40 protein-coding genes are annotated in these 45,032 nt (G+C 71.9%); 34 read left to right on the top strand and 6 right to left on the bottom strand.

All coding sequences use genetic code 11. From position 1 onward, the window contains the following. Nucleotides 1-178 precede the first annotated feature (178 nt). The 14 genes from JSX79_RS14870 (at nucleotide 179) to JSX79_RS14805 (ending at nucleotide 14,840) form a co-directional block, all read left to right on the top strand. A complete protein-coding gene (locus JSX79_RS14870) occupies nucleotides 179-1,357 on the top strand; it encodes a Gfo/Idh/MocA family protein (RefSeq protein ID WP_229086844.1) in 1,179 nt (392 codons plus the stop codon). A gap of 51 nt (nucleotides 1,358-1,408) precedes the next feature. Beyond that, nucleotides 1,409-2,056 carry a ThuA domain-containing protein gene (locus JSX79_RS14865; RefSeq protein WP_070419197.1) on the top strand — a complete coding sequence of 216 codons (648 nt, stop codon included), beginning with the start codon at nucleotides 1,409-1,411 and terminating at the stop codon, nucleotides 2,054-2,056. Beyond that, nucleotides 2,041-3,153: a Gfo/Idh/MocA family protein gene (locus tag JSX79_RS14860; protein WP_071295274.1), complete on the top strand. Its 1,113-nt coding sequence runs from the start codon at nucleotides 2,041-2,043 to the stop codon at nucleotides 3,151-3,153. Before JSX79_RS14865 ends, JSX79_RS14860 begins: the two co-directional genes overlap by 16 nt. Nucleotides 3,154-3,184: 31 nt before the next feature. Then, nucleotides 3,185-4,234, top strand: coding sequence for a sugar phosphate isomerase/epimerase (locus JSX79_RS14855; protein ID WP_229086843.1), 1,050 nt, complete (start codon nucleotides 3,185-3,187; stop codon nucleotides 4,232-4,234). Between the two features lie 125 nt (nucleotides 4,235-4,359). Beyond that, complete coding sequence (locus JSX79_RS14850; RefSeq protein WP_229086842.1) at nucleotides 4,360-5,622, top strand: ROK family transcriptional regulator; 1,263 nt, start codon at nucleotides 4,360-4,362, stop codon at nucleotides 5,620-5,622. Beyond that, the gene (locus tag JSX79_RS14845; RefSeq protein WP_229086841.1) at nucleotides 5,619-6,656 is read left to right on the top strand and encodes an NAD(P)-dependent alcohol dehydrogenase; all 1,038 of its coding nucleotides are present in this window, start codon (nucleotides 5,619-5,621) and stop codon (nucleotides 6,654-6,656) included. The genes JSX79_RS14850 and JSX79_RS14845 overlap by 4 nt, the downstream gene beginning before the upstream one ends. Nucleotides 6,657-6,765: 109 nt before the next feature. Further along, the gene (locus JSX79_RS14840; protein ID WP_229086840.1) at nucleotides 6,766-8,142 is read left to right on the top strand and encodes an MFS transporter; all 1,377 of its coding nucleotides are present in this window, start codon (nucleotides 6,766-6,768) and stop codon (nucleotides 8,140-8,142) included. A gap of 68 nt (nucleotides 8,143-8,210) precedes the next feature. Next, entirely contained in the window at nucleotides 8,211-8,504 is a 294-nt protein-coding gene (locus JSX79_RS14835; RefSeq protein WP_070416800.1) for a hypothetical protein, read from the top strand. After that, nucleotides 8,501-10,372, top strand: a complete 1,872-nt coding sequence (locus JSX79_RS18745) for an alpha/beta hydrolase (RefSeq protein ID WP_229086839.1) — start codon at nucleotides 8,501-8,503, stop codon at nucleotides 10,370-10,372. The genes JSX79_RS14835 and JSX79_RS18745 overlap by 4 nt, the downstream gene beginning before the upstream one ends. Before the next feature lie 104 nt (nucleotides 10,373-10,476). Continuing rightward, entirely contained in the window at nucleotides 10,477-10,890 is a 414-nt protein-coding gene (locus JSX79_RS14825; protein ID WP_229086838.1) for a hypothetical protein, read from the top strand. A gap of 102 nt (nucleotides 10,891-10,992) precedes the next feature. Further along, a complete protein-coding gene (locus JSX79_RS14820; RefSeq protein ID WP_229086837.1) occupies nucleotides 10,993-11,472 on the top strand; it encodes a hypothetical protein in 480 nt (159 codons plus the stop codon). A 126-nt stretch (nucleotides 11,473-11,598) separates the two neighbouring features. Continuing rightward, on the top strand, nucleotides 11,599-13,032 hold the full coding sequence (gene glmU, locus JSX79_RS14815) for a bifunctional UDP-N-acetylglucosamine diphosphorylase/glucosamine-1-phosphate N-acetyltransferase GlmU (RefSeq protein WP_229086836.1): 1,434 nt from the start codon (nucleotides 11,599-11,601) through the stop codon (nucleotides 13,030-13,032). A gap of 54 nt (nucleotides 13,033-13,086) precedes the next feature. After that, nucleotides 13,087-14,064 (top strand): ribose-phosphate diphosphokinase, encoded by a 978-nt coding sequence (locus JSX79_RS14810; protein ID WP_022907051.1) that lies wholly within the window; start codon nucleotides 13,087-13,089, stop codon nucleotides 14,062-14,064. Further along, the gene (locus JSX79_RS14805) at nucleotides 14,061-14,840 is read left to right on the top strand and encodes a putative protein N(5)-glutamine methyltransferase (RefSeq protein ID WP_229086835.1); all 780 of its coding nucleotides are present in this window, start codon (nucleotides 14,061-14,063) and stop codon (nucleotides 14,838-14,840) included. Before JSX79_RS14810 ends, JSX79_RS14805 begins: the two co-directional genes overlap by 4 nt. Before the next feature lie 82 nt (nucleotides 14,841-14,922). Here JSX79_RS14805 and JSX79_RS14800 read toward each other — a convergent pair whose 3' ends face one another. After that, nucleotides 14,923-16,506, bottom strand: a complete 1,584-nt coding sequence (locus JSX79_RS14800) for a molybdopterin-dependent oxidoreductase (RefSeq protein WP_229086834.1) — start codon at nucleotides 16,504-16,506, stop codon at nucleotides 14,923-14,925. Nucleotides 16,507-16,748: 242 nt separating this feature from the next. Between JSX79_RS14800 and JSX79_RS14795 the strand changes: the two genes are divergently transcribed. Then, nucleotides 16,749-17,375, top strand: coding sequence for a hypothetical protein (locus tag JSX79_RS14795; RefSeq protein WP_139199359.1), 627 nt, complete (start codon nucleotides 16,749-16,751; stop codon nucleotides 17,373-17,375). A gap of 71 nt (nucleotides 17,376-17,446) precedes the next feature. Here JSX79_RS14795 and gndA read toward each other — a convergent pair whose 3' ends face one another. Continuing rightward, nucleotides 17,447-18,904, bottom strand: coding sequence for an NADP-dependent phosphogluconate dehydrogenase (gene gndA, locus JSX79_RS14790; RefSeq protein WP_308061399.1), 1,458 nt, complete (start codon nucleotides 18,902-18,904; stop codon nucleotides 17,447-17,449). 111 nt (nucleotides 18,905-19,015) lie between these two features. Between gndA and JSX79_RS14785 the strand changes: the two genes are divergently transcribed. After that, nucleotides 19,016-19,555 (top strand): gluconokinase, encoded by a 540-nt coding sequence (locus tag JSX79_RS14785; protein ID WP_229086833.1) that lies wholly within the window; start codon nucleotides 19,016-19,018, stop codon nucleotides 19,553-19,555. On the opposite strand, the gene JSX79_RS14780 is transcribed toward JSX79_RS14785, so the two are convergent. Next, nucleotides 19,542-19,781 (bottom strand): hypothetical protein, encoded by a 240-nt coding sequence (locus JSX79_RS14780; RefSeq protein ID WP_070416791.1) that lies wholly within the window; start codon nucleotides 19,779-19,781, stop codon nucleotides 19,542-19,544. The genes JSX79_RS14785 and JSX79_RS14780 overlap by 14 nt on opposite strands. Nucleotides 19,782-19,995: 214 nt before the next feature. On the opposite strand from JSX79_RS14780, the gene JSX79_RS14775 reads away from it, so the two are divergent. From JSX79_RS14775 to JSX79_RS14760, 4 genes are all read left to right on the top strand, one after another. Then, a complete protein-coding gene (locus JSX79_RS14775; RefSeq protein WP_229086832.1) occupies nucleotides 19,996-21,291 on the top strand; it encodes a histidine kinase in 1,296 nt (431 codons plus the stop codon). Further along, complete coding sequence (locus JSX79_RS14770; protein ID WP_071303144.1) at nucleotides 21,288-21,980, top strand: response regulator transcription factor; 693 nt, start codon at nucleotides 21,288-21,290, stop codon at nucleotides 21,978-21,980. Before JSX79_RS14775 ends, JSX79_RS14770 begins: the two co-directional genes overlap by 4 nt. Nucleotides 21,981-22,149: 169 nt before the next feature. Then, on the top strand, nucleotides 22,150-22,968 hold the full coding sequence (locus tag JSX79_RS14765; protein WP_229086831.1) for a sugar phosphate isomerase/epimerase: 819 nt from the start codon (nucleotides 22,150-22,152) through the stop codon (nucleotides 22,966-22,968). Further along, on the top strand, nucleotides 22,965-23,549 hold the full coding sequence (locus JSX79_RS14760; protein WP_229086830.1) for a GNAT family N-acetyltransferase: 585 nt from the start codon (nucleotides 22,965-22,967) through the stop codon (nucleotides 23,547-23,549). The genes JSX79_RS14765 and JSX79_RS14760 overlap by 4 nt, the downstream gene beginning before the upstream one ends. On the opposite strand, the gene uxaC is transcribed toward JSX79_RS14760, so the two are convergent. Both uxaC and JSX79_RS14750 read right to left on the bottom strand, forming a co-directional pair. Beyond that, nucleotides 23,539-24,978: a glucuronate isomerase gene (gene uxaC / locus JSX79_RS14755; protein ID WP_229086829.1), complete on the bottom strand. Its 1,440-nt coding sequence runs from the start codon at nucleotides 24,976-24,978 to the stop codon at nucleotides 23,539-23,541. The genes JSX79_RS14760 and uxaC overlap by 11 nt on opposite strands. A gap of 11 nt (nucleotides 24,979-24,989) precedes the next feature. Next, nucleotides 24,990-26,027 (bottom strand): LacI family DNA-binding transcriptional regulator, encoded by a 1,038-nt coding sequence (locus JSX79_RS14750; protein ID WP_070416787.1) that lies wholly within the window; start codon nucleotides 26,025-26,027, stop codon nucleotides 24,990-24,992. Between the two features lie 187 nt (nucleotides 26,028-26,214). Here JSX79_RS14750 and JSX79_RS14745 point away from each other — a divergent pair, with 187 nt between their 5' ends. The 13 genes from JSX79_RS14745 to mfd all read left to right on the top strand — a co-directional run bounded on the left by JSX79_RS14745 (nucleotide 26,215) and on the right by mfd (nucleotide 43,033). Then, nucleotides 26,215-27,573, top strand: a complete 1,359-nt coding sequence (locus JSX79_RS14745; protein WP_229086828.1) for an extracellular solute-binding protein — start codon at nucleotides 26,215-26,217, stop codon at nucleotides 27,571-27,573. Continuing rightward, on the top strand, nucleotides 27,573-28,604 hold the full coding sequence (locus JSX79_RS14740) for a carbohydrate ABC transporter permease (RefSeq protein WP_071303146.1): 1,032 nt from the start codon (nucleotides 27,573-27,575) through the stop codon (nucleotides 28,602-28,604). The genes JSX79_RS14745 and JSX79_RS14740 overlap by 1 nt, the downstream gene beginning before the upstream one ends. After that, nucleotides 28,601-29,554, top strand: a complete 954-nt coding sequence (locus JSX79_RS14735) for a carbohydrate ABC transporter permease (protein WP_071303147.1) — start codon at nucleotides 28,601-28,603, stop codon at nucleotides 29,552-29,554. The genes JSX79_RS14740 and JSX79_RS14735 overlap by 4 nt, the downstream gene beginning before the upstream one ends. 93 nt (nucleotides 29,555-29,647) lie before the next feature. Further along, nucleotides 29,648-30,484: a sugar phosphate isomerase/epimerase gene (locus tag JSX79_RS14730; protein WP_229086827.1), complete on the top strand. Its 837-nt coding sequence runs from the start codon at nucleotides 29,648-29,650 to the stop codon at nucleotides 30,482-30,484. Continuing rightward, the gene (locus JSX79_RS14725; RefSeq protein ID WP_229086826.1) at nucleotides 30,481-31,677 is read left to right on the top strand and encodes a Gfo/Idh/MocA family protein; all 1,197 of its coding nucleotides are present in this window, start codon (nucleotides 30,481-30,483) and stop codon (nucleotides 31,675-31,677) included. Before JSX79_RS14730 ends, JSX79_RS14725 begins: the two co-directional genes overlap by 4 nt. Then, nucleotides 31,674-32,561: a sugar phosphate isomerase/epimerase gene (locus JSX79_RS14720; protein WP_229086825.1), complete on the top strand. Its 888-nt coding sequence runs from the start codon at nucleotides 31,674-31,676 to the stop codon at nucleotides 32,559-32,561. Before JSX79_RS14725 ends, JSX79_RS14720 begins: the two co-directional genes overlap by 4 nt. Continuing rightward, entirely contained in the window at nucleotides 32,558-33,844 is a 1,287-nt protein-coding gene (locus tag JSX79_RS14715) for a mannitol dehydrogenase family protein (protein ID WP_229086824.1), read from the top strand. Before JSX79_RS14720 ends, JSX79_RS14715 begins: the two co-directional genes overlap by 4 nt. Then, the gene (gene manD / locus JSX79_RS14710; protein ID WP_229086823.1) at nucleotides 33,841-35,193 is read left to right on the top strand and encodes a D-mannonate dehydratase ManD; all 1,353 of its coding nucleotides are present in this window, start codon (nucleotides 33,841-33,843) and stop codon (nucleotides 35,191-35,193) included. Before JSX79_RS14715 ends, manD begins: the two co-directional genes overlap by 4 nt. A gap of 17 nt (nucleotides 35,194-35,210) precedes the next feature. After that, nucleotides 35,211-36,122, top strand: a complete 912-nt coding sequence (locus JSX79_RS14705) for a hypothetical protein (protein ID WP_229086822.1) — start codon at nucleotides 35,211-35,213, stop codon at nucleotides 36,120-36,122. A 308-nt stretch (nucleotides 36,123-36,430) separates the two neighbouring features. Further along, nucleotides 36,431-37,816, top strand: coding sequence for an RbtT/DalT/CsbX family MFS transporter (locus JSX79_RS14700; RefSeq protein ID WP_229086821.1), 1,386 nt, complete (start codon nucleotides 36,431-36,433; stop codon nucleotides 37,814-37,816). Between the two features lie 278 nt (nucleotides 37,817-38,094). Further along, nucleotides 38,095-38,727, top strand: a complete 633-nt coding sequence (locus JSX79_RS14695) for a 50S ribosomal protein L25/general stress protein Ctc (RefSeq protein ID WP_070416780.1) — start codon at nucleotides 38,095-38,097, stop codon at nucleotides 38,725-38,727. 30 nt (nucleotides 38,728-38,757) lie between these two features. Beyond that, entirely contained in the window at nucleotides 38,758-39,342 is a 585-nt protein-coding gene (gene pth / locus JSX79_RS14690) for an aminoacyl-tRNA hydrolase (RefSeq protein WP_070416779.1), read from the top strand. Between the two features lie 79 nt (nucleotides 39,343-39,421). After that, complete coding sequence (gene mfd / locus JSX79_RS14685) at nucleotides 39,422-43,033, top strand: transcription-repair coupling factor (RefSeq protein ID WP_229086820.1); 3,612 nt, start codon at nucleotides 39,422-39,424, stop codon at nucleotides 43,031-43,033. Nucleotides 43,034-43,228: 195 nt separating this feature from the next. Here the strand turns inward: mfd and nhaA are convergent, their stop codons facing one another. Continuing rightward, entirely contained in the window at nucleotides 43,229-44,407 is a 1,179-nt protein-coding gene (nhaA, locus tag JSX79_RS14680) for a Na+/H+ antiporter NhaA (RefSeq protein ID WP_229086819.1), read from the bottom strand. A gap of 121 nt (nucleotides 44,408-44,528) precedes the next feature. On the opposite strand from nhaA, the gene JSX79_RS14675 reads away from it, so the two are divergent. Beyond that, nucleotides 44,529-45,032 (top strand): MazG family protein (locus JSX79_RS14675; RefSeq protein ID WP_229086818.1); only part of this gene is annotated, 504 nt, incomplete at its 3' end.

Raw genomic sequence — 45,032 nt, 5'->3', positions numbered from 1 at the left:
GCCGAAGGGGTCGGATCCGTTGTAGCCGATGGTCCAGAGACCGAAGGAGAACTTGTCTGCACGGGTGGGCGTCGTTGCCATGGTGGTCACCGTTCGTCGTCGAAACAAAATGTTGCCGCGCCCAACATAAGCGGTAGTGTTGACTCTGGCAAGGACGTGATCGCAAGGGAGCGAGCGGATGGCACAGGACCGACTTCGAGTGGCCATGGTGGGCCACGGCTTCATGGGAGCCGCGCACTCACAGGGGTGGCGCACCGCACCGAGGTTCTTCGACCTCGGGGTCGAACCGGAGATGGCCGTCATCGTCGGCCGTGACCCGGGACGGACCGAGGCGGCGCGGCAGCAGTACGGCTGGCAGGCCGCGTCCACCGACTGGCGCGCCGTGGTCACCGACCCGGACATCGACGTCGTCGACATCTGCTCGCCCGGCTCGTCCCACGTCGAGGTCGCGATCGCGGCGCTCGAGGCCGGCAAGCACGTCCTGTGCGAGAAGCCCCTCGCCAACACCGTCGCCGAGGCCGAGGCGATGACCGCGGCGGCCGCCGCCGCACGGGCGGACGGCGTCCGCGCGATGGTCGGCTTCAGCTACCGCCGGGTGCCCGCCATCGCGTTCGCGAAGCGGCTGGTGGAGGACGGGAGGCTCGGCACCGTCCGACAGGTCCGCGCGCTCTACCTGCAGGACTGGCTCGCCGACGAGGACGGCCCGATGACGTGGCGGCTCGACAAGGCGCTCGCCGGCTCCGGCTCGCTCGGCGACATCGGCGCGCACGCGATCGACCTCGTCGAGCACGTCACGGGCGCACAGCTGTCGACCGTGTCCGGCACCCTCGAGACCTTCGTGACCGAACGTCCGCTGATGGCCGAGGGCGTCGGGCTGTCCGGCACCGCCTCGACCGAACGCGGGCAGGTCACCGTCGACGACGCCGCCTTCTTCCTCGGACGGCTCGCCGGTGGCGCTGCCGACGGGGCGATCGGTACGTTCGAGGCGACGCGCTACGCGACCGGCCGGAAGAACGGCCTCACGCTCGAGATCAGCGGGTCGGCGGGTGCGATCCAGTTCGACCTCGAGTCGATGAACGAGCTGCGCTTCTACGACGCCACGGCACCCGCGGGCGAGCAGGGCTTCCAGCGGATCCTCGTCACCGAGCCCGAGCACCCGTACATGGCCGCCTGGTGGCCGACCGGGCACCTCATCGGGTACGAGCACACCTTCAGCCACGAGGTGAAGGACTTCGTCGAGGCGATCGTCGCGGGCACCGACCCGTCGCCGTCGTTCGAGGACGGGCTGCACGTGCAGCGGGTCCTCGACGCGGTCGAGCGGAGCGCCGCCGACGGCAGCGCCTGGACGGTGATCTGAGTGGCTCCGACGAAGCACGCCCTCGTCGTCCGCGGCGGGTGGGACGGGCACATGCCGGTCGAGACCACCGACGCGTTCGTGCCGTTCCTGCGGGACAACGGGTTCGACGTGCAGGTGTCGGACTCGACCGCGGTGTACGCCGACGAGTCGGTCATGGCGGACGTCGACCTGATCGTGCAGGTCGTCACGATGTCCACCATCGCCGACGACGAGTTCGCCGGGCTGCAGCGGGCCGTCCTCGGCGGCGCCGGCCTCGCGGGCTGGCACGGCGGGATCGCGGACGCGTTCCGCAACACCGCCGACTACCTCCACATGATCGGCGGCCAGTTCGCGCACCACGCGGGGAAGCACCCGTCGGAGCGCACCGGCGAGCAGTCCGACAACTACATCCCGTACACGGTGCACATCACCGACCTCGGGCACGAGCACCCGATCACGCAGGGCATCGAGGACTTCGACCTCGTGACCGAGCAGTACTGGGTGCTCTCCGACGAGTACAACGACGTGCTGGCGACGACCACGCAGGAGGCGCGGGACTTCGACGCCTGGAACCGTCCGGTCACCGCGCCGGCGATCTGGACCCGGCAGTGGGGCGAGGGACGCGTGTTCGTCTCGGCACCCGGGCACCGGCTCGAGGTCGTCGAGTCGCAGCCGCTCCGCACGATCATCGAGAGGGGACTCCTGTGGGCAGCCCGGTGAACGGTCCGGCACTGCGGGTCGGTGTCGTCGGTGTCGGCAACATCAGCCAGCAGTACTTCGAGCACTTCCCGGCGCTGCCCGGCCTGGCGCTCACGGCCGTGGCGGACCTCGACGTCGACCGTGCCCGGTCGGTCGGCGACGCCCAGGGTGTCCGGGGCACGAGCGTCGACGAGCTCCTCGCCGCGGACGACGTCGACGTCGTGCTCAACCTGACGATCCCGGCCGCGCACGCCGAGGTGGCCACCCGGGCCCTCGACGCCGGCAAGCACGTCTACGGCGAGAAGCCGCTCGCACTCGCGACGGCCGAGGCCGCACCGGTGCTCGAACTGGCCGCACGATCGGGCCTGCGGGTCGGCAGCGCGCCGGACACGGTGCTCGGGACGGGGATCCAGACCGCGCGCGCAGCACTCGACGACGGGCTGATCGGCGACCCGGTCGGTGCCGCGGTGTCGTGGAGCGCCCCGGGGCACGAACTCTGGCACCCGGCGCCGGCGTTCTACTACCAGCCCGGCGGCGGCCCGCTGCTCGACATGGGGCCGTACTACCTGACGAGCCTCGTGCAGTTCTTCGGCCCCGTCGCCCGGGTCAGCGGGAGCGCCACCCGGTCCACTCGTGAGCGGACCATCGCGACCGGGCCGTTCGCCGGCGCACCGATCCCCGTCGACGTCGACACCCACGTCGTCGCCGTGCTCGAACACGCCAGCGGAGTCGTCTCCACGGTCACCGTCTCGTTCGAGGTGTGGGCGACCCGGGCACCGCTGTTCGAGGTGCACGGCACCGCGGGCAGTCTCGCCGTCCCGGACCCGAACCGTTTCTCGGACCCGGTGTCGATCGCGACGGCCGACGACCGCGAGTGGCGCGAGCTGCCCGTGTCGGCCGGGTACGCCGACGCCGGCCGCGGGTACGGACTCGCGGACATGGCGCACGCGATCGCGACCGACCGGCCGCACCGGGCGTCGGGGGACCTCGCGTTCCACGTGCTCGAGGTCATGGAGGCCGTCCAGACCGCCTCGCGGGAGCACACGGTCGTCACGGTGGCGTCCCGCGTCGACCGGCCGGAGACGGTTCCCGCCGGCGCGACCCCGGGATCATGGTGACCAGCACACGCAGCGAGGAAGGACGACGACGATGACGACGACGGACGGAACCGACGAGGCGGGGACGACCCGCGCCTCCAGGCCGGTCACCCTCTTCACCGGCCAGTGGGCCGACCTGCCCTTCGAGGAGGTCGCACGTCTCGCCGGCGAGTGGGGGTACGACGGCCTCGAGATCGCCTGCTGGGGCGACCACCTCGACGTCCGCCGCGCCGCGACGGACCCGGCGTACGTCGCGGACCGCAGGGCGATCCTCGAGCGCAACGGGCTGCAGGTCTGGACGATCGCGAACCACCTCACCGGCCAGGCCGTGTGCGACGACCCGATCGACCAGCGGCACGAGGACATCCTCGCGCCGCACGTGTGGGGCGACGGCGACCCCGAGGGCGTCCGGCAGCGTGCCGCCGAGGAACTGCAGTGGACCGCGCGTGCCGCCGCGGCGCTCGGCGTCGACACCGTCACCGGGTTCTCCGGATCCTCGATCTGGAAGACCGTCGCGGGCTTCCCACCCGTGCCCGCGTCGATGATCGACGCCGGGTACCAGGACTTCCACGACCGGTGGTCGCCGATCCTCGACGTGTTCGAGGAGGTCGGCGTCCGCTTCGCGCTCGAGGTGCACCCCTCCGAGATCGCCTACGACTACTGGACGGCGAAGCGGACGCTCGAGGTGTTCGCCGACCGCCCCGCGTTCGGTTTCAACTTCGACCCGTCGCACTTCGTCTGGCAGGACCTCGACCCCGCCGCGTTCCTGCTCGACTTCGCCGACCGGGTGTACCACGTGCACTGCAAGGAGTCGGTGAAGCAGCTCGACGGGCGCAACGGACGACTGTCGTCGCACCTGCCGTGGGGCGACCCCCGACGCGGGTGGGACTTCGTCACCGCCGGGCACGGGGACGTGCCGTGGGAGCGGGTGTTCCGCGTGCTGAACCACATCGGCTACACCGGACCGACGAGCGTCGAGTGGGAGGACGCCGGCATGGACCGGCTCGTCGGCGGGCCGGAGGCACTGGCGTTCGTCCGGAAGCTGGGCACGATCGCGCCGCCCGAGGCCGCGTTCGACGCGGCGTTCTCGCGGTCGCGGTAGCGCGGCCCGCGGCGCCGAGACTCGGCCACGCGGACGGTTTCGCGGCGCGGAGTCCGCGAAACTGTCCGCCGGCCCGAGACTCGGGCCGGCGCCAACCCACCCACCACTGACCAGAGGAGGGACCGATGACGAGCACGACCGCCGCGACGCCCGCGCCCGCGCCGGGCAACGCGGCGCGCGTCCTCCGGCTCGTCCACGAGGAGGGGCCGATCACCCGCGCCGAGATCACCCGGCGCACCGGCCTGAACCGCTCGACGACCCTCGCACTCGTCGGCGAACTCGTCGACCGCGGCCTCCTCCACGAGGACCTCCCCGCAGCCGGTGCACCGGGGACCGGCGTCGGGCGGCCGAGTCCGGTCGTCCGGGCCGCGCCGGACGTCGTGGCGGCCGCGGTCACGGTCGAGGTCGACGCCGTCTCGGTCGCCCTCGTCGGGCTCGACGGCACGGTGCGGAACCGCCTCGTCGAACCGCAGCACCGTCCGCCCACGCCCGCGGAGGCCGTCGAGACCGTCGCCGGGCTGCTCGACCGGATCCGTCCGGGGTCGGCCGGCACCGCGACGCTCCGGCTCGTCGGGATCGGGGTCGCCGTGCCCGGGACGGTCCGGGTCGAGGACGGGACCGTCCAGTACGCACCGCACCTCGGCTGGCACGACGCGCCCTTCGCCGGGCCCCTCGCCGAACGGACCGGGCTGCCGGTTCGGGCCGCGAACGACGCCAACGTCGGTGCCTGGGCGGAACGGCTCGCCGGCAGCGGCCGGGGCGTCGACGACCTCGTGTACCTCAACGGCGGTGCGAGCGGCATCGGCGGTGGGGTCATCACGGCCGGCCGACCGCTGAGCGGTGCCGACGGGTACGCGGGCGAGCTCGGACACACCTTCGTCGCGGCGAACGGCATCCGGTGCCACTGCGGTGCCGTCGGCTGCCTCGAGACCGAGGCCTCCCGTGACGCCCTGGCGACCGCGGCCGGGACCGCTCCGGACGACCTGGTCGCCCTCGCCGCGGCGCTCGCCGAGGGCCGACCCGAGGTCGAACGGGTCGTGGACCGCCAGGTGACAGCCCTCGCCACGGCCCTCCGCAACGCGATCCACACCGTGAACCCGTCGGTCGTCGTGCTCGGCGGCTTCCTCGGCGTGCTGCTCGACCACGTCGGCGACCGGATCCTCGACGACGTCCGAGCGCAGTCGATGACCGGGACCGCCGACCGGCTCCGTATCGTGCCGGCCGCGCTCGGGTCCGACGTGCTCGTGCACGGGGCCGCCGAGATCGCGTTCGGCGCCCTGCTGCGCGACCCGGACCGGATCACCGACGCGGTGCCGGCCACACCCACCCCCACGACCACCCACCCGTCCGGCCGCGACGACGCGGCCGAGGAAGCGAGAACCGCATGACCTCCACCCAGCGCGTCAGCGTGCTGCTCGGCACCCAGGACCTCACCGTCGAGGACCGCCCCGTCCCTGCGGTCGATCCCGGGGACGTCCTCGTCCGGGTCGCCGCGGTCGGCGTGTGCGGCTCCGACGTGCACTACTACCGGCACGGCCGGATCGGGGACTTCGTCGTCGAGGAGCCCCTCGTGCTCGGCCACGAGCTCTCCGGCACGATCACCGCGGTCGGCGAGGGCGTCGACCCGTCCCGCGTCGGGGAGCGCGTGGCGATCGAGCCGCAGCGACCGTGCCACCGCTGCGCCCAGTGCCTCGCCGGGCGGTACAACCTCTGCCCGCACATGCGCTTCTACGCGACGCCGCCGGTGGACGGGGCGTTCGCCGAGTTCGTCACGATCGAGTCCGAGTTCGCGCACACGCTGCCCGACTCGGTGTCGTTCGAGGCCGGAGCCCTGCTCGAACCCCTCTCCGTCGGCATCGCCGCGGTCCGCAAGGCCGGGATCGTCCCCGGGTCGAGCGTGCTCATCGCCGGGGCCGGTCCGATCGGCATCATCTGCGCGCAGGCCGCGCGGGCGTTCGGCGCTTCGCGGATCGTCATCAGCGACCTCGTCCCGGAGCGCCGCGAGCGTGCGCTCTCCTTCGGCGCGACCGAGACCGTCGACCCCACCGTGGTCTCCGTGGCGTCCGACCTGCCGCCGTTCGACGCCTTCATCGACGCCAGTGGTGCACCGCGGGCCGTCTCCGACGGCATCAAGGCCGTCGGACCGGCCGGGGCCGCCGTCCTCGTCGGGCTCGGCAACTCCGAGATGACGCTGCCGGTCGAGCACATCCAGAACCTCGAGGTCACCGTCACCGGGATCTTCCGGTACACCGGCACGTGGCCGGTCGCGATCGAGCTCGTCGCGTCGGGACAGGTGGACCTGGACTCGCTGGTCACGGGTCGCTTCGGCCTCGGCGACGTCCGCGAGGCCCTCGAGAGCGACACCGACCCCGAGTCGCTCAAGTCGGTCGTCTACCCGGGCGGCGTGCCGTCCGCGACGTGACCGGACGACGGACGGGAGGGACGGGGCGGGCCCGCACCGTCCCTCCCGTCCGTCCTGTGGTCCCCTCTGGGGCCACCGCCGCGACACCCGGACGCGCTACGGTTCGCGCATGACGGCTTCACCCGCGGCTGCCGTGCCGCAGCGCACCGACCGCCGCGCCCTCGTGTCCTGGGCCCTGTGGGACTGGGGTTCCGCGGCGTTCAACGCGGTCGTCACGACCTTCGTGTTCAGCACCTACCTGGCGAGCCGCGCGTTCGTCGACCCGGCGCTCGTCGCCGACACGTCCGCCGCCGGGAAGGCGCTCGTCGAGCGGGAGCTCGCGCACAACGCGGCCGTCGTCTCGACGGCACTGACGATCGCCGGCATCGTCGTCGCGCTCGTGGCCCCGGCGGTCGGCCGCCTGGCGGACACCTCCGGGCACCGGCGCCGGTCGGTGCTCATCGCCACGATCGGGATCGCGCTCTCAATCGGCGGCATGGTGTTCGTCGCGCCGAGCCAGCCGTACCTGCTGCTCGGGGCGGCCCTGCTCGGAATCGGGACCGTCGCCTACGAGATCGCGAGCGTCGGCTACAACGCGATGCTCGGACAGGTCGCGTCGGGGGAGCAGACCGGACGCGTCTCGGCGATCGGCTGGGCGGCCGGGTACTTCGGCGGCATCGTGCTGCTCGTCGTCCTGCTCGTGCTCTGCATCCAGGACTTCGGCGGAGGCGACGTCGCGGGGCTCCTGCAGCTGCCCGCAACCGTGGCCTCCGGGCAGTGGGACGTCCGCGTCGCGATCGGCATCGCCGCCGTGTGGCTCGCGGTGAGCTCGATCCCGCTGTTCGTCACCGTCCCCGAGGCCGCGCCGGACCGTTCGCGCGCCGGCAGCCTGCTCGGGGCGTACCGGGACCTCGGGCGGGACATCGCCCGGCTCTGGCGCGAGCGCCGGAACGTCCTGGCGTTCCTGCTGGCGAGCGCGGTGTTCCGCGACGGCGTCGGCGCCGTGTTCACATTCGGCGGGATCGTCGCCGCGCAGGTGTTCGGCTTCAGCCCGTCGCAGGTGATCCTCTTCGCCATCGCGGCCAACATCGTCGCGGGCATCGCCACGTTCCTGTCCGGCAGGCTCGACGACCGGTTCGGTTCACGCGCGATCATCACGGTGTCGCTCGTCGGGCTCGCGGTGTGCGGGATCGGCGTGTTCGCGGTGGGGAACGTCACCGCGGGCTTCTGGGTCCTCGGCCTGACGCTGGCGCTGTTCGTCGGGCCGGTCCAGTCGTCCTCGCGAGCGTACCTGGCGCGGTTGGCGACGCCCGGCCGCGAGGGCGAGCTCTTCGGCCTCTACGCCACGACCGGACGCGCGGCGTCGTTCCTCGCGCCGGCGCTCTTCGGGGTGGCGGTGACGGTCGGCGGGTCGACGCGGTACGGGATCCTCGGGGTCGTCGTGGTGCTCGTGGCGGGGCTGGTGCTCATGGCGTTCGTGCGGCGGGAGCCGGTGGGCGGGCGCTGAGTCCGAGCGTGTCGGAGACCGTGGTGCTATCGTCTCCGACGTCCACGGGGGAACGACGGGGGGAACACATGGGGGCCGCAGAACTGCGGATCGAGTCGGAGACGCTCGCGGCGGTCGCGACCGCGCTGACCGACGCCCGGACCGCGCTCGGTGCGGACACCGCTCGGTTCACCGGTCTCGACACCGGTTGCCTCGGCGTGACCGAGGTGGTCAGCCGCACCGCCGGCCTGTCGCTCGCCCACCAGGGCATGATCGACGCCGTCGACGCGGCCCTCGAGCAGGCCGCGACCTTCCCGCACGACCTCGGTGCGCAGGTCGACGCGCAGGAAGCCGCCCTCGCGAAGCAGGCGGACGGCAAGTGAGCGGCGAGGAGCCGGACGTCGGCGACCCCGCCGGCATCACCGCCCTGGGGAAGCACTGGCACGACCGGGCCGACGCCGTGCAGGACGCCCTGGCGAAGATCGCCTCGGCGTCCGACGTCACCGCATCGCCGACGTGGAAGGGCGACGCGCAGACCCGCTTCGCGGCGCTGCTCGACGAGATGCGGCCGAGCGCGTCCGGCCTCGTGGCGCTCTTCGACGCCGCCGGGGACGCCTTCGACCAGTACGCGAAGGACGTCCAGCGCATCAAGGACGACGCGGACGCGATCCGCCTGCAGCGCGGGACCGTCGCGGCCGAGCTCGCCGGACAGCAGCTCACGCTGCCGACCCTCCGCTCCGCCGCGAAGGCCGACGACGCGACCGAGGCGGACGCCAAGAGCCTCGCGAACGCGGAGCGGGCGATCGCCGACGCCGGCGACCGGTCCGCAGCGCTCGACGCCCAGTGGGAGCAGCTCGTGCAGGACCGCACGACGGCCGACCAGGCGCTGCTCCGGGTGATCACCGGCCCCGAGACGCTCGGACGCCTCGGCAGCATCGAGGGACGTGGTGTCGGCGCGTCCGACGAGGACCTCGCGTCGATGCTCGCGGGCCTGTCGCCGACCGAACTCGGCGCGCTCCTGATGCTCGACCGCAACCTCGCCGACCGCATCGCCGACATGTCGCCCGACGAGGTCGCCGCGCTCTGGAAGACCCTGGGCGGTGGGAAGGACACGACCGGCGCCGAGCACAGCGCCGCCCAGGACGCGCTCATCGCATCGCTGCCCGCGGTCGTCGGCAACCTCGCGGGGCTGCCTGCCTGGGCGCGGGACCGGGCGAACCGGATGACGCTCGTGTCGGCCGTGGCCCAGGCCGAGCAGGACCTCGCGGACGCGAAGAAGCGGCGCGTGGGGCTCGGGTGGCCGGCGTCGCAGGCGGCGGACCAGTCGATCGAGGCGGCGCAGGCGAACCTCGACGCGTACCGGAACATCGAGAAGACCCTGGCGTCGACGGCGAAGCCCGGTCGCGCGCTGCTCACGCTCGCCACCGACCACCAGCCGCCGCTCGCTGCGGTGGCGGTCGGCGACCTCGACACGGCCACGAACGTCTCGTACATGGTGCCGGGGATGGGCACGACGACCAAGGACACGACCGGGTGGACCACCGCGGCCCAGAACCTCTGGACGGCGCAGGAGGGCAAGAACGCGACCGGCGCCGAGCACGCGGTCGTCGCGTGGATGAACTACGAGGCGCCGCCGGTACCGAGCGGCCTCACCACGATGGGTGTCCTGCACGGCGACGCGGCCCGGGCCGGGGCGGACCGGCTCAGTGCCGACCTCCTCGGCTTCGGGGCGGCGCGTCCCGATTCGCCGACACTCAACGTGGTCGGGCACTCCTACGGGACCACGGTGGCATCGGACGCGCTCCACGATCACGGTGTGCACGTCGATTCCTTCGTCAGCGTCGCCTCGGCAGGCATCGAGCAGGACGTCGGAGGTGCGTCTGGTATCGCGGCCGACCACGTCTACGCCGGCCAGGGGAGCCCCGGTATCCCGTTCACGGACGACCCGCGAGACCAGTGGGCCTGGGTCGGCCGAGCAGGCAGCGGTCGCCAGGACCCGATGGACGCCTCGTTCGGCGCGACGACCTTCGGGACGAACGGTGGGGACCCCGGCGAGGGTGCCGGCGTGACCACACACGACCCGATCGGCTACGGCGGCAGCCAGGGGTACTTCAACCTTGGGACCGAGTCGCTCGACAACGTCGCGCAGGCTACGTTCGTGGGAGGCAAGGACCTCACTCCCGCGGACGACGCCGGGGTGAGCGCCCTGCAGCAGGACTACTTCGACAACCTGATGGGACCGACACTGTGATCGGACGCCCGCGAGGCACGGCAGCCGGGCCCGCACTCGCCCTGACCCTCGCCCTGACACTGGCGCTCGCCGCGTGTTCGGGTCCGCCGACAGGAGGCACCTCCGTGGAGACCACACCGAGCACACCGACCGTCCAGCACCAGCGTGATCTCGCCGCCGCCTACGTCGACGCGACCATGCGGACGTCGGGCGTCACGTGGGACGACTCGCAGGCGAACGAGTACGCCCAGGAGTGCCTCCTCGGTGACGGCACGTCCGGAGCGCTCTACAACCTCGCCCGCATCGGCGCGGGAGTTTCCGACCCCGAGGCTGCGGTGCGGACCGTCGGCCGGTCGTGGGCTGCGGACGGGTTGACCGTCAAGTACTCGGAGTCGTCGCTCAACGACGGCAGCCGGCAGTTCGTCGTCAAGGGGGCGGGTGGTGCCGTCGAGCGCATCCAGTTCGGGGCGGCGACCGTTCGAAGCTCGCTCGCCGCGGTCTCCCGCTGCGGGACGGGTGACGCAGCGGACCTCGGCTGAGGTGCGGGCGTCCGTGCGCGCCCCTGCGGTCGTCGTGGCATCGGAGCTCGGGTGAGCGTGTGGGGGCGGCGTTCGACGCCGATCTCCTCCAGGCGACCGACGGTGATCGGGACGGTGCTGCTCGCCGCGATCCTGCTCGCGGGCTGCGCGGCGGGCACCCCGACCAAGGAGGACACCGTGCAGGCTGCACCGACCGCAGAGCACCAGCGCCGACAGGCGGCAGACTCCGTCGAGGAGACGATGCGCCGTTCGGGGGTCGACTGGGACGCGGACCAGTCCGACGAGTACGCGCAGGACTGCGTGCTCGCGGACGGCTCGGCGGGCGCGCTCTACAACATCGTCCGGACCGGTGCGGGCGTCGACGACCCGGAGGCCGTGACGAAGGCGGTGGGCACGGCCTGGGTGGCGGACGGGCTGAAGGTGAAGTACTCGACGGACGAGATGACGTCGGGTGCGAAGCGGTACCTGGTGAACGGCGGCGGCGGCGCCGTCGAGCGCATCCAGTTCGGCGCGGCGACGACCAAGACCACCATGAGCGGCGTGTCGAAGTGCGGCACCGGGGACGCGGCGGACCTCGGCTGACGCCTCCCGTCGGGCGGTGCCAGGAGGCGCGGCGTGGGCCCGCCTGCAGGCTGCGGTTCCGCGCACGGTTGCGCCCCTGGCGCGGTTCCGCCGGACTCCGCAGCGAGCGTGCGCCAGGATGGAGCCATGACCGACCAGCGCATCGCCGTCGTCGTCCTCGCCGCCGGGCAGGGCACGCGCATGAAGTCGTCCACCCCGAAGGTCCTGCACCGCCTCGCCGGGCTGCCGCTCATCGCGCACGTGCTCCGGACGGCGTCGTCCCTCGAGCCCGAGCACGTCGCCGTCGTCGTGCGGCACGAACGGGAGCTCGTCGCGGCCGAGGTCACCGAGCGTGCCCCCGACGCCATCGTGGTCGACCAGGACGACGTCCCCGGCACCGGCCGTGCGGTCGAGGTCGCGGTGCAGGCGCTTCCGGCGGACTTCGACGGCGCCGTCGTCGTGCTGTCCGGCGACGTGCCGCTGCTCGACGCGGTGTCGCTCCGAGCACTCGTGGACGCCCACGTCGGCGGCGGCAACGGCGCCACCTTCGTGAGCGCGATCGCACCGGACCCGACCGGCCTCGGCCGCATCGTCCGCGACGCCGCCGGGGCGTTCGTCGGGGTCGTCGAGCACAAGGACGCGACCGCCGAGCAGCTGACGATCACCGAGGCCAACGCGGGCATCTACGCCTTCGACATCACGCACCTCCGTGCGGTCCTGCCGTCGCTCACCACGGCGAACGCGCAGGGCGAGAAGTACATCACCGACGCGCCGGCACTCATCGGAGCGCGGGGCGCGCGCATCGACGTCGTCACGCTGACCGACCCGTGGCTGGTCGCCGGCATCAACGACCGGGCGCAACTCTCCGACGCCGCGCGGGTGCTGAACGCGCGCATCGTCCGTCGGCACCAGCTCGCCGGGGTCACCGTGCAGGACCCGGCGACGACGTGGATCGACCTCGACGTCTCGATCGAACCCGACGCCGAGGTCCTCCCGGGCACCCAGCTCATCGGCGCCACCGCGATCGCCTCGGGCGCGGTCGTCGGGCCGGACACCACCCTGCGCGACACCGAGGTCGGCGTCGGCGCCGTGGTGAACCGCGTCGACGCGACCCTCGCGGTGATCGGTGACGGCGCCTCCGTCGGACCGTTCGCCTACCTGCGACCGGGCACGATCCTCGGCGACGGAGGCAAGATCGGCACCTTCGTCGAGACGAAGAACGCGACGATCGGCCGGGGCAGCAAGGTGCCGCACCTGTCGTACATCGGCGACGCCGAGGTGGGCGAGGACTCGAACATCGGCGCGAACACGATCACGGCGAACTACGACGGGGTGCACAAGCACCGGACCGAGGTCGGCTCGAACGTCCGTACAGGGTCGCACAACGTGTTCGTCGCCCCGGTTAGGATTGGTGACGGAGCGTACACCGGCGCGGGTACGACCGTCCGCAAGGACGTCCCTGCCGGGTCGCTGGCGATCAGCTACGCCCCACAGCGCAACACCGACGGATGGGTCGAGGAACACCGACCCGGTTCGCCGGCTGCCGAGGCCGCTCGGCGCGCGAACGGCGAACAGATCTGACGGCTCTCGGGCCGATCAACACGGCCCCGCGGGGTCAGGGAGTGAGCACCGCACTTGTCCGGAATCAAAACGACCGGCCAGAAACGACTCGTCCTCGTCTCGGGGCGAGCACACCCGGCGCTCTCGGCCGAGATCGCCGAGGAACTCGGCGTGGACCTCGTCCCGACCGATGCACGGACCTTCGCGAACGGGGAGCTCTACGCCCGCTTCGACGAGTCGGTCCGCGGCTGTGACGCGTTCGTCATCCAGTCCCACACCGCGCCGATCAACGAGTGGCTCATGGAGCAGCTCATCATGGTCGACGCCCTGAAGCGTGCGTCGGCGAAGCGCATCACCGTCGTCGCGCCGTTCTACCCGTACGCGCGGCAGGACAAGAAGGGCCGTGGTCGCGAGCCGATCTCGGCGCGACTCGTCGCCGACCTGTTCAAGGCCGCTGGTGCGCACCGCATCATGAGCGTCGACCTGCACGCCGCACAGATCCAGGGCTTCTTCGACGGTCCGGTCGACCACCTGTTCGCCATGCCGGTCCTGCTCGAGCGCTTCCAGCAGACCCTCGACCCGTCGACGCTGACGGTCGTCTCGCCGGACATGGGCCGCGTGCGCGTCGCCGACATCTGGTCGGAGAAGCTCGGCGCGCCGCTCGCGATCATCCACAAGCGCCGCGACCCGCTCGTGCCGAACCAGGTGTCCGTCCACGAGATCGTCGGTGACGTCTCGGGTCGTGTGTGCCTGCTCGTCGACGACCTGATCGACACCGGCCGCACCATCGCCAAGGCAGCAGAGGCGCTCAAGGCCGCCGGTGCCACCGGCGTGGTCGTCGCGGCGACGCACGCGGTGTTCTCCGACCCCGCGACGGAGCTGCTCCAGAGCGAGTTCATCGACCGGGTCGTCGTCACCGACACCCTGCCGCTGCCGGAGGACAAGCGCTGGGACCGCCTCGAGGTCCTGCCGATCGCACCGCTCATCGCCCGCGCCATCCACGAGGTCTTCGACGACGGGTCGGTCACCTCGATGTTCGACGGCGCCGCTTGACCGCACCCGTGCGCGACGCGCTCGCGGCCCGGCTCCGGGCCGCGGGCAGCGTCTTCGCCGAGGACGAGGCGGACCTCCTGCTCGAGGCCGGCGACGGTGACGCGGTTCGCCTGCGGGCGCTCGTGCAGCGACGGCTCGGCGGCGAACCGCTCGAGTACGTGCTCGGCTGGGCGGCGTTCGACGGGCACCGCCTCCGCGTGACGCCGGGCGTCTTCGTGCCCCGGGCCCGCACCACCGTCGTCGTGGAGCACGCTGCACGCCGGTTGCACCGCTACGACCGTGTCGTGGACCTCTGCTGCGGTGCCGGGGCGATCTCGGTCGCGCTGCTCGGTCGCGTCGGTGCCCTCGACCTCGTCGCGGCGGACATCGACCCGGCGGCGGTCGACGTCGCTGCGGAGAACATCGGCGACCGCGGGATCGTCGTCGCCGGGGACCTCTTCGCGCCGCTGCCCGACCGGTTCCGCGGGATCGTCGACGTCATCGCCGTGAACGCGCCCTACGTGCCGACGGGGTCCATCCCGATGATGCTGTCGGAGGCCCGCGACCACGAGCACCGTGTCGCGCTCGACGGCGGGGCGGACGGGCTCGACCTGCACCGGCGGATCGCGTCGGGGGCGGGGGAGTGGCTCCGACCCGGGGGTGCGGTCGTCATCGAGGTGTCGGCGGCGCAGGCGCCGACGTCGGCGGCCGTCTTCGAGGCTGCGGGCCTCGCGGTGGCCGTCGAGTCCGACGACGAGGTCGACGGGACCTGTGTCGTGGCGACGCGTCCCGCCTGAGACGATCCGCGTCGTCCGGGTGACCCGCGTCGTCGAGGCGCGCCGCGCCTCCTGTCCGTGACGGCGGAGGGTCCGCACCGTCTCAGGCCGCGCGGACCTCGACCGTGTGCCATCCCGACGCCCCGTTCGGAGCCGGGGGCCGCTCGACGCTCGTCTGCACTTCACCGTCCGCGCTCACCGCGCGGACCTGGATGCGGTGTGACCCCTTCGTCGGCGTCCACCGGTAGACCCACTGCCGCCACGTGTCGGCCGAGACGGAGTCCGCGAGGGTCGCCTCTTCCCACGCGCCGTCCCCGACCCGGACCTGCACGCCCTTCACCCCGGTGTGCGGCTGCCACGCGACCCCGGCGATCGCCACCGTCGAACCGGCGTCGACCGTCGCGCCCGCGCGCGGGGTGTCGATGCGCGACTCCAGCTTGACCGGACCACGTTCCGACCAGCCGCGCGGTGTCCAGTAGCCCTGGGCGTCGGCGAACCGCGTGACCTCGAGCTCGGTGACCCACTTCGTCGCGGACACGTAGCCGAAGAGCCCGGGGACCACCATGCGCACCGGGAACCCGTGCTCCGGCGGCAGCGGCTCGCCGTTCATCCCCACGGCGAGCAGCGCGGCCGTGCCGTCGTCCTGCAGGACGTCGAGGGGCGTGCCCGCCGTGAACCCGTCGATGCTGCGCGACAGCACCATGTCGGCACTCGCGTGGGGCACGGCGCGCTCGAGCAGCTTCCGGATCGGGTAGCCGAGCCAGAGCGCGGTGCCGATGAGGTCCCCGCCCACCTCGTTCGAGACGCAGCTCAGCGTCGCGTGGTGTTCCTCGAGCGGGAGGGCGAGCAGGTCGTCCCACGTGAGCTCGACCTCGTGGTCGACGGCTCCGTGGATGCGGAGCTTCCAGTCGGCGGTGTCGACCGACGGCACCCGCAGCGCGGTGTCGATCCGGTAGAAGTCGCTGTTCGGGGTGACGTAGGGCGTGATGCCCTCGACGTCGAGCGACGCCCCGGCCGGGACCGCGGGTGCGGTGGTCGCCGGGGCCGGCAGCCGGACGGCCCGGCGTGCGGCAGCGGTCGCCTGCGCGGCGGCGGTGCCCAGACGGGAGGCGCCGCCCACCACGACCGCGACGGCCGCCGCCGTCACACCCCAGACCAGGAAGGCGCGACGTTCCGCAGAGGCGGGTCTGGGTGCGGCGGAGGGCACGGCGGCTGCCGACTCCCACCGGCGGAGCCTGGCGGTGAGGAGCCGGAGCACGATGACGGCCGCGGCGACCCCGAGCACGGACGGAGCCCCGTCCAGCGTGCCGCTGCCGGCACGGGTCGTGACGGCCAGGAGCGAGAGGACACCGCCGACGGCGAAGACCAGGGCCCCGAACGGCGGGCGGGCGCGTTCGAGGATGCCCGCCCCGGCGCTGACCGCGGCGACGATGACCGCCATGAGCACGAACAGCGCGACCTTGTCGCCGGTGCCGAACAGCGTGACCATGAGGTCCTTCGCGCCCGGGGGTGCGAGGTCGATGACCGCCGAACCGACCGCGACGAGGGGGCTGCCGGCACCACCGAGGACGAGGGCACCGAGTTCCGCGGCGGCGAAGAACGCGAGCGCGGCGACGATGCCCGTCGCGGCCGCGAGCAGGCGGGGGCGCGAGACCGCCACGGGGGCGGGCGCGAGGTCAGTGGTCACGGGCCGAGCGTAGGTCGACCGTGCCGCGTGTGTGCTGACAGTCGTGCATGCGGTGGACAGAGCCGGCGGTGTCCGCGCCCGTGGACGACCCGTACCCCGCACGAGCGGGGCCGCCGGTTCGTCGGGCGTTCACCGGTGCCGGCCAGCCGGTCGCGGGTGGAGCATGCGAGGATCGAGGGGTGCTGAGGCGTCCCGACCGTGTCCCGCGCTTCGGTCGCGCCCGGCGACGGGACCGCCACCCGATGTCGCAGGCACGACGTCTCCTGGTGCTGCGCTGGATCATCGTCGGCGTGTGGGCGGCCCTGCTCACGGCACGCATCATCGTGGTGTCCACCACGCCCGACGCGGACCTGACGTTCTTCGGCATCGCCGAGGTCGCCGTGATCGGTGTCGGTCTCCTCGTGATCGCCGGTGCCGTGCTGCGGGGCTGGTCGCTCCGACGGCGGCACGAGGACGAAGCCCTGGCCCTCGCGATCCGCCGGATCGACCCGACGGTGTGGCTCGTCCCGGCGGCACCGACCCCGGAACTCCGGGCATCGGTGGAGTCCGTCCGGCCGGACGTCGCGCTCGGGCACCGGGTGACGTGGGCCTTCGGTGCGACCGAGGCCTCGCTGTGGGAACTCGAGGAACGTCGTGCGACCCGGCTGCTCGTGATCCGGTGGAGCCGGATGGTGCACGTCGGCCTCGAGGACGTGCACGGCGACGGCCGGTCGTGGGCGATCGCCATGCACTACGTCCGACCCGACGACACGACAGCGGTGGCGACGTTCTTCGTCCGTGCGGCGCCGGGCTCGCGGCGGATGCTGGGCCGGGGCCCACGGATGGAGCGGCTCGTGGCCGACCTCGCGCGCGAACGCATCGTCGCGTAGCGCGTAGCGGGGAACACCGGAGGGCCCCGCCGATCGGCGAGGCCCTCTCGTGGTGCGGTCGTCGCCGCTGCCTAGTGGGTCGACGGTTCCTGTTCGACCTCACGCCGGTCGTCGTCCGACCAGAGCGTGTGGAAGGTGCCGTCCTTGTCGATGCGCTGGTAGGTGTGCGCGCCGAAGAAGTCCCGCTGCCCCTGGATGAGCGCGGCGGGCAGGCGGTCGGAGGCGAGCGAGTCGAAGTACGACAGTGCGGACGAGAACCCCGGCGCCGGGATCCCCGACGCGGCCGCGATGCCGACGATGCGACGCCACGCGGCCTCGCCCTCCTGCACGGCGTTCGCGAAGTACGGGTCCACCAGCAGCGACTCGAGCGAGGGGTTCTTGTCGTACGCCTCGACGATGCGGTTGAGGAACTGCGCGCGGATGATGCAGCCACCACGCCAGATCTTCGCGATGTTGCCGAGGTTGATGTCCCAGCCGTACTCCTTGGCCCCGGCGATGATGAGGTCGAAGCCCTGTGCGTACGCGACGACCTTCGACGCGTAGAGCGCCGCGCGGACGTCGTCCTCGAACCCGTCCGGGACCTCGGCGATGGCGGGACGGTCGGGGAAGGCCTTCTGCACCGCAGCGCGCTGGACCGGCTTGGACGACACCGCGCGGGCGAACACCGCTTCGCCGATGCCGGAGACGGGGGTGCCGAGACCGACCGCGTTCTGCACGGTCCACACGCCGGTGCCCTTCGACCCGGCCTCGTCGCGGATGACGTCGACGAGGGCCTTGCCCGTGTCGGCGTCCTGCTGCTTCAGGACCTCGACGGTGATCTCGATCAGGTAGGACTCGAGGTCGCCGCCGTTCCACTCGTCGAACACCTTCACCAGGTCCTCGACGGACAGCCCGCCGACGCGGCGGAGCAGGTCGTACGACTCGGCGATGAGCTGCATGTCGGCGTACTCGATGCCGTTGTGCACCATCTTCACGAAGTGGCCGGCACCGTCGGTGCCGATGTGGGTGACGCAGGGCTCGCCCTCGGCGACGGCGGCGATCGACTTGAGGATCGGGCCGAGGGTCTCCCATGCCTCCTTCGAACCGCCGGGCATGATCGACGGACCCTTCAGGGCACCCTCTTCACCGCCGGAGATGCCGGTCCCGACGAAGTTGAGACCCTTGTAGCGCAGGTCGTGCTCACGGCGGATGGTGTCGTGGAAGTTGGCGTTGCCGCCGTCGACGATGATGTCGCCGTCCTCGAACCGTTCCGCGAGCTGCTCGATGACCGCGTCGGTGCCCTTGCCCGCCTGCACCATGATGATGGCCGTGCGCGGCTTGGACAGCGAGGCCACGAAGTCGTCGATCGACTCGGACGCGATGAAGCCGGCGTCCGCGTGCTCGTTCAGCAGTTCCTCGGTGCGGGCGTACGTGCGGTTGTAGACCGCGACGGTGTTGCCCTCCCGCGAGGCGAGGTTCCGAGCGAGGTTCGAACCCATCACCGCCAGACCGACCACGCCGATGTTCGCCTGTCCGTTGTTCTCTGCCACGAGGTCTCCTTCGTCCTGACGTTCGGCACCAACCTACGGTCCGCAGCCTGGGACCGCCCGCGTGTTACGGCAACTGGGGACGACTGTTCACCGGCCCAATACGGTGGAGGAATGACCGAGCGCGCTGTCCTCCCGCCCCTGCTCGTGATGGGGGTCTCCGGTTCCGGCAAGTCGACGATCGGGCAGGCCCTCGCCGACGCCCTCGCCGCCCAGGCTCAGCCCACGGTCTTCGTGGACGCGGACGACCTGCACCCCGCCGCGAACAAGGAGAAGATGCGGCAGGGGACCCCGCTCACGGACGAGGACCGCTGGCCCTGGCTCGACGCCTGCGCCGCGCGGATCGCCGAGGTCGAGGACTCCGGCCACCGCTGCGTGATGGCGAACTCGGCGCTCAAGCGTGTCTACCGCGACCGTCTCCGCGCCTCGGCGCCGACCCTCGTGATCGCCTTCCTCGACGGCTCGCACGATCTGATCGCCGACCGCCAGGCGCACCGTCACCACGAGTACATGCCGAGCTCCTTGCTCGACTCGCAGTTCGCGACGCTCGAGCGACCGCAGCCGGACGAGGCCGCCGTCACCGTGTCGATCGAGGGCTCGGTCGACGAGACGGTGACGGCGATCCTCTCCGCGCTCTCGGTCACTTCCGGCTGAGCTCGGACAGCCGCGACCGGTACTCCTCGGCGTCGATGTCGCCGCGGGCGAACCGGTCGGCGAGCACCGAGCGGGCGTCCGACCGCGCCCGCCAGCTGCCACGTCGGAGCACGCCGAACACGAGGAACACGACGAGGAACGCGACGAAGAAGAACGCGGGGAAGACGGGGAACGGGAACCCGCCGCCGTGCCAGTAGGGCGCGGTGGCGGCGATGGTGGTGAGCATGGTGACCTCCTGTGGTCGGTTCGGCGTCGCTGTCACGACCGTCCAAGACTCGGCCCAGGAGGCGCGGCGCGCGTCCGTCGCGCAGCCCCACTTCTGCCTGCTCCCGCAGTCGTAGTGCACGTCCTCCTCCACACCCGACTACTCCCGCGGGAGTAGTCCACAGGTCGTGCGCACGCCCGATGCCGCGGGCGGGAGCCGACCCTAGGCTCGAGCCATGGACACCACCCCGACCCTCGCCGACCCGGCGAGCGACGACACCCGTTGGGTCGGGCGCCGTCGCTTCGCCCGGGTCGGTCGGGTGCTGCCGGTGGCGTTCCTGCAGATCGTCGGGACGCTGCTCGCATCGCGCGTGCTGGTCGGACCGGGTGTCGGGACGGGCTCGGCCGGCCCGCCCTGGGCACGGCACGCGTTCACCGGTGCGGTCGACCCGGTGCACCTCGGCCCGCTCGCGATCGGGTTCCTCGTGGCCGGCGTCGTGGTGCTCCCGTGGCGCTGGCGGTGGCCGCGGTCGGTGCTGCTCCTGACCCTCGCGACCACGATCGGGTACGCCCTCGTCGTGAGTCCGCGCGGGCCGTTCGTCGCCGCGCTGACGATGGCGCTCGCCAACGCCTGGCTCCGCGGACACCGTTGGTGGGTCGTCGCCTCGGCGGGGCTCGCCGTCGTCGTGCTCCCGACCGCAGATGCCGTCCTCGGCCGCTCGTCCGTGCTCGACCTCAGCGCCGTGCTGCTCTGCATCGCCTGGGCCACCGTGACCATCGCCGTGTCCGAACTCGTCCGCGTCCGGCTCGAACGGGTCGCGGAACGCCGTCGTCAGCGCGCCGAGGCCGACCGGCGTCGTGCCGCCGACGAGCGGGTGCGGATCGCCCGCGAGCTCCACGACTCGGTCGCCCACAGCATGTCCCTCATCAACCTCCAGGCAGGGGTCGCCCTCCACCTCGGAGCCGACCTCCCGGACCAGACGCGGGACTCCCTCGCGAACATCCGCGACTCCAGCCGCGAGGCCCTCGTCGAACTCCGCACGATCCTCGGCGTGCTGCGCTCGGTCGACGGAGCGCCCGACCGCGAGGGGGCGGAGCGCGCCCCGACCGCCGGCCTCGACCGCGTCGCCGACCTGGTGGAACGAGCGCGTGCCGCGGGCGTCGACGTCACCCTGGCCGTCGACGGCGACCGATCGGCGGTGCACGGCATCACGGACCGGAACGCGTTCCGCATCGTGCAAGAGTCGGTGACCAACGTCATGAAGCACGCCCCCGGACACCGAGCCGACGTGACGATCTCGATCGGCCCGGACGTCGTGGACCTCGTCGTCGCCGACCGCCCGTCCCAGCCGCGGGTGGCCGACGTCGGCTCCACCGAGCCGCTCGCCCCGACCGGCAACGGGATCATCGGGATGCGCGAACGTGCGAACGCCGTCGACGGCACCCTGTCCGCCGGACCGACGACCGACGGCGGCTGGAGGGTGGCAGCACGCCTCCCGGTGGTCGGCACCGACCCCGAGGACGCCCGATGACCACGGACAGCATCGCCCCGGACCCGATCCGCGTGCTCCTCGTCGACGACCAGGTGCTCGTCCGCGCCGGGCTCCGCGCACTCGTCGACGCCGAACCCGGCATGACCGTCGTCGGCGAGGCGGGCGACGGCGACGCCGCGGTGGACGTCGCACGGCGGGAACGCCCCGACGTCGTCCTCATGGACATCCGGATGCCGGGCACCGACGGGCTCGCGGCGACGCAACGGATCTCGGCCGACCCCGAACTCGGGGGCGTGCACGTGGTCATCCTCACCACGTTCGAGGAAGACGACTACGTGTTCGAGGCGATCCGCGGTGGGGCTGCCGGATTCCTCGTGAAGGACACGGAACCGGCCGAACTCCTCCGGGCGATCCGGACCGTCGTCGCGGGGGAGTCCCTGCTCTCGCCCCGGGCGACCCGTTCCCTGGTCGAGGCGTACGCCACCCACGCGAAGCCGTCGTCCCTCGCGCCGGAGCTGGGCGTCCTGACCGACCGCGAGCGTCAGGTCATGCAGCTCGTCGCCGTCGGCATGACGAACGCCGAGATCGCCCAGCACCTCTTCGTCAGCCCGATGACCACGAAGACCCACGTCTCCCGGGCGATGATCAAGCTCGGCGCCCGCGACCGCGCCCAGCTCGTCGTCTTCGCCTACGAGACCGGCCTCGTGACCCCGGGCTGGCGCCCGTGACCGCCCGCTCCGCTGCCACAGTGACTTCGGAGACCGCGCAGCGAACACCTCGAACACCTCGGACGCCCGCGCCGATCCGATCCGGTCGACGCCGAACGGCACTGACCGGATCCGTGGCAACGGACGGCAACGACTGCCGGACCGCCGCACCCCGAGTTGCATGGACCCCATGTCGTTCACCGGATTCGGCGTCGTCGCCGGAGCAGCACTGACCGAGGCCGTCCGTCGCGCGGGCGCCGACCACGTGGAGCCGACGATCGCCGACAACCTGGCGATCCGGCCGGACGGCCACGGCGGCCACGGCCACGGCGGCGGCTGGGTGCTCGACGACGGCTACGCCGGCGACCGCTTCCCGTCCTTCGCGATCCTCGTCCCCGGCGACCTCCCGCTGCTGACCGCCGACCCCGACGCGGTCCGGGACTACTTCGAGGCCGTCCTCCCGATCGTCCACTCCGTCGCCGACCCGGGCGCGAAGATCGTGTTCGGCTCGGGGACCGCCCGCACGGCACCCGACGGCATGCCCACGGCCGAGGCGCACCGCCGCTTCGCCGAGGTGCTCCGCACGGCACGGGACACCGCCGCGGCGAACGACCTCCGCATCGTGCTCGAGCCGCTGAGTCGTTCGGAGACGAACGTCCTGCACTCCGTCGCCGAGGCCGTCCGGTTCCTGGACGACGCGGCGGTCGACGGGGTGGACGTCGTCGCCGACCTGTTCCACATCCGGAACGAGGGGGAGTCGCTCGACGTCCTCCGGGAGCACGGCGCCCGCATCGGCCACGTGCACGTCAGCGACCGCGACCGTCGCCCGCTCGGTGCCGAGGGCGGGGACGACGTCTGGCGCGACTTCCTCGCGGCCGTGCACGACGGTGGCTACCGCGGCTCGGTCTCACTGGAGTGCACCTGGTCGCCGGACGCCGTGACCGCCGAGCAGGAGATCGGCCGATCGCTGGAACTCCTCCGACGAACCGGTGCCATGCTCGTGGCATGACGATCGAGGTGCGTCCCGCGACGTCCTTCGACGACGTCCGCACCATGGTCGGTCCGAAGCGTCCGGACGCGAACGTGTGCTGGTGCCTGAGCTACCGGATCCCGGCGAAGGAGAACCAGGCCCTCAGCGGCACGGCCCGTGGGGATCGCGTCCGGGTGCTCCTCGACGAGGACCTGCCGCCCGGGGTCCTGGCGTACGACGGCGACGAGGTCGTGGGGTGGGCCGCGGTGCACCCCCGCCCGGACACCACGTTCGCGCGGAACCGGAAGATCCCGCACCTCGACGACCCGGGCGACCGGAGCGTGTGGAGCGTCTGGTGCATCCGGGTGCGGCCGGGCCACCGGGGCGAGGGCATCTCGCACGCGCTCCTGGCGGGCGCGGTCGACTTCGCCCGCGAGCACGGCGCCCGCACGGTGGAGGGCTACCCCGTCGACAACCGCGGCGAGCGGGTCGACCTGACGATGGCGTACGTCGGGACCCGCGCACTGTTCGAGCACGCCGGGTTCGAGCACGCGGCGGACACGACGTCCGTCCTGAACGGCTTCCCCCGCGTGCTCGTGCGCAGGCGCCTCAGAGCTTGAACGTCGCCCTCGGGATGTCCGACACGATCCGACGCGCCGTCCGTACCGCGTCCTCCTCGGACAGCTCGTGCGTGACCACGAGCGATGCCAGGTAGGCCGCGTCCGCTCGGCGAGCCATGTCGTGCCGCGCCGGGATCGAGCAGTACGCCCGGGTGTCGTCGATGAACCCCGAGGTCTTCGTGAACGACGCCGAGTCGGTGATGGCTGCCCGGTACCGACCGATCGCCGCGGGGGTGTCGATGAACCACCAGGGAGCGCCGGCGTACACGGCGGGGTAGAAGCCGGCGAGCGGGCCGATCTCGCGGGAGAACACGGTCTCGTCGACGGTGAAGAGCACGAGGTGGAACCCCGGCGCGGTCCCGAACGACTCGAGCAGCGGCCGCAGCGGTTCGGTGAAGGACCCGACCGCGGGCAGGTCGTGCCCGGTGTCCGGCCCGAAGCGCTCGAGCGTGGGGGCGTGGTGGTTCCGCAGCACACCGGGGTGGAGCTGCATGACGAGACCGTCCTCGACGCTCATCTCGGCCCACCGGTAGAGCATGTCGTGCCGGTACGCGACGGCCTCCGACGCGGTCACAGCGGACGGACCCTGCATCGCGGCCGTGTGGATCCGCGAGCGCTCCGAGGCCGACAATGGCGTGGATCCGGCGTCGAGGACCCCGGTGTCCGTGGCGGTGGCACCGTGCTGGACGAAGTACTGGCGACGTGCGCGCAGAGCCGCCAACAGCCCGTCGTGGGTTCCCGTGTCGATGCCGGCGGCCTCACCGATCGACGCGACCACGTGCCTCCAGTCCGACCCCGACGGGTCGAACACGGCGTCCGCGCGGAACGTGGGGACCACCCGGCGGGTGAAGGTGGGGTCGCCGGCGAGCCGCGCGTGCGCGGCGAGGTCGGCGGTGGGCGCGTCCGTGGTCGCGAGGACCTCGATGCCGAAGGCGTCGAACAGGGCGCGCGGACGGAACGCGGGCGTAGTGAGGAGCTCGGCGATGTGGTCGTACTGGGCGTCCGCGTTCGCGGCCGACGGCTGTTCCGTCAGGCCGAAGACGTCGTGCAGCTCCGTCTCGAACCAGTAGCGGACGGGGGTGCCGAGGAAGTCGTCCCAGTGCTCGGCCAGGTTCCGCCAGATGGATCGTCCTGGAGGCACGGTGCCGGTTCCCGACAGGTCGACGCGACCCAGCGCCTCCAGTCCGACACCGTTCGCGTGCAGGAGCCGCAGGACGTAGTGGTCCGGCGTGATGAGCAGCGACGCGGGGTCCTCGAACGGTTGGTCGTCCGCGATGAGGGCGGCGTCGACGTGCCCGTGGGGGGAGATGATCGGCGCGTCCTTGACGGCGTCGTAGACCGTGCGGGCGACCGCTCGCGCTCCCGGGTCGGCTGCGAAGAGCCGGTCCGGGTGCGGGGCGAGCGGTGTGGCGGTGGTGGTCTGGGTCATCGTCGACTCCTTCATGACGCGTGGGGGACGGGTGCGGGACCGGTGGACTCGCGGACGGTGAGGTGGGTCGGCAGCGCGACCGCGCCGCTCATGTGCTCGCCGGGCAGTTCGTCGGCGGGGATCGCGCCGAGCCGTCCGAGGAGCATCCGGATCGCGACCCGGCCGGCCCGCTCGATCGGCGAGGTCATCGTGGTGAGCGGGGGGTTGCAGAAGTCCGCGCCGAAGATGTCGTCGCAGCCGACGATGCTCATGTCCTCGGGGACGCGGACGCCCCGCTCCCGGAGTCGGGCGAGCATGCCGATCGCGATGAGGTCGTTGAACGCGATGCAGGCGGTGGCACCGGCGTGCACGGCGGCGTCGGCGGCCGCTGCTCCGGAATCGACGAACGGCGCGTGCGGCCCGACGCGGCCGACCCGCACGCCGAGGCGCTTGGCGACGCGGACGAGGGCCTTCCACCGGCGTTCGTTCGACCACGAGCTGTCCGGGCCGGCGACGTAGAGGATGTCCCGGTGGCCGAGGGACACCAGGTGCTGCACGGCCTGCTCGACCCCGCCGGGGGTGTCGATGAGCACGGAGGGGACCCCGGCGGGCCGGCGGTTCACCACGACGAGCGGGGTGCGTTCGGCGAACCGGGCGATCTGCGCGTCGGACAGTCGCGACGCGGTGAGCACGGCCCCGTCGGCCTTCCCGGCGATCGCGCTGAGGGCGGCCATCTCGGCGTCGGCGGACTCCTCGGTGTCGACGAGGAGCTGCGTCCACCCGGCACCGGCGAGCTGGTGCTGCGTCCCGCGGATGACGTCGAAGTAGAAGGGGTTCGTGATGTCGGACACGAGCACGGCGACCGCGCGGGTCCGGCCGGACGTGAGCGCCCGGGCCTGCGAGTTCGGGACGTAGCCGAGTTCCCGGGCCGCCTGCTGGATGCGCTGTTGCGTCGCCTGGTTCACGCGGTCGGGCAGGGAGAGCGCCCGGGACACCGTGGACGGCGCCACTCCGGTGGCGTCGGCGATGTCGCGGATGGTCACCCGCCGGGCGGTGTCGGTGTCGGTCACGGTTCCTCCGTCGTCCGGCCTGCGCGTCGGTGCGCCGGTGCGGTCTGCCGGTGCCTCGGTGCGCCGGTGCAGCGAACGTAAACCGGTCTGGCAACAAGTGGCAACCGATTGCCGCATGTTGCCAACCGCGGGACAGTGGATCGACCGGGCAGTGCCGCCCGGAGGAGGTCTCGAGGAGGAAACCCCCGTGAACACGCGAAGACTTCATGCCCGCACCGTGATCGGTGCCGCGGCCGTGGTCGCCCTCGCCGCGCTGTCCCTCCAGGGATGCGCCGTGGTGAACGGCAGCGGCGACGACCCGAACACCCTCCGCGTCATGATGGGCGCGGACACCACCTACCCCAAGGAGCGCAAGCAGTGGCAGCAGGACGTCGCCGCTGAGTTCAAGCGCACCACCGGTGCGAACGTCCAGTGGGAGACGTACTCGTCCGCCCAGGAGGAGCTCACCGCCATCCAGACCAGCGTCATCTCGGGGCAGGGTCCGGACGTGTACGCGATCGGCAGCACGTTCACGCCCACCGCGTACGCCACCGGCGCCTTCGTCGAGATGGGCTCGAAGGAATGGAAGGCCGTCGGGGGCAAGGACCAGTTCGACCCCGCGTCCTTCGGCATCTCCGGACCGAGCACCTCGAAGCAGATCGGCATCCCGTTCGCCAGCCGACCGTTCGTGATGGCGGTGAACAAGGACCTGCTCGCCGACGCGGGGATCACGGAGATGCCCACGACCTGGGACCAGCTGACCGAGGACGCGAAGGCCACCACCACGGGCGGCCGGCACGGCCTGGCGATCGCCTACGCCGACGGCTTCGACCCGTGGAAGTTCGTCTGGGGCATGGCGCAGAACGCCGGCAACACGATCGTCTCGAAGGACGGCAAGGCGGAGATCGACTCCAAGGCCGTCGAGAACGCCTACCGCACCTACTTCGACTGGGTCACCAAGGACGGCGTCGTCGACAAGGCCGCGATCGGGTGGAACAACGCCCAGGCCCTCGCGCAGTTCACCGAGGGCAAGGCGGCGTTCTTCCCGATGACGACCACCACCGCGATCAACTCGTTCAAGAACACCCCCGTCGACGGCAAGTACGAGTTCGCACTCCTGCCGACGGTGCCCCCGGGAGCGACGTCGCGTCCGTCCGGCGGCATCGAGGCGGCGAGCATCCTCTCCGGCGACAACTGGGTCGTGGCCGACTACGGCAAGAAGCAGGACCTGTCGTTCGACTTCATCAAGCAGCTCAGCACGCCGAAGGCGCAGCTCGAGTACTACAAGCTCTTCGGCAACCTGCCGACGAACTCCGACGCCGCGGCCGAACTCGCGGCGGCGAACCCCCAGCTCAAGCCGATCATCGACGCCGGCAAGCTCTCGAAGCCGACCGCCTTCACCGGTGCCTGGTCGGACATCCAACTCTCCCTCGTGGACGTCGTGGTGCAGTCCATCCCGTCGCTCAAGAGCGGCGAGGTCACCGACGACCAGCTCCGGAAGCGTCTGCAGGACGCCCAGAAGGACGCCCAGTCCACGCTCGACCGGCAGAAGAACGGAGGCCTGTGATGACGCAGGTCCAGACCCCCGCGCCGCGCGCGACCGAGTCGCGTGACCGTGAGGTCCGTCCGCACGGCACGACCCCGCTCTACAAGCGGGAGCGTCCCCTCTGGATGCTCCTCCCAGGCGGCGTCCTCATGCTCGCCGTCATCGTGGTGCCGCTCCTGGTGGGCTTCTACATCGCGATGCTCGACCTCGACCAGTACACGCTCCGCCAGTGGTTCAGCGCCCCGTTCGTCGGGTTCGCGAACTTCGCCGAGGCGTTCACGGACTCGCCCCTGCTCCACTCGATCTGGATCTCGGTGTCCATCTCGGTGCTCGTCACCGCGGTCACCGTCCCGATCGGCGTCGCCGCGGCGATCTCGACGCAGAACCGGTTCCCCGGTCGCGGACTCGTCCGGTCGATCTACCTCATCCCGTACGTGCTCCCCGCCTTCGTCGTCGGCACGTTCTTCCGGACGATGCTCCAGCCGCAGGGCGTCGTGAACTCGATCCTGCACACCGACGTGCTCTGGCTGAACGGCTCCGCGTCGTACTGGGCGCTCGCCGGCGTGATGATCTGGACGAGCTGGCCCTTCGTCTACCTGCTCTCCCTCGCCGGACTGCAGGCGGTCGACAACGAGGTGCACGAGGCCGCCGCACTCGACGGGGTGACCTGGTGGGCGAAGCTCCGCTACATCATCTTCCCGTACCTGCGCGGACCCCTGAGCCTCGCGGTGATCATCGCGATCCTGCACAACATCAACAACTTCACCCTCCCGTTCGTGCTGTTCGGCATCCCGCTGCCGTCGAGCGTCGAGGTCATGCCCGTCCTCACGTACATCGCGAGCTTCCAGTCGTTCCGCTTCGGCCTGTCCGCGGCGATGGCGATCTGCTCCCTCGTGATCGTCGCGATCCCGCTGTTCGTCTACCTGCGGGCCGTGAAGCTCGACACCGGTGACGACGCGGGCCCCAACCGCAAGCAGCGTCGTGCCGACCGGCGCACCCTCGCGGCAGCGACCCCGGCCGCTGCAGCCGACATCGACGGAGCCCGAGCATGAGCGCCTTCACCACCTCCACGCGGACCCGCCCCACGGCGACGCTGACCGAGAGCATCACCGCCGGCGACCGCGGCCGTCGGCACAAGCGCCCGTATGACACCGACGTCACCCGGCTCCTGCCGCGCTGGCTGCTCATCCTCGTGATCGCGGTGATCATCGCGTTCATCGCCGTCCCCGTGCTCTACATCCTGTTCGGGTCGGTCAACTCCGACGTCGCGGTCGCCCGGGGCGAGTACTTCCCCTCGGAGTTCACGCTCGCGAACTACGTGGACATCTGGTCGACGGTCGCACTCGGCGAGGGGCTCGTGAACTCGATGCTCACCGCCGGTGCCGTCGCCGTCGCGAGTGCGGCGCTCGCCGTCTCCACCGCGTACGTGCTGGTCCGGTTCCGCTTCCTCGGACGCCTGACGTTCCTCCGCGGCCTGCTCGCGCTGCAGTCGATCCCCGGCACGCTCCTGCTCCTGCCCGTGTTCGTGGTGTTCTCGAACATCGCGAGCGCCACCGGCGTGCAGATCATCGGCACCCGCTGGGGACTGTTCGTCACGTACCTGACGTTCGCCCTGCCGTTCTCGACGTGGGTGATGGTCACGTACCTGCGCGGCCTGCCGAAGGAACTCGAGGAGGCCGCCCGCATCGACGGCGCGTCCAGCACCAAGATCCTCACGAAGATCGTCCTGCCGCTCTCCTGGCCCGGCATCGTCGTGTCGGCGATCTTCGCCTTCCTGCTCGGCTGGAACGACGTCCTGTTCTCGACGATCATGACCACCCCCAACACCCGCACGGTGGCGGTCGTCCTGCAGGTCCTCGGCACCACGCAGGAGGGCGGCGCCGTCCCGATCTACGGCCAGATGATGGCCGCGTCGATCGTCTGCGCGGTCCCGGTCGTGGCGCTCTACCTGATCTTCCAGCGCTACCTGGTCGGCGGTCTCACCGCCGGCTCCGTCAAGTAGCGCTGTGCAGTCTGCCGACTTGTCCACAGACTGCCTGGAGGCGCGGTGCCAGCCCGCCCCGCGCCTCCAGGCTGGTCGCATGAAGGGAATGCAATGACCCAGCCCAGTTGGGAACTCTCCGGTTTCGGCGACGAGATCGACGCCGATCCGGCGATCCAGGTCGCGGTGCTGCAGGCGCTCGGCGCCAGCGCCATCGAGGTCCGCAGCGCGTGGGGGGTGAACGTCGTCGACCTCGACGAGGACCAGCTCGCCGGCCTGCACCGCCTGTTCGAGGAACGCGGGCAGACCGTGTCCGCCATCGCCTCGCCGATCGGCAAGGTGTCGGTCGACGAGCCCGTCGAGCACGAGGTCGGACGACTCGGCCGCGCGATCGCCGCCGCGCACGCCCTCGGCACCACGAACATCCGGATCTTCTCGTTCTACTTCGAGGGCCGGCAGCCCGAAGCCGTCCGCGACGACGTCCTCGTGCGGATGCGCGCTCTGGCCGACCTCGCCGAGCGCGAGGGCGTGACGCTGCTGCACGAGAACGAGAAGGACATCTACGGCGACGTCCCCTCGCGCGTGCTCGACATCGTCGAGAGCGTCGGCTCGCCCGCGCTCCGACTCGCCTGGGACAACGCGAACTACGTGCAGTGCGGCGTCAAGCCGTTCACCGACGGATGGGCGCAGCTCGCGCCGTACGTCGACTACCTGCAGGTCAAGGACGCCCTCGCCGCCGACTCGTCGGTGGTCCCCGCGGGTGAGGGCGACGGCGAACTGCTGCAGACCCTCACCGCGCTGCGCGACGCCGGGTACTCCGGCTACGCCTCGCTCGAGCCGCACCTCAGCGACTTCACCCACCTCGGCGGGTTCTCCGGCCCCGCGGCGTTCGGCCGCGCCGGTCGTGCCCTCCGGAAGCTCACCGACCAGATCGGAGTCACCCTGCGATGACCGAACCCACCCCGCTCAAGCTCGCCGTCGTCGGCGCCGGCGTCATCGGACGCCACCACGCCAAGGTCGCCGTCCACCACCCGGACCTGCAGGTCGTCGCCCTCGTCGACGCGATCCCCGCAGCGGCCACGAGCGCCGCCGACGAGATCGAGGCGATGGGCGTGGCCCGCCCCATCACGACGTCCACCATCGAGGAAGCGATCGCGCAGACCGACATCGACGTCGTCGCGATCTGCTCGCCGTCCGGCATGCACGTCCAGCTGGCCGAGGCCGCCCTCGCCGCCGGCAAGCACGTCGTCATCGAGAAGCCCCTCGACACCACGATGCCCCGCGCACGGCAGATCGCCGCGCTCGCCGCCTCCGCACGAGCGCGCGGACTGGTGACGAGCGTCATCAGTCAGCACCGCTTCGACCCGGCCTCCGCCGCCGTCGCAGCAGCCGCCCACGACGGCGGGTTCGGCACCGTGACCTCCGGCCTCGCGAGCGTCGCCTGGTACCGCTCGCAGGGCTACTACGACTCCGGCGACTGGCGCGGCACCTGGGCGCTCGACGGCGGCGGCGCGGTGATGAACCAGGGCGTGCACACCGTCGACCTCCTCGTGTGGGCGCTCGGACGTCCGGTCGAGATCTCGGCGCAGACCGGCCTGCTCGCGCACGACCGGATCGAGGTCGAGGACACCGCGGTCGCCACCGTCCGGTTCGCCGGGGGAGCGCTCGGCGTCATCCACTGCACGACCGCCGCGTACCCGGGCCTCTCCGCCCGGTACGCCGTCTACGGCACGCACGGGTCCGCGATCGTCGACGACGACCGCCTGGCGTACTTCCACATCGCCCCCGACGCGGCGACGCTCGAGTCCGCGTCCACCACCGCGAACGCCACGGCGGTCGCCGGTGCGGTCGACCAGAAGGACGAGGTCGTCCCGCCGGAGCACGTCGTCGGCGGTCCGGCCGAACCCGACCACTTCGCCGCCGGTCACGCCCGGCAGTACACCGACATCGTCGAGGCGATCCGCGACGGCCGCGAACCCGGCGTCACGGTCGACGCGGCCCTCGTGTCACTCGCGACCGTCCGCGGCCTCTACGTCAGCGCGACGCTCGGCAAGCCCGTCCGGATCGACGACGTGATCGAGGGCGCGTACGACGACGTCGTCCCCGTCGTCGGCGCACACGCAGCAGAAGGAGCCACCCGATGAAGTTCTCCGTGTTCACCGCCTCCACCCCCGACTGGACCCCGTCACAGGCCGCGCAGACGCTCGCCGAGCAGGGCTGGGACGGCATCGAGTGGCGCATCGTCGACGACCGTCCGGCCTTCGGCGAGGCCGTGCCCGCCGGGCGCTCGTTCTGGGCCGGCAACGACTCCACGTGGCAGTTCACCGGCATCGAGGACCGGGTCGGCGAGATCGCCCGCACCACCGACGCCGCCGGGCTGGAGTACTCCGGCATCGGCGGGTACCAGCAGGCGTCGAACCGTGACGGCGTCGACACCATGCTGCGTGTCACGAGCGAGCTCGGCGCCCGCCAGGTCCGCGTCTCGATGCCGATGTACCGGCAGGAGAAGGAGCGCACCGGCGAGACCTACACGCAGATCTTCGACCGCACCCGGGCGGACCTCGAGTGGGCCGTCTCGCGTGCGACCGAGCTGGGCGTGAAGGCGCTCGTCGAGCTGCACCACATGACGATCACGCCCTCGGCGTCGGCGGCGCTCCGGCTCGTCGACGGCCTCGACCCGGAGCACGTCGGCGTCATCCACGACCTCGGCAACCTCGTGATCGAGGGACACGAGGACCACCTCGCCGCGTTCGAGCTCCTCGGCCCCTACCTCGCCCACGCGCACGTGAAGAACGCCCGCTGGGTCGACACCGGCGACACCCGGGCCGACGGCAGCACGATCTGGCAGAACGAGTGGGCACCGCTGCGCACAGGCCAGGCGTCCGTCTCCGAGTACCTCGACGCGCTCCGCCAGGTCGGCTACGACGGCTGGGTCACGATCGAGGACTTCTCCACCGACCTCCCGCTCGAGGCCCGCACCGCCGACAACCTGGCGTACCTGCGGTCCCTCGTACCGGTGTCGGCATGACCGATCGCCGACCCGGCATCGTGCACCTCGGGGTGGGTGCGTTCGCGCGCGCCCACCTCGCCTGGTACACGGCGCACGCCGACGGCGAGCCGTGGGGCATCACCGCCTTCACCGGACGCTCGCCGGACACGGCCGACGCGCTGGACGCCCAGGGATGCCGGTACACGCTCGTCACCCGGGCCGCCTCGGGCGACGACGCCGAGGTGGTCGACACGATCGTGGCCGCCCACCCGGGCAGCGACTCCTCGACCTGGAGGCACGTGGTCGCGTCCCCGGCGATCACCGTCGTCACGCTGACGGTCACCGAGCAGGGCTACCGGTCCGGTTCCGACGTCCCGGCCCGCCTGGTCGAGGGGCTCGAGGCCCGCCGCGCCGCCGGGTCGGGGCGCATCGCGCTCGTCAGCCTCGACAACCTGACCCACAACGGTGACGTGCTCCGTGACGCGGTGACGTCCGCCGTGTCCGACCCGGCGCTGCGGGACTGGGTCGACGCGAACGTGTCGTTCCCCTCGTCGATGGTCGACCGGATCACCCCGGCCACGACCGACGACGACGTGGCGGCGCTGGCGGAGCTCCCCGGTGCGCTCGACGGCGACCGGGTGCCCGTGGTCACCGAACCCTTCGCGGAGTGGGTGCTCGAGGACGGCTTCGCGGGGATCGACCGTCCGGCGTGGGAGACCGCCGGCGTCCGCATCGTCGACGACGTCACCCCGTACGAGCAGCGGAAGCTCTGGCTCCTGAACGGGTCCCACTCACTGCTGGCGTACCTCGGCCTGCAGCTCGGCCACGAGACGGTCGCGGCCGCGATGGGCGACCCCGTCTGCCGGGCCGCCGTCGAGCAGCTCTGGGACGAAGCGGCGCTCGAGCTCCCACTGCCCGAAGCCGAGGTCGCCGCGGCACGCGACGCCCTGGTCGACCGGTTCGCGAACCCCCGGATCCGGCACACCCTGCGGCAGATCGCCGCCGGCGGCTCCGAGAAGCTCCCCGTCCGCGTGGTCGACGTGCTCCGGCACCGGCTGGACCGCGACCCGTCCGCGGGCATCGGTCCCGGTGCCGCGACCGCTGTCGCGGCGTGGTGGCTGCACCTGACCGAGCAGCCCGACCTGGTGAGCGACGACGGAGCCCCCGGGGCAGACTCGGACGTGCACGACGTGCTGCGCGTCATCGCCCCCGACCTCGACACCACCCCCGTCGTCGCGGCGATCACCGCCGCGGCCGACCGCATCCGTGCCGCGCGGGACACCGCGGAGCGCACGAGAACCGACGAAGGAGTCCACGCATGACCGACACCACGACGAACCCCGCGGCCCCGGTGCCGGGTGCGACCGACGCCGGCGCGGCGACCGACCCCACCGCCGGACGTCCGGACACGTGGGCGTCGGCCGACCGTGGGCAACTGATCGACCGCGCCGAGGTCATCGTCACGAGCCCGAACCGCAACTTCGTGACGCTGAAGCTCACCACCGCCGACGGCGTCACCGGTCTGGGCGACGCCACCCTGAACGGTCGTGAGCTCGCCGTCGCCACCTACCTGTCCGAGCACGTCGTGCCGCTGCTGGTCGGCCGCGACGCGAGCCGGATCGAGGACGCCTGGCAGTTCCTCTACCGCTCGTCGTACTGGCGGCGGGGTCCGGTCACCATGGCCGCGATCGCCGCGGTGGACATGGCGCTCTGGGACATCAAGGGCAAGGTCGCGGGGATGCCCGTGTACCAGCTGCTCGGCGGCGCCTCCCGGACCGGGCTGATGGCGTACGGCCACGCCTCGGGCAAGGAGCTGCCGGAGCTGTTCGACTCCATCCGTGAGCACCAGTCCGAGGGCTACCGCTCGATCCGCGTGCAGACGGGCGTCCCCGGCCTCGAGTCGATCTACGGCATCGCGTCGAACAAGACGACGACGGGGAACGAGGGCGTCCGCTACGACTTCGAGCCCGCGCAGCGCGGTGCGTTCCCCGCGATGGAGGACTGGGACACCCGGGCGTACCTGCGCCACGTGCCCACCGTGTTCGAGGCCGTCCGGAACGAGTTCGGCCCCGAGCTGCCCCTGCTGCACGACGGCCACCACCGGATGACCCCGCTGCAGGCGGCGAAGCTCGGCAAGTCGCTCGAGCCGTACGACCTGTTCTGGCTCGAGGACTGCACCCCGGCCGAGAACCAAGAGGCCCTGAAGCTCGTCCGGCAGCACACCACGACGCCGCTCGCGATCGGCGAGGTCTTCAACACGATCTGGGACTTCAAGGACATCATCCGCGACCAGCTCATCGACTACGTCCGCGGCGCCGTGACCCACATGGGCGGCATCTCCCCACTGAAGAAGACGATGGACTACGCCGCGATGTACCAGATCAAGTCCGGGTTCCACGGGCCGACCGACATCTCGCCGGTGGGCCTTGCGGCGCAGATGCACCTCGGGTTGGCGATCCACAACTTCGGCATCCAGGAGTACATGCAGCACGGCCCGAAGACGAACCAGGTGTTCCGGCAGACCTTCACCTTCACCGACGGGTACCTGCACCCCGGCGACGAGCCGGGCCTCGGGGTCTCGCTCGACGTCGACGAAGCCGGCAAGTACCCCTACGAGCAGGCGTACCTGCCCTTCAACCGCCTCGCCGACGGCACCGTCCACGACTGGTAGCGGGCAAGCTGGGCCGCATGGGGTTCGCGGACGTGGCGAGGGAACTGCTCCTCGTCGCGCCCGCGGACTTCGTCGCCGAGCGGACCGCGCGTCAGCGGGCGGTCCGGAAGGACGACCGTGCGCTCGCGACGGCGATCGGCGGCCTCAGGAAGCCCGCGCCCGCCGCGTGGGTCATCGACCTGCTGGCGCACGAGGGCGCACTGGACGAGGCCGTCGACCTCGGACCCGCCATCCGGCAGGCACAGGCGGATGCCGACCCGGCCGTCATCCGGAAGCTCCGGCGTCAGCGAGCGGGCGTGGTCGACGCGCTCACGCAGGCCGGTGCCGACCTCGCGTCCGATGCCGGGCACCCGGTGACGCCGGCCGTGCTCGACCAGGTGCGGGCGACGATCGAGGCCGCGATGGCGGACCCGCACGCCGGTGCCGCGGTGCGCTCCGGGCTCCTCGTCCGCGCGCTCGAGAGCGCCGGGTTCGACGACGTGGACCTCGACGGGGCGCTCGCCGATCCGGATGCGGTGCCCGATGCGTGGTCGGGGAGCGGCGCGGCGCCGATCCCCATCACGGAGGGGAGACGCGCGGCGGGGACGACCCGCGCCTCCCGGAAGCCCGACTGCAAGCCGGACCGCGAGCCGGAGCCTTCCCCGGACTCCTCACCCGAGACCGACCCGGCCGCCGAACGCCGCGCAGCGCGCGAGGCCGAGACGGCCGCACGGACGGAGTCCCGCGACGCCGACGCCGCACTCGACGCGGCCGAGGACGCCCTCGCGACCGCCGAGGACCGCCGGGCCGACCTCGAACGCCAGCTCGCCGAGGCCACCGCCGAGGTCACGCGACTCGAACACGCCCGCGACGACGCCGAGACCACGAGCGACCGAGCCCGCGAGCTCCTCGCGGCCGCCCAGCACCACCGACGCGAGGTCGGCCGCTGACCGGCGGCGTGACCAGTACCCCTCGAGCGGCCCCGGAGCCCACATCGTTACCCAACAGTTGTCGTTCTTGACGGACTGCGTTGGAGCGGTCTAATCTCGGGCACCATGCTTCGGGCCGGCGATGGTCCGCCGGGTCCGCCCCGCCGACAGCACCGGGCGGCCCGGGTACAGGACTCGCATCATCGCCGACGCAGCACCCCACCCGCAGCCCCTGCGCGGGCGAGGTGTTGCGCGGCGCGCGGCGCACCCCGGAGACATGCCGCGATGCCGGGTCGAGCACTCCGGGGCCCCTCCAGGAGAGACGACACATGTCGGAACCCCGCACCGCCCGCACCACCACCCTCACGCCGCCGAACGGCGTCACCGCACCCGAGTCCGGCACCGCCGCACCACCGCCCGCACCACCAGCCGCTGCCGCCCGCGAGGGGCTCCTCGCCCGCCTCGGTATCCCGCACCCGCTGCGCTGGGGCTTCCTCGGCGTCCTGGTCTTCATGACCGGCGACGGCATCGAGTCGAACTTCATCTCCCCGCACATCGCGGCGGCGCTCGGCTCCGGCGGGGTCGACAGTGCCGCGATGGTGATCGGCCTCTACGGCGTCGCGGTCCTCGTCGCGTCGTACTTCGCCGGCGTGCTGTCGGAGCTCTGGGGCCCGCGCCGGGTGATGACCATCGGCGCCGTGCTCTGGGTCGTGTTCCAGGTCGCGTTCCTCGCGGCACTGCCCACCGCGTCGGTCGGCCTCATCGCGCTGACGTACTTCCTGCGGGGCCTCGGCTTCCCGCTGTTCGCGTTCTCGTTCCTCTGCTGGGTGAACCACACGGTCGCCCGCGAGCGGAACGCGACCGCTGTCGGCTGGTTCTACGTCGTGTTCACCGGCGGCCTGCCGACGCTCGGCTCGCTCATCGCGATCGGCACAATCCCCGCGTTCGGCGGCGGCCACACCGGGGAGACCTGGTCGATGGCGCTGTCGCTGCTCCTCGTCGCGGTCGGCTGGGCGATCGTCCGGTTCGGCGTGCACGAGCCCACCGGCCTCGGTCGGATCGCGCCGCGCTCGCACTCCGCCGCCCGGGTGATCGCGAGCGGCATCGAGGTCTGCGTCAAGCGCCCGAAGGTCCTGCTCGCGGTCCTCATCCGGCTCGTGAACACCGCCCCGGAGTTCGGCATGTTCGTGATCATGCCCGCGATCATCGGCACCGAGCTCGGCTGGGGCCAGTCGAAGTGGCTGACGATGACCGTGATCGTCTACGCCGGCAACATCCTGTTCAACGCGTTCTTCGGCGCCCTCGGCGACCGCATCGGGTGGATCCGCACCGTGAAGTGGTTCGGCATCGGCGCCTCGGCGATCGGCCTGCTCGCCTGGTGGTACGTCCCGCACCTCGTGCCGGCCGGCTCCGAGTGGGGCTTCTGGCTGGCGACCGCCGCCGGCACCGTGTTCGGCATCATGCTCGCCGGGTTCACCCCGATGGGCGCGATCGTCCCCGCCTTCGCCGGCGAGGAGCGCCGCGGCGCCGCGATGGCCATGTACGCCACCGCAGCGGGTGGTGCGACGTTCCTCGGCAACGCCGTCGTCAGCGCCGTGCTGCCCTGGGGCGGCCCCGGCGGCGTCGTCTGGACGTTCGTCGGCCTCTACGTGCTCGCGTTCGTGGTGCTGTCCTTCCTCAAGGTGCCGGAGGGCGCCGAAGCGGCGGGCCACTGACGCGACCACCTGCGGCCTGGAGGCGCGGTGCGGGCCCGCACCGCGCCTCCAGGCCGCCTGTACCGACGTCCAGGGCACGGTGCGACACGCCCGGATCGGTCCTGCTAGACTCGGTGACTGACTTCGGCGAGGGCCGCGCATGCGCGGCCGTGATCGACGCGGTGGGAGACCCGGCCCAGCTTGGGAACGTTCCTCACGCGTGCACGCGTTCGAGTTGCAACACCACAGACCCCCACGATGCCGGCACCCCGGTGTCGTCCCCGAGACCAGGAGACACCATGGCCGACTACACCAAGCTCGCAGCGGAAGTCCGCACCAAGTTCGGCAAGGGCGCTGCTCGCAAGCTCCGTGCCGCCGACAAGATCCCCGCGGTCGTCTACGGCCACGGCACCGAGCCGAAGCACATCACGCTGCCCGGCCACGAGACCATGCTGCTCGTCCGCACCGCCAACGCGGTCGTCGACCTCGACATCGAGGGTGCTGCCCAGCTCGCCCTCGTCAAGGACGTCCAGCGTGACCCGGTGCGCCAGATCATCGAGCACATCGACCTCGTGGTCCTGCGCCGCGGCGAGAAGGTCACGGTCGACGTGCCCGTCGTCGTCGAGGGCGAGTCCTTCTCCGGCACCATCCACGTGCAGGACCTCAACACGGTCTCGCTCCTGGTGCTCGCCACCTCCATCCCCGAGCACGTCGTCGTCGACGTCGAGGGCCTCGAGGACGGCACGCAGATCCACGCCTCGCAGCTCCAGCTCCCCGAGGGCGCCGAGCTCGAGACCGACGCCGAGGCACTCGTCGTCGCGATCGTCACCCCGCGTGGCACCGCCGACGACGACGCCGCCGACGAGGCCGCTGCCGAGGCGGGCGCCGAGGCCGGTGCCGAGGGCGGCTCCGCCCCGGTCGACGGCGAGTAACACCCCTTCGCGGACATCTGGCCGACGCTGATGACAGGCAAGACGCTCGTCGTGGTCGGGCTCGGGAACCCCGGGCCCGGCTACGCGGGCAACCGTCACAACGTCGGCCAGATGGTCCTCGACGAACTCGCCGCCCGCATGGGCGCGACGTTCAAGAAGCACAAGACCCCGAACCAGGTCGCCGAGGGACGCCTGGTGCCCGGGGGACCCCGCCTGGTGCTCGCCAAGCCCGGTTCGTTCATGAACACCTCGGGTGGCCCGGTCTCGAGCGTGCTCGGGTTCTACAGCGCCACCCCGGCCGACCTCGTCGTCGTGCACGACGAGCTGGACCTGCCGTTCGACACCGTCCGCCTGAAGGGCAGTGGCGGGCACGGCGGCCACAACGGCCTGCGCGACATCATCAAGGCCACGGGGACCAACGAGTTCACCCGCGTGCGGATCGGCATCGGCCGACCCCCCGGGCGCCAGGACCCGGCCGACTACGTGCTGCGTGACTTCTCGCCGACCGAGAAGAAGACGCTGCCGAACCTGTTGGCGGACGGCGCGGACGCGGTCGAGGCGATCGCGGACCTCGGGCTCCTCGCCGCACAGCAGCGCGTGCACGCCCCGTCCTGAGCGGCGCTGCCCGGTGCCGTGCGTTCGCCGGCCGCGCACACAGCGGTCGGTGTCAGTGGTGGCCGGTACCATCTCCTGAGTGACGATCTCGGGCATCATCCCTGCGCTCTCGCGCGCCTCCGCGTTCGATCGCGTCCTCCGTGCCGCACCCCGTGACGCCGACTTCTCGGTCGTCGACGGTCTGCGCGTGCCACTGCTCGGCGCCCTGCTGGCCGAACGCACCGGGCCGCAGTGCGTCTTCGTGATCACGGCCACCGGGCGCGAGGCCGAGGCCGTCCGCGCATCGGTCGGCAGCTACCTCCCCGATGCCGAGGTCCTCGAGTTCCCCGCGTGGGAGACCCTGCCGCACGAACGGCTCAGCCCGAGCGCGCAGACCGTCGGCACGCGCATCGCGACCCTCCGGAAGCTCGCCGCGTGGCAGGACGCCCCCGCGGCCGAGCGCCGCACGACCGTGGTGGTGGCGAGCGTCCGGGCGGCGCTGCAGCCGATCGCGGGCAACCTCACCTCCCTCGCGCCGATCGCCCTCCGCACCGAGTCCCGCGGCAACGACCTCGGCACCATCGCCGGGCAGCTCGTGGACATGGCGTACGCCCGGGTCGACCTCGTCACCCGCCGCGGTGAGTTCGCCGTGCGCGGCGGCATCCTCGACGTCTTCCCGCCGACGGCCGACCACCCGGTCCGCGTCGACTTCTTCGGCGACGAGATCGAGGCGATCAAGGCCTTCTCCGTCGCCGACCAACGCACGACCGACGACGACCTCGGCTCCGTCGAGCTCACGGCCTCGCGCGAACTCCTCCTGAGCGACGACGTCCGGCAGCGGGCGCGCGAGATGCTGCACGAGTTCCCGAACCTCTCCCAGATGCTCGCGAAGATCGCCGAGGGGATCCCGGTCGAGGGCATGGAGTCCCTCGCCCCCGCGCTCGTGCAGGACCTCGTGCCGGTCACGAACTACCTGCCGGACGACTCCGTCATCGCGGTGTTCTCGCCCGAGCGGGTGAGCGGCCGCGCGCACAGCCTCGCCGAGACGAACACCGAGTTCCTGCAGGCCGCCTGGAGCGCCGCGGTCGCGGGTGCGCAGGCGCCGATCGACCTCGACGCCGGCAACTTCCTCACCGTCCAGCAGCTCAAGAACGGCCGTGGGCAGCGCACCTGGTGGACGGTCTCCCCGTTCGACTCCGGGCTGGACGAGGGCGACGCCGAGCGCGTGCTCACCGACGCCGAAGCCGTGGCCGAGGCGGGCGACTACATCCGCGTCCGGGCCGAGGCGATCCCGAGCTTCGCCGGCAGCGCGGACGGTGCGATCGCGCACGTGAAGCAACTCACCGACGACGGGTGGGCCGTCGTGGTGACCGCCCAGGGCCAAGGGCTGGTCGAACGGGCGGTGCAGGTGCTCGCCGACGCGGGGGTCGCCGCCCGTGCCGAAACCGTCACCGCGCCTCCCGAGCCCGGCGTCGCCGTCGTCACGACCGCCACCGTCGAGCACGGCTTCGCCACCCCGGATCCGCGCATCGCGGTCCTCGGCGAGGCCGAGTTCTACGGCCGCAGCGTCCAGCAGGGCGCGCGCACCGTCAAGAAGCTCGCGAGCCGGCGCAAGAACGTCGTCGACCCGCTGCAGCTCAAGCCCGGGGACGTCGTCGTGCACGCCACGCACGGCATCGGCAAGTTCGTCGAGCTCGTCTCGCGCGAGGTGAGCTCCGGCGGCCGCAACGCGGTGAAGACCCAGCGCGAGTACCTCGTGCTCGAGTACGCGCCGTCGAAGCGCGGGTACCCGGGCGACAAGCTCTTCGTGCCCACCGACCAGCTCGACCAGCTCTCGCGGTACGTCGGCGGCGAGTCCCCGACCCTGTCGAAGATGGGCGGCTCGGACTGGGCCTCGGCGAAGTCGAAGGCGCGCAAGGCCGTCCGCGACATCGCCGTCGACCTCGTGAAGCTCTACTCCGCGCGGATGGCGTCGAAGGGGCACGCGTTCGGCCCGGACACCCCGTGGCAGCGCGAGCTGGAAGAGGCGTTCCCGTTCGCCGAGACGGCCGACCAGCTCACCACGATCGACGAGATCAAGCGCGACATGGAGCGGCCGATCCCGATGGACCGCCTGCTCTCCGGCGACGTCGGCTACGGCAAGACCGAGGTCGCGATCCGCGCCGCGTTCAAGGCCGTGCAGGACGGCAAGCAGGTCGCCGTGCTCGTCCCCACGACGCTGCTCGTGCGCCAGCACATGGAGACCTTCCAGGAGCGCTTCGCCGGCTTCCCCGTGCACCTGCGCGCCCTCAGCCGGTTCCAGACCGAGAAGGAGTCGAAGGAGACCATCGCGGGCCTCGCCGACGGCACGGTCGACATCGTCATCGGCACCCACCGGATCCTGTCGCAGGGCATCCAGTTCAAGGACGTCGGCCTGGTCATCATCGACGAGGAACAGCGGTTCGGCGTCGAGCACAAGGACCAGCTCAAGAAGCTCAAGACGAACGTCGACGTCCTGGCGATGTCCGCGACGCCGATCCCGCGCTCGCTCGAGATGGCGGTCACCGGCATCCGCGAGATGTCCACCCTCGCGACCCCGCCCGAGGACCGCCACCCGATCCTCACCTTCGTCGGGCCGCAGTCCGACCTGCAGGTCGCCGCCGCCATCCGCCGCGAGCTCCTGCGCGAAGGGCAGGTGTTCTACGTGCACAACCGCGTGAAGGACATCCAGTCCGTCGCCGCGCACCTCGCCGAGATCGTCCCCGACGCCCGCATCGCCGTCGCGCACGGGCAGATGTCCGAGTCGACGCTCGAGCAGGTGATGGTCGACTTCTGGGAGCGCCGGTTCGACGTCCTCGTCTCGACCACCATCATCGAGACCGGCCTCGACATCGCGAACGCGAACACGCTCATCATCGACAAGGCGGACAAGTACGGGCTGTCGCAGCTGCACCAGCTGCGTGGTCGTGTCGGGCGAGGGCGTGAGCGCGGGTACGCGTACTTCCTCTACGACGCCGAGAAGCCCCTGTCCGAGACCGCACAGGACCGCCTCGAGACCATCGCCGCGAACAACGAGCTCGGCGCGGGCATGCAGGTCGCCATGAAGGACCTCGAGCTCCGCGGGGCGGGCAACCTGCTCGGCGGGGAGCAGTCCGGCCACATCGCGGGCGTCGGGTTCGACCTCTACCTGCGCATGATCGGCGAGGCCGTCTCGCAGTTCCGCGGGGACGTCGCCGAGGGGCAGACCGAGCTCCGGCTCGAGATCCCCGTCGACGCGCACATCCCGGACGACTACGTCGAGTCCGAGCGGCTCCGGCTCGAGGCGTACCAGAAGCTCTCCGCCGCCTCCGCCCCCGCGGCCCAGGCCGAGGGGATCGACATGGTCCTCGACGAGCTCACCGACCGGTACGGCCAGCCGCCGCAGGCCGTGCTCACCCTGGTCGAGGTGTCACGCCTCCGCCGGATGGCGCAGCAGGTCGGGCTCTCCGACGTCGTCGTGATGGGGTCGAACCTGCGCGTCGCGGGCAAGGAGCTCGCCGACTCGGCGCAGGTGCGGCTCAAGCGGATGTTCCCGGGCGCCCGGTGGTTCCCGCAGCAGGACGCGGCGAGCATCCCACTGCCGAAGCCGCACGGTGAGACCCTGCCGGACGCTGCGCTCATCCAGTGGGTGGAGAGCATCCTGACGGCCGTGTACGGGGCGTCGAAGGCGCCGGCGGAGACGCCGGCGGCGTAGTCGTCGGGTGGGCTGCCGTCGCGCGCGTGGACGCTTGCGTCCGTGCGCATCATCCGACGTTCCGCCGGTCGATCGACGCGTGCAAAGTCGGAACGTGCGCGCGCATCTCTTGCGCGTGCATCGTCCGACGTTCCGCCAGTCGATCGACGCGTGCAATGTCGGAACAGGCGCGCGCACGGACCCCGCGCGACCCCGCTACTCGGTCGCCTCGGCCTCGGAGAGCTCCCGCCGCGCCCGGTACCGACGCGCCCGCAGGCTGACCACGACGGCGGAGGCCACGATCGCGATGCCCGAGCCGACGAGGACGGCGAGCACCCCCTCGTCGAGGATCTCCTCGTTGCGGGCGAAGGCGAGCTCGTTCATGAGCAGCGAGACCGTGAACCCGATCCCGCCGAGCACCCCCACCGTGACGATCGACCAGAACGACAGCGTCGAGCGGCCGGGCGCTCGGAAGATCCGGGTCGCGACAGCCCCGAACAGCGTGATGCCGATCACCTTGCCGACCGGCAGCGCGAGCACCACCGCCCAGAACGTCGGCGAGAGCTCCCCGATGCCGACGGCGGGCACCACCACCGCGGCCGACGCGAAGGCGAACACCGGCAGGACGATCGCGTTCGACCACGGCTCGACGTTGCCGTGCAGCGTGTGCCCGGGGCGGCGCGGCAGGACGAGCCCGAGCGCCACGCCCGCGATCGTCGCGTGCACGCCCGAGTGGTACACGAGCCACCACGTCAGGACACCGAGCACGACCATGCCCGCGATGACCCAGGTCTGGCCGGGACGCCCGGGGCGCAGGGCCTTGCCGAGCAGCCAGAAGAGCGCGAGCACGACGACGGCGCCGGCCAGCGCGAGGAAGTCGGTGTCGTGCGCGAACACGACGGCGATGATGATGATCGCGATGAGGTCGTCGAGCACCGCCAGGGCCAGCAGGAACACCCGGAGCGTCGAGGGCAGCCCGCGACCGAACATCGCCAGGACGCCGAGTGCGAAGGCGATGTCCGTCGCGGTCGGGATCGGCCACCCGTGCCCGTACGGCGTCCCCGCGGTCACGACGAGGTAGATCCCGGCCGGGACGAGCACGCCGCCGACCGCCGCGATCGCGGGGATGACCGCCGTCTTCGGGTTCGAGAGCTCACCGGCGACGAGCTCGTGCTTCAGCTCGATCGCCACGAGCAGGAAGAACACCGCGAGCAGGCCGTCGCTGATCCAGTGCGACACCGAGAGGTCGAGTCCGACCGCACCCCACGGGGCGTGCACGTGCAGGAGGTGCTCGAGGCCGGGGCCGAGCGGCGAGTTCGCCACGACGAGCCCGAGGACGGCCGCGGTGAGGAGTGCGATGGCGCTGAAGCGGGGGGAACGGACGATTGCCGGCATGGAGCTCCGTCGGAGAAGGGTCGGGTGGGAGATCGTCGACCAGACTTCCCGACACGCCACGTACAGCATACCGGCCGACCCTCGGCGGCGTCCACGGTGTGCCGCGTGGCACGATGACCGCATGACCGCCGTCTCGGACCTCGTCACCGTCGTCGACCGCCTGCTCGACCCCGCCGGAGGGTGCGTCTGGAACCGCGCCCAGACCCATGCCTCGCTGGCGCGGTACGCGGTCGAGGAGTCGTACGAGCTGGTCGACGCGATCGACTCCGGGGACGACGACGAACTCCGCGAGGAGCTCGGCGACGTGCTCTACCAGGTGGTCCTCCACGCGGGACTCGCGGAGTCGTTCGACCTCGAGGACGTGGCCGCCGGCGCCCGGGACAAGATGGTGCGCCGGCACCCGCACGTGTTCGGGGACGAACGGGCGGACACCGTGGAGGACGTCGTGCGCGTCTGGCGGGCGGCCAAGGCTGCGGAGAAGTCCTCGCGGCGGAGCGTCTTCGACGGGGTGCCCCGGGCGATGCCGCCGATGGAGCGGGCCGTGAAGCTGCTGGAACGCCTGGAGGAACGGGGGGACTCCGAGGCGGTCGTCGCCTCCGTCGTCGCGGCGGCGGGCGCCTCGGAG

This window comes from Curtobacterium sp. GD1 (assembly GCF_020882855.1).
Lineage (GTDB): Bacteria > Actinomycetota > Actinomycetes > Actinomycetales > Microbacteriaceae > Curtobacterium.
Note: the sequence above shows the minus strand (reverse complement) of the source record. Positions and strands in the feature narration are given on the sequence as shown.

Coding starts and splice junctions, on each gene's coding strand:
- JSX79_RS14775 (WP_229086832.1), top strand. CDS start 19,996: ATGGACACCACCCCGACCCTCGCCGACCCGGCGAGCGACGACACCCGT.
- JSX79_RS14760 (WP_229086830.1), top strand. CDS start 22,965: ATGACGATCGAGGTGCGTCCCGCGACGTCCTTCGACGACGTCCGCACC.
- manD (WP_229086823.1), top strand. CDS start 33,841: ATGACCGACACCACGACGAACCCCGCGGCCCCGGTGCCGGGTGCGACC.
- pth (WP_070416779.1), top strand. CDS start 38,758: ATGACAGGCAAGACGCTCGTCGTGGTCGGGCTCGGGAACCCCGGGCCC.
- JSX79_RS14720 (WP_229086825.1), top strand. CDS start 31,674: ATGAAGTTCTCCGTGTTCACCGCCTCCACCCCCGACTGGACCCCGTCA.
- JSX79_RS14695 (WP_070416780.1), top strand. CDS start 38,095: ATGGCCGACTACACCAAGCTCGCAGCGGAAGTCCGCACCAAGTTCGGC.
- JSX79_RS14845 (WP_229086841.1), top strand. CDS start 5,619: ATGACCTCCACCCAGCGCGTCAGCGTGCTGCTCGGCACCCAGGACCTC.
- JSX79_RS14850 (WP_229086842.1), top strand. CDS start 4,360: ATGACGAGCACGACCGCCGCGACGCCCGCGCCCGCGCCGGGCAACGCG.
- glmU (WP_229086836.1), top strand. CDS start 11,599: ATGACCGACCAGCGCATCGCCGTCGTCGTCCTCGCCGCCGGGCAGGGC.
- JSX79_RS14735 (WP_071303147.1), top strand. CDS start 28,601: ATGAGCGCCTTCACCACCTCCACGCGGACCCGCCCCACGGCGACGCTG.
- JSX79_RS14725 (WP_229086826.1), top strand. CDS start 30,481: ATGACCGAACCCACCCCGCTCAAGCTCGCCGTCGTCGGCGCCGGCGTC.
- JSX79_RS14795 (WP_139199359.1), top strand. CDS start 16,749: ATGTCGCAGGCACGACGTCTCCTGGTGCTGCGCTGGATCATCGTCGGC.
- JSX79_RS14705 (WP_229086822.1), top strand. CDS start 35,211: ATGGGGTTCGCGGACGTGGCGAGGGAACTGCTCCTCGTCGCGCCCGCG.
- JSX79_RS14740 (WP_071303146.1), top strand. CDS start 27,573: ATGACGCAGGTCCAGACCCCCGCGCCGCGCGCGACCGAGTCGCGTGAC.
- JSX79_RS14730 (WP_229086827.1), top strand. CDS start 29,648: ATGACCCAGCCCAGTTGGGAACTCTCCGGTTTCGGCGACGAGATCGAC.
- JSX79_RS14835 (WP_070416800.1), top strand. CDS start 8,211: ATGGGGGCCGCAGAACTGCGGATCGAGTCGGAGACGCTCGCGGCGGTC.
- JSX79_RS14765 (WP_229086831.1), top strand. CDS start 22,150: ATGTCGTTCACCGGATTCGGCGTCGTCGCCGGAGCAGCACTGACCGAG.
- JSX79_RS14700 (WP_229086821.1), top strand. CDS start 36,431: ATGTCGGAACCCCGCACCGCCCGCACCACCACCCTCACGCCGCCGAAC.
- JSX79_RS14785 (WP_229086833.1), top strand. CDS start 19,016: ATGACCGAGCGCGCTGTCCTCCCGCCCCTGCTCGTGATGGGGGTCTCC.
- uxaC (WP_229086829.1), bottom strand. CDS start 24,978: ATGACCCAGACCACCACCGCCACACCGCTCGCCCCGCACCCGGACCGG.
- JSX79_RS14870 (WP_229086844.1), top strand. CDS start 179: ATGGCACAGGACCGACTTCGAGTGGCCATGGTGGGCCACGGCTTCATG.
- JSX79_RS14770 (WP_071303144.1), top strand. CDS start 21,288: ATGACCACGGACAGCATCGCCCCGGACCCGATCCGCGTGCTCCTCGTC.
- JSX79_RS14865 (WP_070419197.1), top strand. CDS start 1,409: ATGCCGGTCGAGACCACCGACGCGTTCGTGCCGTTCCTGCGGGACAAC.
- nhaA (WP_229086819.1), bottom strand. CDS start 44,407: ATGCCGGCAATCGTCCGTTCCCCCCGCTTCAGCGCCATCGCACTCCTC.
- JSX79_RS14780 (WP_070416791.1), bottom strand. CDS start 19,781: ATGCTCACCACCATCGCCGCCACCGCGCCCTACTGGCACGGCGGCGGG.
- JSX79_RS14715 (WP_229086824.1), top strand. CDS start 32,558: ATGACCGATCGCCGACCCGGCATCGTGCACCTCGGGGTGGGTGCGTTC.
- JSX79_RS14840 (WP_229086840.1), top strand. CDS start 6,766: ATGACGGCTTCACCCGCGGCTGCCGTGCCGCAGCGCACCGACCGCCGC.
- JSX79_RS14855 (WP_229086843.1), top strand. CDS start 3,185: ATGACGACGACGGACGGAACCGACGAGGCGGGGACGACCCGCGCCTCC.